Here is a 57,671-nt window from a genome sequence, read left to right as displayed (position 1 = left end):
CAAAATAAGGCAGATCAGGATTCAGGTGAGCGTTCTTAATTACCTTCGTTAAAGGTCCTTCTTTAAACTCACCTTTAATATCAACATATCCCAGTAAGTCAGAACCATCATTCCAATCTGGACGGATCGGGATTAAACTAAATTGCCCATTCTTTTCTGTTGCTCCTACACTTTCAGCAAACCATTGGACGATCTTTGTTTTACCTGTTCCGGAAATACCTGAGATGATGACGAAAGGTTTTGTTTTTAGGGATAAGAAGAGATTGATTACTTCTTCCTTTTCGTAATAAAAACCTTTACCCTTAATAAAAGAATAAATATAAGTAACTAAATCATTGTAAGAGAGATATTCGAATTTTTCTCTAGTTACATCATGTGGATTTTCACTCATAATATCTCCTTCATACCTAAAATGCACACTGCCATTCTTAATAGAAATAAAATTCTCGTAAATATTAATCATTTCTTCTAGGTCTGCCAGTAGTTCACTCTCATCCGGCATGTTTTCATTATCATAGGGTATATAAAGTGCAGTAGATTGTGCGTAAGCTTTTGCCCTTGGACTATTCCCTAGATAAAAGTCATCATCCTTCCTTACTTTGCTGGAAAGAGGAACAGATCTACGTATTTCTTCTTTAATTATTTGTATTGCTTCTCGAGAAGTTTCAGTAACACCTTGAGCAAGAGTTAGATATACACTACTCATATCCTCACTGAAGAGGTAAACAATATAGTATCCTCTTTGTGTTGACACTGTGACAGACCTATTCATTATGGCAATCCAAGGCACATGAGCCCATACACCCTGACCTACAGAGCCAGTAACAACATAGTCAGTTGGAGGTACAAAAGGTAATCGAGTAAACTCCACCGGTACGTCATTTCTTATAAACGTTCCGAGTGGATGACCTCCAAAAGGCTCTCTTTTTGCTTGCAAGTACTCGTTCATCATTTTTAATAAGCTTTCTCTTAAATTACTTTCCATGCTGTTCTCCTTCTTGTTAAAAACGTCAAAGTACTTTTCATATGGAGTCCAATTATAATCTATTAAATTTGTGCTTTCCAGCCACTTAAGAAGATTATGAGTTCTTTCCTTAGCAACTGATTCAACCATTAAATTATCTCCTCGGGAGTTCCTGACAATTAACATCCCTATCTCTTCGAGGGCGGCCTTCTTTTCTTTTTTTGAAATGTTGCTTAGAAGATCTAAAATCATTAAAGCCATTTTAAAGTAACTTACATTAATTAAAATGCTTTTCATGTATTCATCTTTATTATCAGCTTTTTTGTATAAGTTAAATTGACTGTTATTAATATTATTGTACTCATCAATAAAACCCAATAACCTTGAATCTTGTCTTCCTCTCGATTTTACTCTATATAAATTACCATCTATCTGTCCACTTAAGTTCTTAGGGTCATATTTTGCTTCTAATACTTCGTCTAAGAATAACTTTACTTTCTGGTACTGCTCACTCGGTATATCATCGGTATGGAATTCTTTTAATTTTATTCCAATTTTATTGTCACGATTAACTACTTCGACAAAAGGTAACTGAGAGAAAAAAGCAATTATAAAAGACGAATGTCCTCTTGCCTTCTGAAAATCATGAGAATTCGCTTGCCTAGCAATAATAAATTCTTCCCAAGCTCTATTAATGAATTTGAAAGAAATATTCTCAAATGGATTCGCTTTTTCTCCCGATTTAAACTTAGCCCTACTAGCTTCGGTTTCTAAATAAATCTCTTGATTATTTACATTAGTTATCAAATTGTATTTATTCGTTCCTAGTGTTTTAATTTTATTTACTCTTTTCGCTATATTTAAAAATACGTGTTTATTCATTTTGCCTCTCCAGTTATTTGAGTTTTATAATTATATTTTAACAAAGGATAAAAAAACCTTCCAAAGAAGGAAGGTTTTTACCAGTAAAATTAAGAGCTTCCTTCCAAAAACCTTTGCAAAATTTTTGAAGAAGGATAACTGGACATAGAGGCAATACCGTTTGCCAATTCAATTGGGAAAAGCGCTCCAGTATATCTATGGCTAATTAGTTCTGGAAGAGTAGCAAGGATCCTATTTAGCCCTATTAAATTTGAAGATTGAGGGTAATCCTTACTATCTTTGTATTCACCCGTTGGTACATTAAGGACTAAATAAGAATTGGGATCAACCTTAACATACATTTTCTCACCCCAGTTTGTCCTTTTCCCATATGCGTTCATTAAGTCGGGCGTTCTATATACCTCTTTTCGTATATATTCGTGGGTTAAAACTGAAAAGTGCATAGGCCTGTTTCTTTCAATAGGTTCCAATTCTCTCGCCATTTTAGATAGGTGATCAGCAAACACACCAGATTTCTCTTGCCCTATTATATGGATTGGACGTTCTGTTTGTTTTGCAAATTCTAAAAACGATCTAATCTTTGGAACTAGTTTTGAATACTGGCTACGTAAAGTAAGTGGGCCATCTTTTATAAATAACGTTTCAGTAACTAATTTTTTGTCATTATGGTTCCATAACAAACGGATTATTGTAAATAACATTAAGTGTTCCATAATTAGCATATAAGCGGAACTTACGCTTTCTGGAGCACTTTCCTCATCCATGTCTAAGTGGAAACCTATCATATCGGAAAGATATACTTTTTTACTACAAAACTCACAGTTTTTCTCATCTTGATCTGGTTCTAAGCCGGAAACCTCTTTATCACACTGTGGACACTGAAAATCGGGTGACGGCGTTAAACTATCTGACCATTTCTCATAAACTAACCATTTTAAAGTTTCGTAGAACATTCCGTTTTGATCTATCTTTAAGGAATCCCTTACTATGTGTCTTACGGTATCGTAATTAGAGCCTAGAGAAGTCTTAATATTTTTTAGTGGAAAAACAGTGGCGTGTTGAACTGCACTATTAGTCATTATATCTTGCAACTGCAAAGGATGAGGTTGATCTTTGTCAATTTTTTCTAACTTCGACCGGTCTATTGAAATTAGAGCTGTTTTCACAAATGATACTTCTTTGGGTGGTTTTGTTTCGGATGTCACCGAAACATAGGAGCCATCAACGGCCCAAAAATACTTTAACTTTTCAGAATCCGTTGTTTCTGCTTGTTCCCATCCCTGTTTCTCTCCATCCGAAACTTCATAGGAATTAGTTTCAAATTCCCGAACTAATGATTGAACCCATTCGCTCTCAATTACATTAATATGCCCAAGCTTAGATGCTGTTTCAAAAGGTGATGTCGGACTACTATTGTACGCCATTATTCTTCACCAACAACTACTTCAAACTTATTTGCTTGAACAGGTATAACAAATCTATGAGACATAGTTAACATTCTCATATAACCCGGGGTTTTTGCTTTTTGAATATCATCTTCAATTCCACTAAATGCAACTTGTACTTTTGATAGAGCCCTTGTCTCATTTGAAGAAGAAAGATGACCAACAAAGAAGTTTTCAGTTTGCGCAAGTAGTTCACTGCTAATTGTAGAAGGAGACTGTGTCGAATATACCATCCCTATATGGAATTTAGCACCCTCTTTGGCAAACCTAGAGTAAATACCCGTATGGTCATTTGTATTTGGAGGGAATAAGTTGTGTGCCTCTTCAAAATAGAGCTGAACAAAATGGTTTCCTAATTCATTTGTAACAAATTTTTGCTCTTGGTGTCCAAATACTGCTTTTGAAACTAAATCAGAAAAGTACCTTCTTATATTATCAGTAGCATTACCTAAATCTAAAATGACTGTTTTTCCTTCATCAATATATGCCAATATCTCTGTAGTAAAATTACTTGCATCTTTAGAATGATATTTTAAATAATTCCGAAGAATACTAACACCGCTTCCTGATTTTGGAGAAAAGAAGCCAAGTAATGCAAGATCATCAGCATCAAATAAATCCTTCTTAGAAGATGATGACTTTAATTCACTAGCAGTATTTTCATTTATATACTTTGTTAATGCTGTTATCTCAGTAACCAATTCATCTATTGTGCTAGGCTGAGCTGGTAATTCATCATTCTTCTTTATATTGTATATTTTCCTTCTAACATCTTGATTAAGTCCGGGATTAAAGTCTCCGGCGTTCTTGGTTCTTAATCCCAGTTTACTTAGATTTGATTCACTACAAGAATATCCTGCCTTTTTTAATATAGCCCAATAAAACTGTATCTTTCTTATCATTCTGGTTTTTTCTTTATCATCGGCACTCTTTATTGCTTCTATAGCTGGTAATTCAACACTAGCAAAACTTTTTACATATATAGCATTCTGGTTATCCTGTTCTAAAAGAGTTGATATTACATTTTTACATGTATCTGGTTGCTCATAGAAATTCAAGCGCAAATCCTTTGACTCTGTTCCTGGTCTCTTGGTTAAGGCATAAACAACACAATCATCCTTATACGCTGACCTAAGTGATTTATTCCCATCTTGAGGATTATCATTCGCATATTCACCATTTGTATCAAAGATAATTTGACCTACGGTTTTATCTTTTTTTGATGCCTTAATAACAGATTGAGCTATAAGTTTCACAACATTTGACTTACCTAATCTTGTCTTACCGAACATAGCAGTCCTTGTACCTTTGAAGTCCTCAACAGAAATCTTTACTTCTGTTGGCTGGACCTGACTCGATGTTAGTTGACATTCTGTTGTCCGAAGATAGCCCAAATCATAACTGTTTTTTTGTTTAACAAGCCCATTAATTATTAAATTTAAGATTTCTTGATTTGGAGAATAAACTAAGTAACGATGAGCGCTAACAACATTATTTACATCTCCTGAATATGCAACTCTGTTTGATTCAACAGGATTTTGATAAAACATTCCGAGCACATCACAGTCCAACGCTCCCCATTGTAGCTCACTTTGAGTCCATACGTCTAACTCTGGCATAGATTTCTTATGCAATTCAAAATATGTTTGCTGTACATGATTACTTAGTGGAGTTGGTGAAACACCACCCACTCTTAAAAGAGTAAAGTGATATGGTACACCCCTAAAATCATTTGGTACTAAAATTAGGAATGATCCCCGAGGAATACCTCCAACTGCTACTTTATATGGATCTGAAGTAATTATCTTAGCCGTATCGTAATTTAACTCCAGAACATATCCAACAAACCTCATTTGATCTACTATTCTTGCATCTTCAAGACTTTTTTGTTTGTCTAAAAAATCCGATAACACTCTAAGAGGATTATCGCTTAAAGTTGACGTTTGAATTAAATCTTCAATCTGATTCATGAACTATTCTCCTTTTTATAGATTTGCCATAATTATTAATTCCTCGTAATTACTGCGTTTACTTGAAGATGCTGAGATAGAGCTATATCGTGAGGTTTCAATAAAATCAAAACCATATGGCTCGTATAAATCTCTTATCGATTCATGAGAAGCATTTGTTAATATTATTTTTACACCACGTTCTTTTGCATTTGATAAACTTTTGGCTAGACGCACTTGATCATCCCAGGAGAAAAGTACTTCGTTGTATTTTATGAATCCATTGTTATTATGTCGAACTGTATATGGCGGGTCCACAAATAGAAAATCATTCTCTTTAGTCATATTAATAATTTTTTCAAAATCCTTATTTAATAGTTTCGTACTTCTTAATGCTTTTGCAGTTGCCTGAAAGTTATCAGTATCTAGTAAAACTTGCGTTTTAGAACCAATCGGTACATTAAATTGCCCTTGTTTATTAACTCGATAAATCCCGTTAAAACATGTTCTATTTAGGTAAATCAGTTGAGCACTTTTTTCTTCTAAAGTGGTAAAAGTTGTCGAACGAATATAATAATAATATTCTTTACAATGAGCTTCGTTATGTTCATTTAATAATTGATAAACTTTACTCCACTTACTCTTAATACCTTTATATGTATCGATCAAATTTTTATTTAAATCATTTAGAACTGCCACATCAGGATTAAGATAAAAAAATACAACTCCACTTCCTAAAAAAGGTTCAAAATATCTATTAAACTCTTTAGGTAACAAACTTTTGTGTTTCTGTATAAACCATCTTTTTCCACCAGGCCACTTTAAAAATGGGGTTATAATTCTATCCATATTACTACCTTCTTATCTAATTAAGTACTTTACTATAATATTATTGTATATTAATCACCCCTAAAATCCGATGAGATTTTTCAAATTATTTATTTTTCTGTCTTTATTTTACCAAAATTTTATATGGATTCGGTATATTTTTGTATTTTTTGTAAAAAAATGTTTCTGTATGAGTTTTAATAACATATTAAATAGTTTAACTATAGGATGAATCATTAACTTTATGATAAGTTGTTAGACTAAATAAGAGAATTTTCCCTCGCTTGTACCATAGTTATCTGTATAAGCATACCAGTCAAGTTTATCGATATCCTCGAAGATTCTGGTTTCAGTTAAGTCTTTTTGAGAAATACCATTCTCCTTGTTACTATTCGAATCAATAACATACTTGCGTTGAATTCTCTTCTCGAAAACATCTTTAATCTTGACTGCTTCGAATTTCAAAGTTCCTTTGTACTGTTTCTCAACATTAATGTACTCATCTACAATAGCCTGCAGAATTGCATTTGAAATAAACAGCTTGTGATCTTGAGAAAGAGTTTTTACATCCTCTTCATCACCAAAGACAATGACAGACACTTTGTTTTGAATTTCTTTCAAGAAGCCTTCCAAAGTTGGTAGTCCGACATAAGAATTATGCAGTTTCTCAAAATTAAAATCTTTATTTTTCAGGTTCACTGCTGCTCTCAAAACATTGAGGGTGATTTCTTTTCCGACTTTGAACTTTCGGTTATCTTGTTTTTTCTTAACTTGAAAAACCTCTCTGTCTTCTCCTTCAAAGGCTGCAAAGTCGCCCATACCAGAAGTTGGAAGATGAACTTCCAATTCCTCTGGAAGAATGATTTCCCAATCATCCCCGAATAAGGACCCTTGCACTGATGTAGAGGACGGCTTTTCAACTCGACTGTTGACCCATACGACACCGTTCTTATAAGTGCCTGTTTTCCGGAAGGATCGTTTCAATTTGATTTGCCTTTCAACCATTGATTGGTCATCATAGATTCCGGATTCGCGAAGAACTTGCTTCAGCTCAGAAATATACCTCGGGTTGTCTTTCGAATGGTAATGAAGTTGTTCAATAACGCGTAGTTCGGCCGCTTCATTATGGTCAAATTTCCGCATTGTATTTCATAGCTAAATCATTATTGATGACAAATGGATAGTAACGAGCTCCACGACCAATAAGTTGCTTCTCTGCATTAGTTGTCGCCCCTGGCTTAAATCCAGCTTTCGTCGTCTTCCCATCACGAGTATCGTAGAGGCGAACGATATCAAATAGATTTAGTACATCCCATCCTTCGTTCAGCATATCAACGGCAAAGATAGCCCGAATCTCATTTTTGGGATCTTCCAGAGTATTTAATTCAACCAACTTATCACTCGTCTTATTATCACTATCGATAAGCATTAATCGTTCTTCGCGGAAGTCTTCTTTTAATTCGGCAATTAGGTTCTCATGAGTAATGCCATTTTCATCAAAAAAGTTAAACGCCTGTGTCAAAATACCATCAAGGCCAGTTGAGGATAGTTTTTGTTGTTCAATTTGATAAGCCGTTAGACCATCCAAAATTTCAAGAAAATAAGATAGATTCCCTGCGCTCTCTGTCTTCTTTTGTGACTTAAATAGAATTAGTGGTTTTAAGTTAATCCCATTTTTTAATGCGATTTTCTTTCTGAACTGACTGATGATTATTGCTTGAAGCATACGGACATCAACTTCATTATTTACCAGGTGGAACAAAACATCTTTACTATAACCATCTAATCGAAAATCTTTAAGATTATATTTATACAGTAGGTGTTCTCTGTACTTCGCTGCAATGTCAGCATCTAACAAATCTATCGTTGCAGTGAACTCGAAAAGAGAAGATTTTTTTGCATTTCTTTGAATGTTATCAACTGTCGCAGTCCAACTGGTATTATCCTTTTTCTCATCCGCATTGAGTCCGGCATTTAAGTGATGTGCTTCGTCGGCGAGCATTACAACGGAAATGTCCTCGAATTGTTCATAAGAGAGGCGATTTTCACGAGGTGTATTCAAGTCGATATGCAGTTGCTGGATAGTTGTAAATAAGAGGTTGATTGCATCCTCGTTTGAATCAGAAAAATCTGTAACTTCCCGGATTTCTACCAACTCATCAGCAATCATTATGGAATCAGCAAACAAATATTTTCCTGAAGTTGAATCGACTTTTTGGAGTAAATGGCCTGGCTTTAATCATTGGAACCCAGTTGGTTGGTCGTTTAGCAGATATTATTCCCGAAAAAACATTCTTGAAATTCGGTTTATACCTTTCTACTGCCGCCGGTATTTTTTTACTGGAAGCTCTTCTGTTAAAAGCACCACTTCTAGCAGTTGCTATCCCGATTTTCTTTTTAGTGTGTTCCATAGGGATCATTTCAACCACTTCCTTCGCATTAGCAATTGAGTCTCAGGGACATATTGCCGGAAGTGCATCAGCACTATTAGGTTTACTGCCATTTGTTCTTGGTTCGCTTACATCACCATTAGTAGGGATTGCGGGAGAATATTCAGCGATACCAATGGGTGTGGTTATTTTATCAGCAAGCTTACTCGCTCTCCTTTCCTATTTTGTGCTAGTTCAAAGAGCAACAATCCATGTACAGACGGAAAAATAATCGAAACTGATTACATCCCTTGAGAGGATTTTTCCAAAGTGATAATTACAATTGTTCATCTGTTTTTCTTTTTATTAAAAGATCAAACACCTAGGATGTCGTAATTCAACCATACGACATCCTAGGTGTTTTTATGATCACATACTTTTAACCAATCTAATTTTACTGCCCTTCGACCCATAATTTCTACTTTATAATTGAGACTCATAAATGAGCATCAGTAGTTCACTTTGTCTGACCCTCTATAATTTTACCAAAGTCTTCTTTCAACAAAGAATACATATATAAATAATGAAATTTACCACGTGCAAACTCATAATTCCTTAATAATCCTTCTTTGATAAAACCCAACTTTCCTCTAACTTTTGTGATAATCGTTGTTCGTAAATATATGTACATCCGCTATACTGGTGGCTCCTTAGCTCTATTTGTCAAAAGGTCTCTTCTTCTTATTCATTTAGAACATAAGTTATTGTTTATGGCTTTAATAGGTGAAGGGATTTCAAGCTTGGGGAAGTAACGTTGAAGAACTATTAATACAATAATATCTACCAGAAAAACAAAAAACTGCCGGGCTCATCAAGCCCGGCAGCTTATCTGTAACTATTCAGTTTTATTGCTGTTCTGATCGATCTTCTCTTTATAATCATACTGTGAACGATCAACAGGAACAAAATCCTTAGGAGTGTAGAAACGTAAAAGGTCACCTTCTACCACCTTATCAGAGTAATTCAATATGGTCTCCGTCATTTCCCTCTGCTGTTTTGCTTCTTCCGTTTCTTCTATTACAGTGCCGGTAGCTGAGTCATAATACTTGCCGTCAATGAATGAGACTTTAGGACTCATGAAATCACCATCTCGGAATGGCACTAGTTCATCGTGATCTTCTGATAACAAGTCTGTACCCAATTGGAGATATGGCTTTGAATCAATTCCTAGTAAATGCATGAGAGTTGGAAGCAAGTCAATTTGTCCGCCGTATTCATGCATTGTTCCTCCCTTGATGCCGGGCACATGCATCAATAATGGTACTCTCTGAAGGCCAGCACTTTCAAATGGAGTAATTTCTTTGCCTAATACTGTCTCCATCGCCTTGTTGTGATTATCGGAAATGCCATAATGATCACCATACATGATGACTACAGTGTTATCATATAAACCGGATGCCTTTAGGTAGTCAAAGAACTCTTTTAATGCTTCATCAGCATATCGAGCTGTCTGGAAATATGAATCAACGGATGCATCTCCAGTAGTATGTGGTTCAATCGTTGTTTTTTCCTGATCCATTTTATAAGGAAAATGGTTGGATACTGTTATGAACTTTGTATAAAATGGCTGTGGCAATGATTCAAGCATAGGCTGAGATTGCTTAAGGAACGGCTTATCCATTAACCCATACTCTGCAAGGTCCTCTTCATTCATTGTGTAGTAGCTTGAATCGAAGAAGTTGTCATAGCCAAATGATTTATAAATTTCATCACGGTTCCAGAACGATCCATTGTTCCCGTGGAAAACAGCGGAAGTGTATCCGTTTTGGCCTAAGATAGCTGGTGCAGCTTGATACGTATTCATTCCTTTTGTAGAGAAAGCAGACCCTTGCGGCAGACCATATAGGGAGTTCTCGAGCATAAATTCAGCATCAGATGTCTTCCCCTGGGCTGTTTGATGGAAAAAATTATCAAAATACAGGGTGTTTGAATCTCTCGTTAACGAGTTCAGGAATGGTGTTACTTCTTCACCGTGAAGTTTGTAATCAATCAAGAAATTTTGCATCGATTCAAGGTGGAAGTAAACTACATTCATCCCTTTCGCAGCACCGAAGTATTCCGGATTCGGTTTTGCGTAATTTGTTCTCTGGTAATTAAGGATTTCAGTTAAATCATCTGTACTTGCCATTGCCCGTTTCATGGAGCCATTGACACTCTGTACAGCATCATAAATGGTATAGTTATACATCCCCAAATATTTGACAATATAGTTGCGATCGAATGTCCTCGTTAATAATTGCGGGCGGTCTTTTTCTGCCAGCCCAAGGTTCACTGACATGATTAGAATGGCGGCTATGAACACAGTCGCAACGCTTTTGCGATTAACCATTCCGCTCGTACGCTCTTTTTTCCACAGTAATCCTACGGCCAATACAATAAGCGTGTCCAGGAAAAATAAAAAGTCATAAGGTTTCAGCAAAGATGACACACTTGTGCTTACATCCCCAAAGTTTTGTGTCTGGGAAATGGTTGGTATGGTGATGAAATCGCTAAAGAATCGGTAATACACCACATTTGCAAATAGTAAGAAGCTCAAAATAAAGTCAATAACAATAAGCCATAAAAATTTTCTTTTCGTGGATAATAAAGAAAAACCTAAGAATAGTAAGACTGAACCTAACGGATTCAGAAATAATAGAAATTGCTGCAAGTTATTATCCAAGCCTAGTTTGAATTCTAAATGTTGTACTAAATATGTTTTCACCCATAATAAAACAACAGCTAAAAAGAATAGGCCCATGTGGGTTTTTGGGATTTTTTTAATCACGTTCATTCCCCTCTTTCTATCATCTACTGTTTTAATAGCTTTTAAGAATTTGGAAGCCATTCAAGTATTCTATAAGAATTTGGAGCGATTGTAAAGGGATAATAGTTGCTATTAAACTTATTACTTACTGTTTTTGCCACTTGTTGGATTTTCTTCCAAACCCACCAGCTTATTGCTTAATATGCAAAACATAATACTTTGCACAAAGTATTTAACTGGTTATAATATGAGTGAAACAAACAAAAGGGAGGAATTACGATGGGGAAATTTGATAATAAAATCGTTCTGATCACGGGTGGAGCTTCAGGTATGGGGAAAAGAATGTCTGAGCTTTTTGTTGAAGAAGGCGCTTATGTCATCGCTGCTGATATTAATAAAGAACTGCTTGAAGTGGTCAGTCAGCATGATTCCATTGAGGGCAAATTGTTGAATGTAATGTCTGAGGACGATTGGAAAAAAGCTGTTGATGAAATCATTGCTGATCATGGACGAATCGATATCCTGATTAATAACGCAGGAATTGCGACTGAAAAGCAAATGGACGAAACAACGATTGAAGATTGGGATTTAATGATGCGCATTAATGGCTTTGGTCCATTTGCCGGTATGAAGCATGTATTGCCTCATATGGTGAAACAAAACAGCGGTGCCGTTGTCAATATTTCGAGTTATACTGCCATGGTTGGTATGGGTGTCAATACGTACACCGCTTCTAAAGGTGCCGTCAGATCTATCTCACGTGCAGCCAGTACAGCCTATGGCAGATTCGGAATTCGCGTAAATACTGTATTCCCTGGAGTCATCGAAACACCAATGACAGCTAACTTGTCCGAATCAAGTGAAGTCGTAAAGCGTTTGATTATGGCTACTCCTTTACAACGCTTAGGACAAGCGGATGATGTGGCACGTGCCGTATTATTCCTGGCTTCAGATGATGCTGCTTATATTACGGGAGCAGAATTAGTCATTGACGGAGGCTTTTCTGCTCAGTAATTTTACCTTTACACAAACTTACAGACTAAGCCATATGGTTTAGTCTGTTTTTATCTTAATGCACCTCATCCCCACACATCATCCCCACTTCAACACAATCATAAGGAAGACTTATAATAAGTCATAGAAACAACATCATTCACTTATGACTAAAATTCAGTTAGCATAGAAACAAATAGGATGATTGAAAAGGGGCGAATACGAATGGGTGCTAAATTGGTGTTTAGAATGGCTGAAGAACAGGATTTAAATAGGATCGTTGAAATGCTTGCTGATGATGTATTAGGAAGTCAACGTGAACGTTATGAACAGCCACTTCCCCAAAGTTACCTGGACGCATTCAAGGCAATTTCCTCGGATCCAAATAACGAATTAATAGTGGCATGCCGGGACAATGAAGTGATTGGAGTACAGCAAATTACTTTCACCCCCTACATCACCCATCAAGGCGGATGGAGAGCGACGATCGAGGGAGTCAGGACATCCTCTCGAGTCAGAGGCATGGGGGTCGGCAGTGAACTGATCAAATGGGCCATTAAACGTGCTGAAGAACGAGGCTGCCACTTAGTACAATTGACCACTGATAAAAAAAGACCTGATGCATTGAGATTTTATGAAAAATTAGGCTTTACGGCAACCCATGAAGGGTTAAAGCTAAAACTATAGAAAATCCGTCTTAAGTGAAAGCTATTTCCGTCAACCTTTTAGCAGCGTTAGTGTTATATTATATACTTAGTCCACCGGAAAGAAGTGAAACCATGTCCATCCAGATTGTCCTTTTAGGCTTATTGCAGGAGAAATCCTATCACCCATATGAAATGAAGAAAATGATTATTGAAAATAAGTGGGACCATCTTTTCCCTGTGACGGACGGTAACATTTATCATGCGATTAGAAAACTGGAAAAGCATGAATGGGTGGAATCGGAAAAGGAAGAGCAAGTCAATAATCGGCCAAACCGGACTGTCTATCGGATTACAGATGAAGGAAAGGATCAGCTATCCAAAGAAATTCAGCTCGTTTTTGAACAACGATTGAAGGAGCCTCGCTCACTTTATCCTGCCACCCTTTTCATTCATTTATCAAATGTAGATGAAATAAAGAAAATGATCCAACAATGGATCATCGAGCTGCAGGAAGAAACCTCGGTTGAGACAGAATATCCGGCAGGATTGCCTCAATTGATTAACAGGCACTATTCGGATACAAATAAACTTTATCATAAATGGTTAAAAGACCTTTTAGTGAATATCAAAAAGAGTTAGTAGACATATGTCGACTAACTCTTTTTTTACAAAAGTCAAAACTATGTATTTGTTGTAACTTTCTACAATAATCATCCCAACTGCCAGACTGAACATTTTAAAACTTGATACGGATGGTTATTTTGGTTCAACATCTTTAAATGCATCTTTAAAAGCATCTTCTTCTATCTCAATTTCTTTATTCAAGTTGTTTAATATCTCCTGAACCGGTTTTGCCTCTTTACTCATAAGTGCTTGTTTAATTTGATCTTTCACCTCGCTTAAAGGCGTCTCCTTGATATCTGTTACTTTAATGATGTGATAACCAGATACTGTCTTGACCGGCTCACTTACTTCTTCTTTTTTCAATTTCAAAGCTGCTGCAAGAAATGTCGGGTCCAATTCCTGGCTTCTTCCGGAAAGATAGCCAATATCTCCGCCTTCAGCAGCAGACATTTTATCTGTCGATTGCTTCTTGGCTAATTCTGCAAAATCGGTTCCTTTCTTTAGTTCCTTTTTTATTTCTTTAGCAGTTGACTCATTATCCACGAGAATATGACTGGTTTTCGCCTCAGTGTATTCATTTTTATGTTGTTCATAGTAATCTTTTATTTGTTTATCTGTGACTTTCACCCCTTCTGTTGTCGCTTTAAAAAAATATAGGGATTGTTCTATATGATCCTTTAACTCTTCTTCGTTTTTAAAGCCCTGTTTTTGCAGGAACATTGTATACGCTTCTTTATTACCAACCTGTTCCTTTATTTCGCTCAGCCGTTGGTTCACTTCTTGATCAGATACCTCATATTTACCTTTCAAAATTTGCATATAAACCAACTTTTGGATCAATTCCTTTCCGCGCTCGGTGCTTGCCACTTCTTTAAATAAATCATCCTTTGATATATCTCCGTATTCCGTTTTAACTAGCAGCTCTCTCTCTTCCCCAGAAGTTACAGCCGAACAAGCACCAAGCAAAAACAATAATGATAAAACGGCTACAATTTTGGTCATATTCTTCATTTAACTTCCCTCCTGCTTTTTATCATCTTCATCATAATGGTTATCGCTAATAGAACTTCCTAAGGTTTACTATTGAGATGAACATCAAATAATCTTTTAATGCATGTAATAGTGATCATGTGATTAAACGCAACATAGGACAGTCGCATGATTATAATGATTTTAAAGGAGGCGGGACAGTTTTACGACTGTCCCGCCTATTATTTAATTGTTTTTTGTACCCTTATACAAGGCCCCTTGCAATCCAGCCTATTGCCAGATCTCAATCATTGAGTCAGCATATGCATTCAGACTGGTATACACTTTGTCAGAGATTTGATTCGCATCCTTTTTGAGTTCTAAGAACCCTTTGAAATCATTAAGGTGTTTGACAACCTTATCAGCAGATTCTTTCTCTTCAAACTGCCCTACAGTTTTCATATGTGCCTTCAATGCTTCCGCCGTACCTGCTTTGATAGATCCCTCATTTGCAAAACTATCAATAACAGAGCTTATACCTGCTGCACTCAAGCTGCCAGGCAAGAAGTTGTAGTCAGTAAAACTTTGATTAGCGTCTGTCTCTGAAGTGGCTGTAAAGGTAAGTTTGGAAGGTGCTGTCTTGCCTTTCGGGATCTTCACATAAACCGGAACAGCGACGGTTGCTCCTGGATCTACCGCGATTACATTGTGATCAAGTTGTACTTTCCAATCATCACCTGCCGAAGCATTGACACGGAAAAGGTCCTTTGCTTCGCCGGTATTTGTGACATTAAAATGATAGACTGCCACTTTGTCCTCTACAGCAGGCTGTACAGTGCCTGCGCTAACATTTACTCCTCGTTGAAATCCACCTGCGCCTTCCGTGTTTCGGACGGCAACCTGATAGCGGAGTACCCCATCTTTGTCTTTTTGTTTCCCTAAAATGTAGAAATGAAGTTTATTGTAAGGATCAACGTACTCATTGACAACTGTGTCTTTGTCAATAGAACCATCAAATTGTCCGGCAACCAGGCTTGCCCCATTACCAGCTTTGAATAAAGCATCGAGAGTTTGCCGTGGATCACCTTTGGCAACCATCGCTGTGGTGCCATCAGGTCTAGTAAAGTCTTTCAGATTGATATCCTCAGGATGTGAGTCAACTACCCAGATATTCGGGGCAGACTCCGCATTTTTCGTCTTGGCAATCAAGACGCCAGAATCAGCTGCGAAGGAATCCGAACCAACGCGATCGACCACTTCAAGGGTGTAGTTATTGTACAATCTATTAGAAAGAATATCATTTCGCCAGTCACCGGCAAGGTAATCTGTTGGTGTTAAATCGTCCATGCTGATATTAATACCATGGATTCCGGTTCTGCCGAAGTTTCCTCCAATTGGTGCTTGACGTGCGGTAATATCCGCAAACACCGGTCCAGATTCCTTTAATTCATCTCGGTTTAGCTTCAAGACTTCATCATCGGATACAAATCCCTGTTTCATCTTATTACGCAGCATATGTGGAGCCGGTATAGAAGCACCAAGAGTCGATGGAATCATCCAGCGAGTATGCGTTCCGCCAGGACCATTGAATGAGCCGCGGCTCATCGTCTCCCAATAACCAGAATAGGTTCTAGGGTCAAGGGATGCATTATTGTAATTATCACCAAGCCCGCGGAGATGGCCAAATTCGTGAGCAAATGTTCCCATGCCATCGCTTTCTCCCTGTATAGAGACACGAATCCTTTTGCCATTTATGTCTGCACTAGAGGCCGCCGACCAAATCGTTTTTGCTGCATAAAAGGAAGTCCACGGAACATAACGAGTTTTTGCCCAGTTTGGCATGTTTTCAAATCCAGGCAAATCCGGCGGTCCAAATGCATCAGAAACCGAGTCTTGATTAAGAAACATCATTTCGCCGAATTCTTGCCATACGGTTGACTCGTCATAACCAGCATGTACGATGAATGCAAAGTCATAGTCTTTTCCAGCTGCGGCAATGTCAGCTGCTGCTGCATTTACCCCGTCCTGAAAAAGGTTTCCGCTGCTATATTGAGATGGAAGTGAACCGGCATTCATACTGTTAAGCCCATATTGAAATTCGTTTTTATCCAGGCGGTAGGGACCATAAGAATCAAGGGAGACGCCCCATTTTCCCTGGGAATTCTCCTTCCAGAAGCCATCAATTGTCTGATAGTTATTGAGTTTACTAGGAACATTCAAAAAGTTCTCCCACCATTCCCCAAGATCTTCACGAGGAACGGCATCCACTTGAGGATTGCCGGCAATCTCAGAACCTTTTGGCTGGGTCAGGATAAAATCCTGATCAGGAAAGTCGACCAAAATCAAGGCACCTTTAAGTTCTGTTTCGGGTTTAATATTAGTTGAATTCCAATCCATACCTGGAATCGGATTATAATCATTCCAAGTCATATCATCTGGATTTACCCATGACTGGGAATCCACTGGGCCGGGCATTTTCTCCAGACCTGGTTCCGCAGCAAAAGTGGCTGTTGAAGAAAACGCAAGCAATAAAGTGGTAGTGGCTGCTGCAATTTTATTCTTGAATTTCAAATCGATTCTCCTCCCAATTAGATAATGTCCCTACCTTTTTATGTAGGTTGTGGTTTTTCATTTACTATAAAACTTTTGTTATGTTGCCATTTTCTTAATCGTGAATAGTCATTTATCACCCACCTATCACAGCTTGATGTCGTAACTGGGTTTATCACCTCCTCAAAGTGCATAAATCGATTGTTCAAAATTAGTACTGATTGGAATTTGTATATAAATGAAAGAATTTTAAAATAGAAGTTTGCAAGAGTGTAGAAATGATTGATGATGAAAATATAATGTTTGAAGCATGGTGTGATTTTCATCTACACTTTTCCGAATATTCCGACATTATATGACATTATTTTTTACTTTAAAAAAATATTCCCTCTTCTGCTATTAATCTATTACGCATTCCGAAATATTTATACTCCCTAATTTCTGCATAAAAATTAGTAATCCTTCAACTTTATTCCAAAAGTAGAAAAACGCGTAAAAAGGCCCATTGGTTATAACTTTGGCGTAGCCAAAAAGAAATAGTATTCCCCACCCCTCTTTTTATCCAATAAAAGTGGAAGAAATAAAAAAATGATCCAACTAAGGATCATCAATCTCAGGATGAAACTGATGGAATTTATCTCAACTGATCAACAGGCAATATGCAAATACAAGCACCCTTACATCAAAGCCCTTATATTCAATCAAAAAAAGAGTTAGAAGACACTTTGTCCTCTAACTCTATTTATATTTTTCTTTACAATCATGGCAACAAAGTCAAAACCGCAAAAAAGTGCATAATTGAGCCAGCCATAACAAACAGGTGCCAGACGGCATGATGGTAATGGAATCCCCGCCATACATAAAAAATCGCCCCTACTGTATACAGTACTCCTCCAATAACAAGGAATTGAAGTCCTTGTATGGAAACATTTTCAGTCAATGGCCCCCATGCGAATACGATCAGCCATCCCATAATGACGTATAATGCAGTGGACGTATGCAGGAAGCGTTTCACGAACAGCGATTTGAAGACAGTTCCAGCGATGGAAAGTCCCCATACAATCCCGAACAGCGTCCACCCTAATGCTCCTTTTACTGCGATGAACAAGAATGGTGTATAGGTACCGGCAATGAAAAAATAAATGGACGAATGGTCGAATATTTCAAAGATGTCTTTTGCCTTACCCTGCGGAAAGCTGTGAACAAGAGTTGATGACGTATAAAGCAGAACCATGGTGACTCCAAATAATGTGAAGCTGACGACATGCCAGGCTGTCCCGTGTATTGATGAAAAAACGATCAGCAGGACGAGCGCCGTGATGCTTAATAAGGCACCAATTCCATGAATGATCGCATTAGCGATTTCTTCTTTTTTCGTAAAGATATGTACATTGGCCATAGTGTTGACTCCTTTGTCCTGATTCCGCTTTCCTTCTATATTATAGTAGAAAAAAGTATATCATGAATGAGCATTCTAGTCGCTTATCAAAGCCTTCCCAAGGAAGCCCCTTTTTACATAACTATATCAAATATCGTTAAGTACTTTTCTTAAATCATATGATTGTCGTAATTAGTTCATAAGTAGAGGAGTAATTTTAGCATTTCTTTTACCTGCTTCTCCTTTTCCACAATCCAGTTCTTTCTTATCCCTTTTCTCTTATCCTGCTTAGCAGGTAAACGCAACAGAAGAATTTAGTATATCTAACAGTCATATGCAAACACAAAAAAGTGGTGCTGACCAAAGAAATCTGTGTAACTTAAAAAGGGTTTTTACGTCCCAACAAAGAATATTCATTTTGAAAAGAAAACAATTTTTTTGATATGGGGTGTGGAAGAATGATTAATAAAGTCGGTCAAATTATGTTGTATGTCAATGATCAGGACGAGGCTGTTCGATTCTGGACTGAGAAATTGGATTTCACTGTAATAGCTGAGGAGAACAACAATCAGGGATTTAGATGGATTGAAATCGCTCCAAAAACAGGGGCAGAAACAACCTTGATTCTGCATAATAAAGAATTCGTTTCAAAAATGTCTCCTGGTTTAAATCTAGATACCCCTTCTTTAATGTATTTCACAGACAGCATCGAACAATTACACAGTGAATTAAAGGGCAAAGAAATCACAGTCGGTGAGATTGTCAACATGCCAACCGGGAGAGTTTTTAACTTTGCAGATTTTGAAGAAAACTATTTTGCCGTACTAGAAAAATAGACATTCTTAAAACATTAAATGGATGCCAAGCATAACAGGTTCAGTGCCTGTCGCTAGATTTAATAATGTAATGCAAATAGACCATCAATTTGTAAAGAATATGATGGTCTATTTTTATTGATATAAAGGCATTTAGCAATAAATCTTTTTTATGAGGAATTTATAATCAATTTGAAGACTAATAGACACTTCTGTTAGGGTGCAATTATGTACATTTTAATTTATATTTGAGTTATTTTTGACAAAACCACCCTTTAGTTCAAACGTAATACTTGGCAAAGTCGATTCGAGCATATACATTGAAACTTTACTCAATTCATTTTATATCACATGGCGCACCTTCTAGAACAAAAGCTACTCTTTAACAAGAATCATTGAATTCCTTATTATTCTTTTCCGCTAAACTCTAAAATATTTAATCCCTCGGATGCCTCTGGTGCTTCAAAAAATGTAGTCACATGAATAAACACAGCTTCCGTGTCAAAAGCTGCTCTTTCGGGTTGTTCGTTTCGCCTTTGTGCAATTTGACGTAAGCACTGCTCGTTATTTAGATTTAGGAAAATTAGTTGATGGCTTGCATTGACTTCTGATGCAATATCCAAAAACCACTTTCGCAGTTTTTGAGTGTTAGCTGGAAAATCCATCACTACATCTGTGCCGACACTTAATATGTTTTGAACATGCTTTTTCACTAACGGCTTGAGCTGCGCTGAAAATTTTAGATAGTCTTCAAATGATGCAATCTGATTAGGATAAAGAGACGAAAGCCATTCATCCTCAGACAATAGGACCGCATGTTTATCTATCATCAATTGTTTTGATTTAGTTGATTTTCCAGCTCCCATTTTTCCGCACAAAAAGTATAGCGTCCCCATTTGTTTCATATTTTTAACCCCTCGCGCTTATTTTAGTCCAAACTTTTTACACCATAGAACAACGCATAAGCTACTTTAAGAACCATTTTTCAAAATAATGACCACAGCATAAACATAAACAGATTATTTCTTTGAATAAATAGAAAGCCCCCGGCCAATAAGATTTGCAGAAACAGGAGTTTTTCCGATTTCCCTTGCCCAAATTGATAATTGTCCTATATGGTGAATTTCATGGGCAATGGTATGTCGCATGATTTCCCCCCAAGTATCCGTCACAACTCTTCCATCTGGTAAGGTATCATAAAATAAACGATTTTCCATATTAGACTCCCAGTTGTTCACAAAGTTTTCAACTTCTAAATGAAAATGGGCGTCCAACGCTCTAACTTTTTTCAGGCTCTTATACTCTTCAAAGCTCTCTTGAAAGTCAGTTTTACCCTGTAAGAGGCGTATCCAGCTCCATTCGACATCAACTATATGAAAAAGTGTAAATAATATGCTTTTCATACCACCTGTTCGGTTTTGCAGTAGTTCTTCTTCATTTAAACCTTCACACCAACGATACCAGTCTTCTCTAACCATCCAGTTATATCTAAAAAAAGTTTGCAAAACAATCCCTCCTACCCATTCAAATGGAATAAACTATAAAAATAACTAAGAAACGAAACTTAATAATTATTACTATTTCTAAAACGTTTTTAGAATCCCTAGTTACACTATTTTGCCCCATTTGTTCCATGAGGAATTCAACCAAAAAAAGGCGGCTGATACTTCATGGAACCACTCACCGAAAAGGCTTTTTAAAAAAGAGTTAAATAGGAAAACAGAAACATCAGTATAAAATACCTATATTCTACAAGCGTTGATTTCTTTTTTGTTGAGCCTTTTTTGATATCTATCGTTAAAAAAGAAAGCAATACTATAATTAAAGAATAAGTAATTGCTTCTTTTATTGATGTTAGTCCAGTAACCAATGATAAGAGAAAACTAATACCTACTAATATCAATAACGATATAGTTATAAGCTCTGGTCTAAACCTTTTGACTCTTTGCAAACTAATCCTCCTCTCATGTAATTAACATTCATTCGCCCTGCTTCCTTAGATACACCTCTATTGGTCTACCTTCTCCTCCCTCTCCAAACACCTATTTGGAAAATAATCGCTGAATAAGTCAAGAAAATTGAAAGGGCTATGATGGTCTTTTGATGTTTAGTCCAGATATCGAGAAATGTTTTTTGGAGGTCGCCTTTTAGATGAAGATAGTAAATGTACACGACTAATAAGGAGAGAAACAATAAGAATACAAAACGGAGCATTCGAAAAAAAGAAACTTCATCAAAAGAGAATTTAGGATATTTCTTTCCCCTGTTTGAAAGACCTGTGTCAGCCATCAGCCACACCCCTTTTCTTCTGGTTCAAAAATACATTTAACCTAAATATTCTTTCTCCTTTGGCCGATTTCCTTTGCGTCTGTAATAAAATAACAAGTTTGTTCTAGCCTATTGTTCGTAATATAATGTAGAAAAACCTAAAAGGACGTTGTACCATGGCCAAACATAAAATCTATAAGATGAGCTTTGCAAGTGTCTACCCTCATTATGTTGCGAAGGCGGAGAGAAAAGGACGCACGAAATCAGAAGTGGATGAAATTATCCGCTGGTTGACAGGTTATAGCCAGGAAGATCTGGAAGCACAATTGGAAAAACAGACGGACTTTGAGACCTTTTTTGCAGAAGCTCCCGAACTGAATCCTTCGAGATCTCTGATCAAAGGTGTAGTCTGCGGAGTCAGGGTTGAAGACATCGAAGAACCGACTATGCGGGAAATTCGCTACATGGACAAGCTGATTGATGAGTTGGCAAGGGGTAAAGCGCTGGAAAAGATTTTGAGGAAATAACACTGTATTAGATAAAAGAAGTTTTATAATACCCAAATTAATTCACTCTTACAGTTGTTCCTTCATCGAAAAAGAAGCAGAGACTGCGATCCCTGCTTCTCGCTAAACCCTCATCCCAATCTTCTTTAAGCCTGCAAACCACTTACTTTTTAATCCTTCATCAAAACACCAGAAGATGAATGCGGAAACGACGGAATAAAAAAACAAGAAGCCATTATTCCTTATACTCGTGATCCAGTTACCCTGTGCTGTATCAAATATGAAGGTTGGTACTGCAACAAATAAAGCACCAAGGGAAACATGCAGCAAAGCTGCTGTTACCATCCGCTTATGTCCGTCTGTTCGTCTGGTTAGGAAATCCGCTAGTATCGAAGAAGGAATTCCGTAGATTAAGATGATGGGCAGCAAATATATCCCTAAAAAGAGCCCTGCTCCAAACTCTTCTAGTATAGAAAAAAGTGTGACCATTATTACCGTTGCCCCACAGGCAGAAATCAATTTTCTTAAAAACATTTCTATTCCCCATCCTGATTCATTTTCTGCAAAAAAACGGACCAATCCATCCCTGTTCATGGGTAATGGCAAAAGTCCATTTAAAATCCTTGCCACGACGTATAGGTCGGTATATTCACCCTCTGCCAACAATAAGTGTTTTGCCTTCAAGTCAGACGCATCCTCAACGAGCCAGACATCATCTGAATGCTGGAAGAAAATCAGGCAAGTGTCTTTGTACTGTTTGTCGAATCCTAGTTCCGCTCGATTCCCCTTCTCGCAAGGTCTCTTTCCATAACTGAACACATGCCATAGATAGCCACTTGCTCCACTATCAGCATGAAGGTAAATCTCCTTTTTTTCCATGGATGTTAAATGAGATGCAAATACTGTCTCCCACTGCTTTCTCATATCGTAACCAAAGTTTTCTGTTTTGCTGACCTGGTTTTTTATGCTTCTTAATTTATGAAAGAAGTCCATAACTTCCCCCCTAGTTACGTTTCTTCCTAACCATTCTACATTTTGGTGGTTTATTCCTGTTTTTATCAAAATCAACATTTGTAATTGAAAGTTGAGGTTGTGTTTATTTTAATACTATATGATGTTCATTGACTGAAGGGCTTTTTTAAAATAGCAATTAATCCTGTTTCATCTTTTTATCTGAAAAGCCCTGAAAGTGCTCGGATTCCGATTGAATAGCAATCAATTCGAGAAAATGACATAGGAGGCTTTATACAATGAAGAAAATGCTTCATTCCATCACAGACCGTGTTTCAACAAAGCGCGGCATGTGGATTACCATCATCGCCTGGCTGGTGTTGATGATTGGCTTAAGCGCCGGGCCTAAGCTTGGCGATTACAAGATTAACAATTTCCAATCGCTGCCCGATGAGGCAAAATCAATCATCGCACAGCAAAAAACGGAGGATTATTTCCCGAATGCACAGGGAACTCCAGGTATTCTTGTTTTCCATAACGAAAACGGCGTTATAAATCTTGATGAAGTGAATCAAATCCTTGACGGGATCATTGCTGAAGACATTGAGGGGATTAAGAATATAGTCGATACTCGTACCCTTCCTCCACAGGCACTGGGCTCCTTTATTTCTGAAGATAAATCTACTATGATTGTCCCTATGGAGCTTGAACCCGGATTGGGTAATGATGAGTATGCTGAAATCAACGATCGCGCAACAGAAATTGGAACTGGCATTGCTGACAAGCTTGAAAGCACGGCATTTTATATTACCGGACCTGCCGGAATTGCCGGGGATACAATCAAGCTTTTTGAACGGGCTGATTTCGTCTTGTTATTGGCGACAGTCGGTATTATTCTTGTTCTGCTGATTGTCATTTACCGATCACCGCTCCTGGCCATCATTCCATTACTGGCCACAGTGATTGTTTATCAGGTGGTTAACCAGAGTGTTGCCCTGATGGGAGCAGGCGGACTGGAAATCAATAACCAGACCACCTCAATCATGAGTATCCTCTTGTTCGCGGCCGTTATTGATTATTCGTTGTTCGTGTTCTCGCGTTTCCGTGAAGAATTGAATCATTATGAAAATAAATTTGATGCTATGAAGCATGCAATGCGCGCTACGGGCGAGCCTGTCTTCTTTGCCGGCGGAACCGTTCTTGCTGCGATGCTTGTACTTCTGTTTGCTGATTTCCGTGATTACCAGAACTTTGCTCCGATTTTCGGTACCGCCATGTTCTTTATCATGATTGCTTCCGTAACACTCGTACCTGCCTTGTTCGCCTTGTTTGGACGAAAAGCATTCTGGCCAAAGGTACCTAAATATGGTGTAGAAAAAGAGGTCAAGCATGGTGTGTGGGGACCTGTTGCTAAATTCGTAGTGAATAAGCCAGGGCTTTCCGGCGGGATTGTAGGCATCTTTCTGATTGTTACTGCCTTGAACGTTTTCAACCTTGAGTATGAATTCGACATGGTGAAAAGCTTCCCGGAAGATTTGCCTTCCCGCGTTGGCTATGAAATAGTTGAACAGAGATATGACAAGGGAGAACTCGCCCCTACTACACTGTTGATTGAAAGTGACAGAGCGTTATCTGAAGCAGATGCAATGAAACTCAGCGAAAAACTGCAGGCTGAAGAAGAGATTGCTTCAGTCCGCTTATCCGGATTGACGGATAATGGAGAAGCTGCCAAGTTCAGCGTTGCCCTCGCAATGAATCCGTACTCTGTCGAGGCAATGGATTATATTGAAGGTTTGCAGAATCAAACACCTGAAATTCTTGATAATTTAGGTCTGGATGCTGACGCCTATTATAGCGGAGTAACCCCTAAGCTGATCGACGAGCGCGAATACAATGATGGCGACATCATTAAGATTGCATCGCTTGAAACGATCCTGATTCTTGTATTGCTCGTAGTGCTGACTCGCAGCTTGAAAATGCCATTTTACATGATGGCCACCATCCTGCTTTCTTATCTATCCGCACTAGGCCTCGGTGTATTCCTCATCGATGTCCTGTTTGGATATGAGGCAATCAGTACCCGTGTGCCAGTCTATGCATTCATCTTCCTGGTCGCATTGGGAATCGATTATAATATAATTTTAGCGTCACGCTTTATCGAGGAACGCAAGAAACATAAAGTGAAAGAAGCATTGGAAATAGCCATCCGCAATACAGGCGGTGTCATTTCGTCCGCAGGGATCATTCTGGCCGCAACATTTGCAGCCCTAACAACGATGCCAATTGCCGACCTGTTCATTTTCGGATTCATGGTAGCGATCGGGATCCTGATTGACACCTTCCTTGTCCGCGGCATGCTGCTTCCTGCCCTGATTCTTTTCTTTGAAAAAGACAAGCAAACCAGTCCGGAGATTCAATAAAGAATGGAGAGGCCTCCTCTCCATTTCCCCTTTTAGGAGGCTGAAGTATGAGAATTTTGGTTGTAGATGATGATGCAAATATCCAAAGACTTGTGACCATCCATTTAACCCAGGAAGGTTATCAGGTGTTCAGGGCAAACGATGCCGAGGAAGCTTTGTCCTTGCTTGAGAATCACAATGTAGACCTGGCGATTGTCGATGTAATGATGCCCGGCATGAATGGCTTCGAACTGACTAAAATCCTGACCAGTGACTGGGAGATTCCCGTCATCCTCCTCACCGCAAAAGGCCAGTTAAGCGATAAAGAAGAAGGATTCCTGTCGGGTACTGAGGATTATATTGTAAAGCCATTCGAAGTGAAGGAACTTTTATTTAGAGTCGCCGTGGTCTTGAGAAGGATGCAGCGAGTTATCGATTCGATCATACAGGTCGGAAATATGAAGATTGATCGAAACAGTTTTGAGGTGGAGATCAATCAAGAAACGATTCTTTTTCCTCTTAAGGAATTCGAGCTATTAAGCATTCTGGCCTCACGGATGAATAAAACCACTCCCCGTGCGGCTTTAATTGAACAAGCCTGGGGAGCTGACTATGAAGGCAGTGAACAAACACTCAACACTCATATCAATCGGATTCGTGACCGGCTGAAGAAGCACCAGGCTTGTGTAGAAATTCAGACAATCCGCGGAATTGGTTACAGACTAGAGGAATTGAAATGAAAACTTTATACAGGAAGTTCATCATCGCAACCCTTCTCATCCTTGGAATCAGCATTATCATAGCTTTTATTTTGGCCAATTGGGTCTATATGACCTCGACAAAAGGAAGAATCGATCGGCAGAATGTGATCATTGCTGAAGAGATGGCCTCGAGTCTTCAACAAATGCATTCTACCAGTCATGTAAGCTTCGTGGCTTATCTTGATTCGGTCAGTAAACTGGGGTATCAAATCTACGTATTAAGTGAATCGGGTGAGGAATTCTTTTTCGGCGAACCTTTTTCAAAAAAGAACCTTCCACCTGAGGCAATGTCGGTGATTAAAGATAAAGAAATTTACCACGGGATGGATCTTTCAAATGCTGGCTGGATGATGATGAGCCATTTTTCAAACCAGCTTGATAATACCGTGGGCGTTCCCTTCACAATTGCTGACGAGAACTTTGGCTTATACCTGAGGCCAAATAATAAACTATTATTTTCAGATGTTCATGTCATTTTCGCCTGGTTTTTTGTTGCTGTTTCAATCGTGAGTATCAGCGGAGTCATCTGGTTTGCCAAGCACCTGATCAAACCAATCACCAAACTGACAGAAGCCACCAGGGAAATCACAAGGGAAAATTTCAACTTCCCTTTGAACATCTATCGCAAAGATGAAATTGGCCAGCTTGCCGAAAGCTTCGGCATCATGCAGACGCAGCTGCAGCATAATGATGAAGCGCGTAAATCGTTCATCAATAATGTGTCCCATGACTTTCAATCACCTTTGATGAATATTCAGGGATACGCAGAGCTTTTAAAAACACAGAAGCTTGATGAGGAGCACCTTGAATATGTTGAAATAATAGACCAGGAATCCAAGAGGCTGTCCAATCTGACGAAACAATTGCTGCTTCTTACTTCCCTGGATCAAAAATCCTACCCGATGAAGCTTGGTGTCACAAGGATTGACACACAGATCAAGGAAACAGTAAGACGGCATCAGTGGCGGCTGGAGGAAAAAGAGATTGAAATTTCTTACCAGCTCCCCCCTTCCCCGATTCAGGCGGACCCTGAACTGCTTATGACGGTATGGGACAACCTGCTCACGAATGCGATTAAATACAATCAAAACGGCGGCAGTATTTTTATCAAGATTACTCAGAATGATGATTACACCGCCATCATCTTCAAAGACACCGGAATCGGCATGACTGAGGAACAGGCCTCAAAGGTCTTCGAACGCTTTTATCGAGTCGATGCAGCCCGAAAGAAGGATGGCACGGGTTTAGGATTGTCAATCGTCAAACATATTATCGAGTTACACGATGGAACAATTGAAGTGGAGAGCGAGATTCAAATGGGTACGTCTTTTACGATAAAGCTACCGATAGAAAAACAAACGGAGGAATAAAAAAATGGAACAAACTTGGAGTATTCGGCTTATACGATTTGCAGCTATATTTGGACTAATTGGTACTTTCATGGGTTCACACATGGCGGGTGCTGGCGACTATGCCATGCGCCCAATCCACGCCCACATCCTGTTAGTCGGCTGGCTGTCCGTATTCGCCTGGGGAATCTTTTACAAAAACTATAAAATCAAATCTAAAAAACTCGTAGCCATTCACAGCATTACCGGTATGGTCGGTGCTCTGGGACTAACCGTCGGCATGTGGATGTACAACCTCAACCCCTTCAATCTGGGTGAAACTTTCGTAATGGTTCTGTTCATCGTCGGCGGATCATTACTGTTGGTCGCCTTTATTCTGTTTGTTGTGGTTACCTTTTTCATTGAAAAGACTAGCAACTAGGATGTTAGCTAATAAATCCCATAATTCAGGGTGCTTTTAATTAGATAGGCTTCACTAATACGAGAATTTTAAATACAGAATATAATTTAACAGGGGATTTCTCCCAATAACTTGATTAATAGGTAGTTATATAAGAATATAAAGAAACTCAGAGCCATAAAAAGCACTGAGTTTTTTTTATTAGTGTGTTGTTGAACATTTGCATCCATACGTTTAAGTCCATTTCTTCACAAACTTCTTTCAGGAATGTTACATGTATCTTCACTAATGGGTAGTGGCAGGAAAAAGTGATTTTCAACCACAAGGAAATTTCAAAAAAGCCCAACTTCTCTGCAAAACAAAATAGAGAAAGTGAGCTTTTCAGTTACTTCCTTATTTCTATTTGAATTAATATAAAACTGCTAAGTAGATTTTTCAGCTCGGCTATTTATTGAATTCATTAACTGGAAGTAGTATTCAGGTTTATGAGTCTTATTTAGGTTATACCAAGAATGTAATGTATCTGGTGCAAATACATCTAATTTTTTCAGTACTTCCATCGCAAATTCCAGAGGAGCTATTCCTGATGCAGTAATTAAATTCGCATCAGCTGCGGCTGATCCCACCTCATAGAACTCTTCTCCTTTATAGTTAGGACATACCATTTTAGTGTATTCTAAATTATTACTTGTATGCTTTCTAGTATCTAAGTATCCCCTATTCGCAAGGGCCTCAGTTGCACCACAAATTGCAGCAACAATAGTGCCAATTTTTAAAGCTTGGCCAATTCTTTCCAAGATAGGTTGATGAATTTCTTCACTCCAAGTAGTCCCTCCTGGTAAAATTAAAAGATCTTTACTCTCAAGAGTACATTCCTCAAGGGAAATATCTGGTTTTATGCTCAGTCCTCCCATAGTAGTAATCATTTCATTATTAGCTCCTACTGTAATTACACTTAAAGGTGATAAATCTTTTTTGAAATATCTTCCTGAGTTTAGTTCAGCAATTAAATATCCATATTCCCAGTCCGACATTTTATTAAATACATATAGAAAAACTTTTTTTGTTTGCATCCATTAACACTCCAATCACAATTGATATAGCTATTATAATAAAACTTCCCTGACAGTTAACGTCAGGGAAGTTATCATACTTGATGAAATTTTATTAATTCCGACAGAACTTCAATAAGTCTTTTCTTAAGACTTATTGGCTCAATAACTTTAATAGATTTATTGTACGGTAAAAGTAAATAAGGTACATATGTATGTATTATATCTTTTTCAAGAAGAAAAACTGCTTGATTTGAAGTCCGTTCTTGTAAATAATGTCCTAAAAACCAATGTTGGCAAATATCATCCAATACATTTTTATCCCCATTAATAACCAAAGAAATAATCCCTTCCTTATCTTCTATAGTAGGAAGAAGACTTTTTATAAAAAAGTCACGAGCTGAAAAATTTTCTGGCCGGTTAAACTTATTTTCGGTTAGCATTAGATTTTCAATTCGATTGACTCTAAAACTACGGATTTCATTCCTAAGCTGACAAAATCCAATCACATACCACTTATTATTCCAATAGATAATTCTGTACGGATCGACCACTCTATAATTTAATTGCTTTTCGCCACTTTTATGGTAAAGAATTTTTACGGAGTACCCGTCAGCAACGGCCTGCTCCAACTCTTTCAAAAAAGGTTCCTTAGAGAGTGAACTTAATCGATTTATTACTTCAAGACTAGTTAAATGTTGATTTATCTTTGTTTCCTGCTCTTGATTTGAGTATTTACTTAGTTTTGAAATAGCCCTATTAAGTGCTTCACCTCCATAATATCCGGCTTCTTCTGCAAAAACAGCAGCGTGGAATAGGGAAGTTTGCTCCTCAAAATCAAAAAAAAGAGGAGCCTCAATAAAGTTGTTCAATAAAGTGTATCCACCGTTATGTCCAGGTTCTGAAATTATAGGTACGCCACTTGTTGAAATGGTATCAATATAACGATACACAGTCCTTATATTCATCTCTAACTTTTCTGAAATTTGTTTTGCAGTAATTTTTTCACCTGAACGAAGCATCCATAGAATTGCTAACATATTGTCAATTTTAGGCATATAATTCCACCTTTTTATGAAATTTATTTTCTAACAACTTATACAATTCATTCATAAGCTCCTCCTACACAGTTTGCACCTATCCAAAAAAGAAAAACTTCTTTAACTCCTGCTTCGTTTGGTTAATAAACTACATAGCTGGATAAATAACATAAGCAATTATAGCTATGCTAATTGCAATCACAACTCAACTTCTGACTTTTATATATTCTAGTTTTTCTTTATCCAACTTTCATTCTCCTTGTTCAACATAACTGCAACTTTCTTAAATAAGAATACCCAAAAAGTGTTATTCCATTTGGATTATGGCAACCTATTAGATGATTTACATATTAATTCTTTTTTGCTCCATATCAAAGAATTAGGTATATTTATTTATCTTTTCACTGTCTTTTAGATATTCTGCAACATACTTTGCTTTCTAATACCCAGAAGCAGTGGTCAGTCCAAGCTCAACTTTGTCTCGAATTCACTCTATTAAATACCGCTTCTCTCAATGAGGTGATAAGATTCTTCTAATTGTTTTATTTATTTCTGAAGATCCTATCATTACATGCCCACCTTTGAATTAGTTAAGTTGAACCTATTATATAAACACTTAGGAAATTCTGTTTTAGTAGTTTAATAAGCCTAGATCCATTTAGCGAACCAAGCGACATAATACGCAGCTGGAATGAATATTAACTGAGCAGCAATCGTCCCCACCAATTTGGAGCTAACCATTGTGAGAGAATAACTTTTCAAGTATATATACTGACTTTGATTGTTAACTACCCTATCAGCCAAAACAGAAGCTTTAGGGTCTACAAACAAGGTTAGAAGAATAGTCGCGATTCCATTAATAATTCCAGATGACATCAATGCAGCCTGGGCATAATCACTTGGGACTAACATTGAAGCATAAATCGAAGAAAGGACACCTGTCGTAAAAACTGCAGAAATAATAACGTTAATTAAAAAAAGACGTTTAGGAATGGTCTTTAAAGTTACTCCGTTAAGGTATGACCATCTTGGAATCCTGTCACATTTAATAACTTTTTTAAAACCAGAGACATTGAATTGTTTGACAAATAGTGAAACTAAAGAACCACGCTCTTTAGATAGCTGTATAATTGCTCTTGAGAAAATATTTATAAAAGTGGGGAACAAAGCGATACCAAGTAAAACACCAATGGATGTAACACCGATTAAAATCCTGTATTGTTCCTCAATGAATTGAAGTTTATTTGTATCGGGAGCCTCTGCAATGAGTTTAGCGGTTAAGGGCTGCTGTATCATCGTTGAAAATCTTGAAATAATCACTAGTGTACTAAATAAAGATAAGGCAGTAGCAATTAACTTCACCCTAGCCCCTGATATTCTTGTAGAATAAGCTAATGTTTCTATCGTAGTTACAACCAATAAGAATACAGATATTAAAACGACTTTGTTTGTGATTAGTTCCATGTTTAGGACCCCTTTAAACTGGTATTATCTGTATTATAAATGAAATTTTTATCTTTGGAACTAATTTACATAACTAAACTTCTTTAACAAAACTGGCCTTTTCGTTGAATAATCCTTCATATCGTTTTAATAAAAATATCCAGAAACATGTTTCCATCTTTCAACATAACAAATAGCATACAATTTAGCACCATGACAATAATTTTTGTCACCATGCTAAAAAGTGCAAATTCGAGTGTAAAACGCTGATATATCAACAAAAAGATGCAGTCCAATTCCGTGGGTAATTGGACTGCTAATTTGTATGCGAATTAAGCTTTTGTACTCAAAAACCGAACGCGTTATGATTATAGGTATCCTTTTCTATTATTTTACCGAGTCTATGAAATGCTCTTTCTTAAGGAATCAATAATTTTCATTTCCTGGCTCGTAGTAATATGGATCATAATTATGTTTTTGCAATTCATTATCGTCTATAAATAACTTGCCATCTTTTAAATAGGTGGCTAACATAATGTTTTCGACACTTTTACCTGTTTTCCTCACCTCATTGCTAAGCCAGCTTTGTTCTAATTGCAGATATTTTAAATTATGGTAAATAACTTGACCGTCCATTATCAATGGAATTGGAACATATTCTTTCTGTGTCATTAAATTTAAATCATTGGGTTGGACTGGACGATATTCCGACTTAGGAATAACGCTAATACTGCCCGTTTCCTCCATAGTCGCCATTGCAATATTTTGCGTATCCGTATATCCTTTAACCCTTAAATGTGACAATAATTCATTCATAGGCATCCGCACTTTTTTTAGCCCTTTTCGATCAATATCTCCATTTCGTATTAACACTGTTGGTCTTTCATATAAAATCCATCTTAATTTATTATGTAAAGATAATCGAATTAAAATTTTATAAAGAATTACAATTATAACCGCATCTAATAATGCATTTTCCATTTTACTTTCCTCTACTGGCGCACTAATAATATTGGTCAAGACAAATATATATAGTAAATCGAAAGTATGCATTTGGGATACAGCCTTTTTTCCCGTTACTCTTAACAGCAAATAACCAACAGTAAAAACAATAAATGGATAATATAATATTTCCACATTCGCAACTCCCTGTATTACATTGTTACTCCTGTATTATTTTGCCCAATGTTGATTAAACAATTATGAACTTATATAAATGCGATCAACCATTTAAATAATCCTGCAAATTTAAAAGGATGAAATAAAAACCCAGTAAATGCTTTGTTGTTCAATATTAATTTAAATAAAATAGGCCGTGTCCTGCTGAATCAATGCATCCATTAGAACAAAGAACAAAAATGCTAAGATAAGGTCTAACCATTTTCCCCCATTCTTTTGACTTTACCAAACACATTCCATCCATTTTAATAAATATCAAAAGTTTCACTCCCTGCTTATTAGATTTAACCACGTCCCTAATAGAAACAGGAGCTTCTACTATTGTAGAAACCCCTGTTCCAAATATCTTTTGTTCATTTTTGTAAGTACAACAAGATTATCATCAAATTTTAATAAGGATAGGGTTGAGTAAGGGGAATCTCGAAAGTTTTTGTCTCTAATTTCTGAATCACTTTCTCTGCTTAAATCTATGAAATTAATTTCCTCCTAAACCAATCCTGCTAAGTTTGTTTAATAAAAATTAGACAGATTTAAAATTTCTGCCAACGAAATTAGAGGATACTGGTTGCAGTTCCACTTCTCTAGACCAAATAGAAAGTTGGCCTATATGATGAATTTCATGTGCAATAATATGGTGAAGTATGTCATTCACAGCATATTTTGCTTCATCCCAAGGCACACTGACACTCTTTTCTTTTACGTCATCCATATTTGTTTTTAGAAATTCAACTATTTCCGTATGTAATTTATCTGATAGAGATTTAACCTTTTTAAGTGTATTATAATCAGCAAACTGAAATACTACATCCTCTTTCCCCTGAATACCACGAATCCAACTATATTCCACATCAATTATATGGAAAAGTGTATATAAAATATTTCCTACTCCTCCCTTACGAGTCCTTAACAAATCCTCAATTGTTAGTTGCTTGCACCAGTCAAACCACTCATCTCTTACTTGCCAGTTATATTCAAAAAATTTTATCATTATCAACACTCCAATTTAACCCAATACAATATTTTTCTATGTAATGGAAACCTTTTCCTCCTTCAACTGCTGCCCCTTTACTTCAATATGAAAAAAGCATTTTTAATTAAAGAATGCCCCTTTAGTTTAAGTGTGACCTTCCAATAAATATTACCAGTGTACTTGAAGTTTATTGCCATTTAAATCAAAAAAATAAAAAAAGGCATGTCCATTATTCTCTTTTATATCCTCAACCTTCACACCATTTTCAATAAGGTGAGTATGAAATTTAGATAATTCTGGACTTGTAAAACCAATGCTAAAGGCTGGGGCATTACCAATTGTAAAATGTGCAAATGTATCATCATCAGTAGGGACTAGAATAAGTAGAAAAGGTCCCTCATTTACTTTTATAATGGCAAATGGATCCTCAGTAATGGATAATAATTGAAGCCCTAATATATCTCTATACCACTGTGCAGATTGCTCTAAATTTTTTACCGGGATTCTAATATAATGTACTTGTTCAATAAATGAATTACTCATAAACAACCTCTCCTTTATTTAGTATGTTTACAAAGTAATTCCCTATCCTTATCCCTTTTTCCTTTTTTGATCGAAGCTTCCTCGTTTGTTCAATAGGCTACTTTTCAGACGGTCTTATAAATGCATCTTTACACTTTGCATCAAACAGTGATATTGTTTCTGATTTGTATCCAAGAGGGCCTCTTCTCTATTTGACGGTATGTCCATATACCTGATATCTTCATTGAACTGTGAAACGGTAAAATCATATCGTACCCCATTGATTTCGTTGTAAAAATGCCAGCCTTCAGGTAACAAGGTCTTACTTATTTGTCCGCCAAGCAAATCATTTACTACTAACGCCGTTACACCGCATTGGCCTTTAGCAGGATTGTCTTTAGTCCATTTGGAACTTGTTTTTTTTGACCAAGATTTTAAGAATGCTTCTTGCAGTTTCATAATTGCTGCTTCCTTCATTTAAAGAAACTCCCTTATTTAAATTCGAACCTTTCCTAATTCTAACGAACCCGTATCTTTAACTTTATTAGCTGTCTCACATTCTTTAAAATTTTCAAGTCATAACCTGCCGTTTTTGCTACATAACGAATTCAATAAAAAGGTGCTTTAATCCTTCTTATCGCAAATAATCGTATAATTTTAAAAATGCCCAAACCCATATATACCAAGGGTGTGGACATTTTATAACCGTTTTTAATAAAGCTTTAATTTGTATTATACGAATAGTAATATCACTTGAATTTTATCTCATCTTTTAAATAAGTACATTTCTTCACAAAATTAGTTTTATTACAGGTTTGCTGCCTCGTTGGTTTTGATAATGAATTCAACAAAAAGGTGCCTTAATCCTTCGTGGATCAACGCACCCCAAGTAGAAGTTCAGACTTTTTCAATTCCATTTCCAGTTACAATAAAATGAAGATTATTTTCTTTTCGATTAAAGAGCCTCCTATGTTCACTATCCTCTTCAGAACTATCTGGAAATACCTCTAATTTGTAACCCCCAGACAAGGTTACATTAAATTCGAGGGTAAGTAATTTATGATCGGTTAAACTACATTACTTTATCTTTTGTTACTTAAGAAATATTTGGTTTGTTCCTCAAGCGCAGTAAATCTCACAGCATTTTTTGGGTGCTACCCACCCCAGGCTTTCGCCAACAAGTGAACTCCCGAATAGATCTCTTCCTCAGATAATACTGCAAAACCCAATAGAATGGTTTGATAGTCACTTAGACCATAATCTGATACAGGATAAACTTTGATATCATATTTAGCAGCCTGTTCAATAAGCTCTTTTTCCATCATACCGTTATTCGTGCGGACTAGTAGATGCAATCCAGAATCCTGGCCGATAATTTCAATTGAATTTGGGAAATGATTCGAAAGCGCAGTGATTAGTGCATCTCTTTTTTTATTGTAAACAATTCGCATTTTGTTAATATGTTTTTTCCAGCTGCCTTCCTGCATAAATCTTTTTATGATCTCTTGGTCTAGACGAGACACAGACTGAACGAAGTGAAAGTAATGTTCATGGTACTTTTCCATTAACGGTTTGGGAAGGACAATATAAGCCATGCGCAGGGACGGCAGCAACGCTTTAGAAAATGTACCCATATAGATTACTTTTTCATCGGAATCCAGACTTTGTAATGCAGGGATAGGTTTGCCTGAATAACGAAATTCACTGTCATAATCATCCTCGACGATGTATCGTCCCTTTTTTTCCTTAGCCCAACTCAATAACTGCTTACGCCTTGATATCGGCATTATCATTCCACAAGGAAATTGGTGTGACGGCGTAACAAAAGCGATATTAGCGCCACTTTCATTTAAGCTGGTTATGATGATTCCTTCATCATCAAGCGGAATTCCCTTCACATTTTCAGGTCCTTTTTCGAAGGTTATAAGTCTTTTATGGTATCCGGGGTCTTCAACAGCATACAAGCTTCCCTTTAACAGCTTAAACAAAAGTCGTATTAGAGTTGGTGTTCCTGACCCAATGATTATCTGGCTCGGCGATGTCCGGACGCCACGGGATTCGTACAGATAAGAGGCAATTTCTTCACGGAGTTCGTATTCTCCCTGAGGATGCCCAATCGACAGCAGTTGTTTACTCTCATCCCTTAAAACATCATTTGCTATTTTTCGAAAAACAGAAAAAGGAAATGAATGGTAATCAACTCCTGTATGAGTGAAATCGAAGGTGACGTCGCCTTTTAAGATTTTTTCCTGGATATAACCGGTATTTTTTTCAGCACTAGAAAATGTTGGCTCAATTTCACAAACAAAATACCCTTTTCGTGGGATTCCCTCGATATATCCTTCGGCAACAAGCTGGTCGTACGCTGCCTCTATAGTGTTTTGGCTCACCTTTAGATACCGAGAAAGTTTTCGTTTGGAAGGCAGCTTAGTATTTGGCTTAAGCCTCCCTTTATCAATCTCTTGCTTAATATAATTATACAACTGTACATATTGAGGTTCTTTACTATACGAATCAAATTTTAGTGTTAATTCAAACATTCATCTGACCCCCTGACAATGACAAAAACTGACCCTATAAACAAGGCCAGTTCTTTATTATAATACAACTATAGAAACATTTCTATTAATTACAATTAAAAAACTATTAGTAGGGAGGCAATCATCATGAAAACATCCCGATATGTCGGACTTTTGATGATAATTAGTGGAGCAACATTATGGGGTCTCTCCGGACCAATGATCCAGTGGCTTTTTCAAAGCAGCGAATTAACTCTGAATAATTTCCTTGTTGTGCGATTAATTATGGCTGGAATCATCACTTTGGGGCTGTTGTATCTCACTCAAAAAAACATTTTTGGCATTTGGAAGCATCCTCGCTCTTGGTTTCAACTCATGATTTTTGGTGTGTTAGGTATGCTTGGCGCCCAGTACGCTTTTATAGAAACCATCCGTGTAAGTAATGCAGTCACAGCAGTATTATTCCAATTTCTTGGTCCAGTTTTCATTACCATTTATGTAGCATGGCAAACAAGAAAACTGCCAACAATGATGCAATTCCTAGCTGTAATTGCAGCCTTAGTTGGAACCGTTCTCCTAATTACAAATGGCTCAATGGAAACTGTCATATTATCGAAAAGGGCCATTATTCTTGGACTACTAACTACACTTGGTTTTACTTTCTACACACTCCATCCTATCTCATTGATCAAGGAGTGGGGAACCTCGGTCATCATTGGTTGGGGTATGTTAATTGGCGGCATTGTCCTGTTAGTATTCAATCCTGGTTTTAGCGTTGTACAATTGGCGCAAACCTTAACATTTCATACATTTTCGATGATGCTTCTTGTGATTATCAGCGGCACAGTTTCTTTTATTCTCTATATTGGCAGTCTGAATTATTTAAGCGCCACGGAAACAAGTTTATTATCCAGTATCGAACCTCTAGTTGCTGCAATGGTCTCTATCCTATGGTTAAACGTAGGGTTTGGCACTACTCAACTATTAGGCGGATTCTTTATCGTTACAGCTGTTGTCATCTTATCGTTCCCGGATAATCAGCAAAGTAAAAAACAACTGCAGAGTATTTGTATTAATGATAGGAGACAGGTTTAAAAAAATTTGAGGACAACCACTTGTCTTGATAATGGATTAAGGGTTCCTACCTTTAATTACGGGAAGCCTTGCAAATTAATTTCCTGAAGTTCATTGGAAATAAGAAGGACATGCATCTCAGTGAGGCTAAGATGCATGTCCTTTTTTTATTCTATAAATTATTACACAGGTACACTACCACTAAAATTTTATCGGCTTAGGTTCGTTAATTACCTTGCTTTCATTTTTCCTATTAGTCCATGCAAAATCCTTACAAAATCGCTTCACCTTAAATGACAGTGGCTACTGGAAGCCCCCCCTAGTTCATTATATTGCAAGACTCGGTCTCTTCGAATGCCGGGTCCAGAAATAACGACTGGAACAGGCTCCCCTGTATGTTGATGGGGTACAGACGATTACATTGAGGAACCTGCCCCGTTTTGTTTAATAAGGAATTCAACAAAAACTATCATGATTCCTTTGACTCCCAACCCATGCATGAAAATAAATCTCATATGTCTATAATGTTGAGGACACAAACGGTTTAGAGGACGTGGCTCTTTATGGTGGCTAAGACCCTGTAACAAAAACTGTTTGAGTGGATTTGGTGATCAACCCTTTGTTGGCTCATTCCCTATGGGAAGGATGACCACGTACAGAAAAATGCCTATTTTCAAATCCACTCGCTGTTTGTGATCTAACACGCGGAGGATTGGTATTATGGATGTATTTATTGAACGTTGTGCTGGTCTTGACGTTCATTCGGAGACAATCGTTGCCTGTGTTCTGACGGGCAAACAGGACGAAGATTTGATTAGGGTAACTGAAACCTTTCCAACCTTGACGAAAGATCTCTTCCGTCTCTTAAAATGGCTGGAAGACCATGGGGTTACCCATATTGCGATGGAAAGCACGGGAGTATATTGGAAGCCTGTGTTTAATATCCTTGAAGACTTTTTTGATATTACTCTTGCGAATGCCCAAAGGATCAAGAACGTCCCTGGAAGAAAAACAGATGTTTCCGATGCCGAGTGGATTGCCAAATTATTGCGACACGGACTCATCGAAAAGAGTTTCGTGCCTCCGTCCGATATCCGGGAGCTACGGGACCTTACACGTCTTCGAAAAAAGTGGATAGGTCATTTAACTTCCGAGAAGAACCGGATTCAGAAGGTTCTGGAGTGCTCAAATGTAAAGCTGAGTTCGGTTATATCCGATGTCTTTGGGGTTTCAGGGAGAAAGCTGCTTGAGAGACTGGTGGAACAGGGATATGTAGATGCCGTTGATGTCGAAAGCCGGATACACGGAAAGATGTCATCTAAAAAACAATTAATTACTGACTCGCTCTTCGGCACGATCAATGACCACCAAAGATTTCTAATCAAACAGTCTTGGCTTCATATTCAACAGCTGGAGGGACATATTGTAGAGGTGGAAAAAAGAATTGACCATCTTCTAGAGGAATATAAAGAAGAACTTCATTTACTTCTGACCATTCCTGGAATAAAGAAAGATACTGCAGCCATCATTATTGCCGAGATTGGAGTGGATATGAACCAATTCCCAACCTCTCAACACTTAGCTTCGTGGGCAGGTGTATCTCCTGGCAATCATGAAAGTGCAGGAAAACGAAAGAGTACTCGGACAACAAAAGGAAATCCGCACATTAAATCAGCCATGTGTGAAGCAGCCTGGGCCGTTTCAAGAAGTCGAAATAGGTGGTTAGCCACGAAATACTGGTCTACTGCCGCTAGGAGAGGAAAGAAAAAAGCACTCGTTGCGACATCGCATCGAATGCTTCGAATCATCTACTCCATGCTTATAAACAAGGAGCCATTTAAAGAAAGACAAGTTATTTAGTATAACCAAAACCAAATAGATGTATACACGGTTACCCTCCGACAGGTAGCCCCGCTTTCTTATTGGCTTTTTTAGGTTACTTTAAGGATTGCCGAATAGGATCACTATTATTCCAAGCAGCCAGAATTATTTATTTTCACAGAAAAAGGCCGTTAATCCTTCCTAGATCAACGCACCCGTTAATTGAGTAATCTCATTCAACTACTTATTAAAAATCTCGGCTCCACTCATCATCCTCTAATATTTCACCATTTTCGGCGACATAACCCACAATAACAGTCCCTTGTTGCACTTTATCTTCACTGTTTAGAAATGATATGAACTCATTAAGGAGTTTTTCATCTTCGCCACTCTTTTTTCGGGGAATAGTAATACGAATAGTAGGTGCAACGTTAAAATCTTTGTAACTCTCTTGATTAGCATAATTAATACCCAATTCTTTGCCTATTTTGTCATCATAATAGACTTGAAAATCAGTTAATTCTCCGAAATTTTCTTTAATATAAGGGCGTATTTCTTTTTCTAAATCATCTTCCCATTTATCAGCGATGTAAGTGTCCACCATTTGTTCCGTTGCTTCATCAAAATAAACTAAAAATTGCGTATTGCTTCTCTTATCTCTAGCCTTTGCAGCATATTCAAAATTAAAGTTCCCCATATTGTCATACAAAGTATCATAAATCTCGAAGTTATCATTGAATTTATCTTCTAAATATTCCTCTGCTTTGATTTTCACCTTTTCTTCTTCTTCTTTATCTGGCTTCATACCCTGAACAAAAGAAAATACAAGTATAGCAATTCCTAATATCATCACTCCGACAACAATAAGTATGACTTTTAAAAATTTGTTCACAAAACCCCCTCTTTCCTTTAAGTTTTCCATAAAAACGCTAAATTTTTAATGCACTAACCTGTCCTTTAGCGCAATAACATAAGGTGCAGTTTTTATGTTTTGGTCTTGTTACTGAACCTGTTTATCCAACCATCTTCCGTATACAGTTCTCCAGCTAAACCATCAATAATATCCTTAATACTAACTGGATTGTAACCCTCATTTAGGGTTACATCTATAGATTCATCTTGTTCTAATGTCGTTAGCAAATGATGTAGTGTAGTATCTACGATTTTAGGTACAAGATCGTTAATTAACTCCCTCTGACCGCTCAAAGTTATAAGGTTGTGTAACCTTTGACTTTCTTCACTCTTCATTTTTCCTTGAATTGTCATATCACATTGCTCTATTGCTTCATCTCGAACATTCTTCATTAAAATTTCTCCAAATAAATCTAAGAACTTAGCGTCCATTTTTAAAACATCTCCTAACCAAATCGCTTATTGAACTATACTGCATCTTTAGCACAATAACACTTCAAAAAGGTACATTAATCCCTCCAAAATCAAACCTTTTTGGGACTATAAGTTCCAATATTCAGCATCAGGATTTAGTGCCAATCCTAGTTTACCTTCCTTATCCCATTTTAGGTCTAGATAACCATCTTCATCTAAAAAAAAGACATTTTTCTTGTAGAATTCATTAATTGTCTTTAAAAACTTTATTGGTGACCGGTGCATTATTATTAATTTTGGATCATCGTGTAAAAATAAAGAAATATATCCTTTATCAAACTTATCTTCTACATAACAAATAAAGTCACTTGAGTAGTTAGCCAAAAAAGGTACTATGTGAAACGGTAAAATCATATCGTACCCCATTGATTTCGTTGTAAAAATGCCAGCCTTCATGTAACAAGGTCTTACTTATTTGTCCGCCAAGCAAATCATTTACTACTAACGCCGTTACACCGCATTGGCCTTTAGCAGGATTGTCTTTAGTCCATTTGGAACTTGTTTTTTTTTGACCAAGATTTTAAGAATGCTTCTTGCAATTTCATAATTGCTGCTTCCTTCATTTAAAGAAACTCCCTTATTTAAATTCGAACCTTTCCTAATTCAAACGAACCCGTATCTTTAACTTTATTAGCTGTCTCACATTCTTTAAAATTTTTAAGTCATAACCTGCCGTTTTTGCTACATAACGAATTCAATAAAAAGGTGCTTTAATCCTTCTTGGATCAAAACACCCTTAATTTTATAACAGATCAAAATTCAGGCAAAAAACTTTAATTTTGCTCATCTTGTTGGCATAATTCTTCAGCAATTTGTTTAATTCGATCCTTTGATATGCCATTTCTTTGTTCTAAAGCTAATGGATGTTCAGTCGGCTCTAATTCTATATAAGGAGCAACACCTGCTGGTCTGGTATGAACCATCGTTTTTAAGTTAATTGTTTCAGGGTAACAAGGAAGGGAAGTTGATAACCAACCAAACATCGGCTCAAGCTCTTCTTCTCTTCCCTCAGCATCCCAGTATTCAATAGTTTTATTGAAATTTGCTTCGCTTAGTGAAACCCACACATCCCAAATAAAAGAGTCCTTCCCTTCCATTACCGGAAGTTCGATACATCCACGAATAAAGTAATATTCATCGTCTATGATACACAAATCATCATACATTTCTATCCTATCTTCCTGCTCCTTTGATGGTATATCGTAAACATAGTCAGGAAAGGGACCACCATAACTCATTGGCAGCTCTTCGTGATACTTACCGCAACCATTACAATGGTACCTTTCATTATAGTTACTCATTGACTGCCCCCTCTATAAGAACAAATAAGTCTAATTCTATATATGTCTGCCCAATCACTAAACTGCACCATTATTTTAATTGAACAAAACAGCGGATAACCGATTCCTTTAAATACACTTTTTCTTTGGGGAATTCACCCACATAGACAACTTGATGAATCTCCATTTCTTTAACCTTCATTAATTGATTGAGTAAATTTTATTAACTCTTTCAAGATGTCTTTCAAATGAGAAGTCGTCCTAATAATTCCGAATTTCCATTCAACTATAATCTGGTTCTGGAATTGCATATCATAAGCCCTTGAGCATTTTAATTTTTTATAAGAGAGAAATTAAACTAGCCTCCCACAATAAAACACCTCAATTATCATACCAGCCAAGTAAGCTATTGTTTTTACATTTGACTGATTTTTTCACCAACTATATATTAACATATTTATCCATTCAACTCGGAATAATCTTAATAGTACATATTGCTTTTACGCTCCTAATATAATCGAAGGAATGAAGTCAATAAAAAACTCGTCAAAAATTGACGAGTTAATTTCCTATTAATAGTTACTTTACTAGTCGTATGTTCTTTAGTTTAGGCACTATTTAAAGCACTTCAAAACTATGACTTTATATTTCGTTTAAAAATTCTAGGAGCTTACTCACCTACTAAACCGTCCTTATCAGCGTCGTGCATATAGGGGTATAACCAGTGATCACTAGTTATTGGCATACTGAAGCCTGCTGCTTTTGCTTCTTTAATCGTCACCTGGCCATTACCGTTTGTATCAACCCTGGAAATATCACCGTTTGTGTTCGAACTGGTTGAATCAGAAGGCTCACTGCCTGTTAAACCAAGTGAGGCGTTTACTTTATCAGGGTTAACATTGTCGAAGGAATCAACGATCTTGTTACCCATTAAAGTATAGGTATACTGGTAACTTGAAGGAATCTGCGTTTCCGTGTTCGGATAGGTGATAATTGCTTCAAATTTAGTGGCCCCACCTGCGCTACGGATTACGTCTTCCATATAAGCTTGATCACCATGTCGGTTGAGCGTAATATCTTGGGGGGCAATATTATAAGCATTCGATACCCCACCGAGAGAATCAGCAATGATATGTCCTTCATCTAAAACATCACTTTCTACACCTGGAACCTTTGCCTCATCAGGATAATATCTGCCAGAAGATAATACAGGTTCGTTGCGGTCATCTTGTAGAATGATTTCGTCAGCAATGACACGTACTAGCTGCCCGTATTCATTAGTAAATGCCCAATATTCACGGTCCCCATAACCAATGTCGACGACAACGTTAGGTTCACGATAGCCAGACAAATCACCGCCATCAACTTGAATAAGTTTGTATCCTGAGAACAGTTCAATATTTGGTTGGGTGGGTGTTTCCTCTACTACTGGTTGATCAGCCACCGTAGTGTTAGTTTCTGCTTTTTCATTATCTTTATTTTTATTAATCGCGGTTACTTTTTGTGGATCTGTTTCTTGATCTATAATCGATGTATCTTCTAAGCTGGTACAACCTGCCATAAAGATGATCGTTAAAAGCAAGAATAAATAGTTCATTTTCTTTTTCATTTTAGAACTCTCCTATAATAATATCCCATTGTTCATTCTATAAATCTCGGTTAACGTTATTAACCTATTGATAATAGTATATTCCAAGATTGACTTTATTTCAGTAGATACTTTGTTCGAAGTGTGAACTAATAAATTAAGTAAATATAAAAGAAGACCCATCTCATTATTTGAGAAGGGCTAATTCAAAATAACAAAGTAATCGACCCTATTTTGTATACCTGTTTGCATAACTGGAGGCCACAAATGAATCTGGCTTGATTTGTGCTTCGAGCCCGACTGATTCGATACGCTTAATCATTTCATCCACATATATTCTGGTCTTGTTTTTTGCCCCAAGTCCCAAATCCAAATGCCCTACCATTTTGAAACTTGCACCTTTTTCGAGAAATGGAATCAACAGGTCGATTATTTGTTTTTGTTTTTGAGGAGTGAACATGCAGGCAACTTCTTGCGTGAAGTTTGTTTCCAACGAAATTTTCTCCTGTAAGGCTTCAATTTTTCTTGCTATATCAATGGAACGGTAGCAAGCCCATACACCTTTGCCTTCCCTTTGTATTACAACTCCTGTGATGAAACGAGTGTACGAACCATGTACTTGAGAATCCGTGCCAATGATCAATCTGTGGTTTGCACTTGGCTGAACTTTAATGAACGACAGGATATGCTGGAATACCTCTTCGAAATCCATATTCCGTTTTGACAAATTCTGAAAACTTTTTTGAAGTTTCATTTCATTCACCTGCAATTCGGAGAATAGTGTACTCATTTATATGCTAGGTTATAGGTGGATATCAGCATTTCTCCTTCTTCCTTGCCGGATTAAATGGTGAAAAGGTTCATTCGTGTAAATAACTTTTCGCTTTCAAAAATTATAAATAGGTCATATATAAAAAAAGCTTCCGGCTGCAACCGGAAATTCAATATAAAGCAAGCTGCTTGACGAACACCGGCCACTAGTGAGAATAAGAAATGATCTGCTCAAACATTGTGGAATGCAGTCCGTGTCATTTTCCATTTGTTTCCAGAAGCTAGAATGCGTAATTTACGCCACATCTTAAAATGGAATTCGGACGATAATATTTACTTTTGGCTTTAAAAATGTTTATAATATAACTATATAGTCCATATATTAAAAAAGAGCTTCCGGGGGCAACCGGAAACTCGGGTGTAAGCAAGCTGCTTGAAGTGCAGCGGCCATAGGTTGAATAAGAAATGATCTACTCAAACATCTGGTGGTGCAGGGTAGGTCATTTCTTTTTGTTTGCAGAAATACCTAATGCGACTACGGCAATAACTAAAGTTGCAAAACTGATCATCATGTTCATTGCTTCATACGTAACCATCAGCGGCACCCCCTTTCCTAAGAAAGTGAGGATTGACCGCTGCCCACCCCGCATTTGCTGTACAAAGATAATTATACCACAGGAATGTATGTTCGCATATTATTTAGAGGGATTTATTAAGGTATTAATAGGATAAATACCTTCTTGGATTTGCTCCTTGATTTGGACGTGAAAGTTGTCCTGCTTCTGATAATTCCCTCATTCTCATTCCTGATTTTGTCCGAAGTGAGGTTGTCAGAAAATGCTCTTGAAAAAATCACTGAAATCCTGAATGTTTGATAAGAAAAAACCAAAGGATTCCGTTTTTTAGCGGTTTCCTTTGGTCTTTTATATTCACTAGCAGATAAATATTAAGTTTTTGGGGCTTACAAGACATAACATGTAGCATATGAATCATCCATTCAAAAAACGAACTTCCTCGTAAGTGGCCAGCTTCCCTGCATTTTTCTCAGCATCACGATTTGTCCAATATGATGGGCAGTATGACGCGTAACTCCTGAAATCATTTCTGCTGCGGTAATCTGTTTGAATGTATTTTGCATCCCTTCTTCTGTCATGCTTTCGATTAGTAATTGGAGTTCCTCGTTTGTTTTATAAACCTTTTTTAGAAGGCTATCCCAATCTTCTTGACTCCATTCATTTCCTTTGAGAAATGTCTCATCATTCTCTGAAGCTTCCTGAAATTGCTCAATGCTGTTTGTCAGCCGTCTCAAAAGGCGTTCTTGAAAATATAGAAGATGACTGACGATTTCCACTATGCAATTTACTTTTCCTTCACTGGGCTTCCATACCGCCTCAGAATAAGTAACTCTGTCCAGTGCGTCCGTTAAAGGCGGATACCAATCCTCCCGATTATGGGTATTCAAAAAATCATGGAGTACTAATTGGTTTAAATTCATCGCAATTCCTCCCTGCTTTTTTATAATGTGGCTGCATTAAATCCAGTTCGTACTTGATTGTTGTTTGATCTCATTAACTTTTTTATGAAATTGTATAATCCATTATTCGAAAAAAAATCAAAATGTATCCAGCTGACCTTACTCTGCGAAACAGACCCAACACATGTGGATGATGCAATATAAGTTAGAGGTGTTTCTTTACATATTTTAACTAAAGTGCAATAGTCTATAAAATCAGTCTAATTCCTCACCTTAAACAAAATCTCAAAAGAAAAGGACGATAATCATTCAAGATTTCGTCCACTGTGTTTTGGCTATATCAAACCTGGATGACAGAATTTTTCACTCTCTGACATTAGAATGCCTGGAACTAATTTACCGCCCCATTTTTTGCAAAGCTTGCTGCAAGGTATTAAAGGTATTTATGCCTTTAAAATCAATACCAAGGTGGACAGATGTCATCGCCACTTCAGGCTTGATGCCAGAAAGAAACGTATTGATGCCAAGAAGGGACAATACCTGAATGATCGAATAAATTTGATGTGCAACCATGGTATCTACAACCGGGACTCCGGAAAGATCAATGCACAGCTTATCCACTTTCTCCTCTATACATTTGGCCGGCACAGTTTCCATTATCCTTTTTGCACGATCCGTATCAATATCCCCTATCAGCGGAAGAACAGCAATTGTATCTCCTAACGGGATAACCGGCGCACCTAGTTCAGAAATTAATTCATGCTGTGCTTTCATACGGTCCCTGGTGATTTGATAGTACACTTTTGAAAATTCCTGGATCATAAAATCAAAAGCAGAATGAATGGAATAATTCCAAGTTAGTAGATGCTGCTTGGTAATGGAATTTCCCTGCGCCCCGACATACCTTTCCAGAAAATCCATGATAACTGTTCTGAATTGATGGACAGCTTCAAGCACTTCATAAATTGGTGTACCCATATCTGCCCGGCTCTTAGCTACAATGGCTGCCCATTGCTCCAGGTTCTCATGATATTCTTTCTTATCATCCAATAACGAGCTAGCAATGGTTTTGGTCGTTAAAGCATTCTGCTCCCTCAAAAGTTTTTCGGTTTTTTGATCAGCATCGGCAGAATAAATAGAGTTAGGTCTCTTCTTTCTCATCTTTAACCATTGATCAGCTAGGGCTGATTTATTCTCAATCATTGCTAGATATAATTTTTCATTCAAATTTTCTATCATAGCTAACTCCTTTCGGTCATAGATGAATTCCCATTAAGAATTTATCAGCATTCCTATTATTGACATGCCATAAACTGTTTACCTTACTATGTTAAATGTACCTATATTAGCCTGGAAATTGAAAACAGTCGTATACACTGTTTCCATTTTGAACATAGATACCAAATTTAAGAAAATCCAACCAGCTTGATTTTACTTGAAAAAATATCAGGTGTCTAATTTGTCAGGCAATGAACCGAATAATTTTTCCATTCTCATTTTCTAGACATTTAGTGACAAATCAGAATCTCCTATATTTCTTGTTAGCTACTATAATTCTCTAAAATCAAAATTGCCAAACATGTTTCGCAGCTGGTACGGAACAACAAGCTGTCGCGGACTAGATGAATCAACTTTTAGCATTCTTTTTACTGATTACGAACATTCTATTTGTACCAATTAATTGGCAAGGTGAGAATAAACAGAAAAGGTGCTCATTGTGCTTTAAAAATGAAAAAAAGACACTGTTTTTTTGACAGTGCCATATCCCTCAAACAATCTATTAAAATTGATTCATTCATTTAAATAAATAATATCCTCGTCTGTCATGAAATATCCATGTGATTTCATTAATCTCTTTTTAAACGTATCTGATACCCGATTAGCATCATAAGCACAAACAGCTATTACCTTTACATCTTGCATCAAATGATTTACCTGGTTTTCAAACTCTTCTAGATCCTCAAAAATATCTTCTTGGTTACCCCACTCTATATGAGCCCAGGTTCGGATAGAAAGATTATCTTCCAGGTATGAACCTACTATATCGGAAAAATAGAAAGATAAAATAGTCGGAGGATGAAAATTACCGTTTCGCCAATAAAAGTCATAGTTATTGATAAAATGCAGCCTGGATAATTGCTCCCTGGTTAAAAGCTTATTAAGATGCCCTTCTATCAATGGATAAATTCGGTCATTTTCTACCAACAAGACATGTTCTTCCTGCTCGATACCGGAAATAATATATGTAACAGCATTTCTCACGTAACAATCCAACTCATGGGAATAATAGAATATATGTCCCTCTTGGGTTTCATTTACATCTAGTGTAAGTTGTTGAATTTTCTTCTCCAAATCTGCCTATCTCCTTTTAGGAACATCATGGGATATATAATGTTATGGAACTAACGGGTAAGTTCTTATTCTATAATGATTGTAGCATAAAAGTTCAAAGTCACCTCGTTAAACCCACCTGACAGCAACCACATTCTTTGCTGAAGAAATCATCACAACCTCAGTATGTAAACTGAAGTGAACCACAACTAACATTCCCATGTGCAATCTTCGGCAGTTCCATGTCTCGGAATTCCAAAATTACATTGAATCGATAAGGTGCTTTAATTCTTTGTGAAACAAAACTATCCAATAAGCTTAAGTAATTAACCTGCTATTTTTTATCATAAGCTTTCATGATTTCAATGAACAACTTAATCGCTATCGGCAAGGCATCTTCATCTATATCAAACTTTGGGTGATGATGTGGGTAGGCGCTTTTTTCCCCTCCCATGCCGACGAAAATGAATGCTCCCGGTTTGTGCAGCAAATAGTGCGAGAAGTCCTCGGCTCCCATACCCGGCTGGACTAACTGGAATTGGTCCTGGCCAAAAGACGATTTGATTACTTGTTCGACAAATCCGCTTTGTTTTACGTCATTTACTAATGGAGGGGTTCCCAAAATGAAATCAACTTTTCCTTTTGCACCAAATGCCGAACATATTCCTTCAGTTAGTTTTTCAATTTGGGAACGCATCGTCTGGACCGCATCGAGGGTTAACCCTCGTACTGTTCCATGAAGCGATGCCGAACCTGGAATTATATTATAGGTAGAACCTGCTTCTATTTTACCGATGGTAATGACACCCGGTGTAATCGGATTCAGCATTCTGCTTACAATGCCGTGAAGTGCCTGCATGACATGGGAAGCGACATAAATCGGGTCTACCGTTTCGTGCGGTGATGCACCATGCCCTCCATAGCCTTCAATCGTTATTTCAAAATCATCGCAAGAAGCCATTTGCGGTCCATGTGCAAGGCCCAGCAATCCGGTTTTCATACCCTGCCATAAATGGAGTCCAAAAATCGCATCCACTCCCTCAAGAACCCCCTGATTGACTAGAAACTCCGCTCCACTTGGCGTAATTTCCTCTGATGATTGGAAAATAAGGAGGATATTATGGTCTACTTCCTCCCTGTTATTAACAATCCATTCCGCCACTGCCAGCAGCACAGCCGTATGGCCATCATGGCCGCATGTATGGGCGACGCCGGGATTTTTCGAAAGATACGGTTTGTCTCCCTCCTCCTGCATCGGCAAAGCGTCAATATCCGCCCTCAGCGCTAGCGTCTTTTCCCCAACCATTCCTTTCACATAACCTACGACACTCGGGGACTGGAAATCCAATACTTCAATTCCAAGAGACTCAAGTCTCTCCCTTATATATTTACTTGTTTCATATTCCCGGCCAGACAGCTCTGGATGCTGATGGAGATAACGACGGTCCTCCACAGCCTGTTTAATTATTTGATCCTGTATATCTTTCATACCAAAAGCCCCCCTATTCATCTATTTATATCTATTTATAAATATTCAAAACAATAATGTGATTATACAACTTTACTATGTAAAAATGAATAGCCATTGTTTTTTGAGCAGGTGCATTAATTGCTTTTTACAAATGTCACCTGCATCAACCGGGATATTATTAACCCTCAGTCTAAACCATTATGAATGTAAGGAATACTTACTGTCTTCACAACAGTTGCCTATAAGTTTTGAAATTATGTGAAAGTCCACTAATCATGCATTGGTCATTCATCAGGTTTAATCCCATCCTATTTTTCACTTTAAGTAACAGCTATAAAAACCATCCCATTGCCCTATTTGGGCATTCCTACTAAATATCTAAACTAGTAATATATTCATATTCATGCATAAATTTTAATTTTGAAATATTTAAATTTTAAGGTATACTTAAAAAAATATTTTCAGCCAAAAAAGGAGGTGAGCCAATTGGAATGTAGTTTCCATCCATTAGGAGATAATGCCATTATTGTTGAACTGGGTAAGGACATAAATATAGAAACTCAGCATAAGGTTCAGTTTGTCGTGTCCCTTTTGGATAAATATGCAAAAGATTGGATGATTGAATACATTCCCGCTTTTACTACTGTTACATTATTTTACGATCCTCTGAAGGTAATGAGGGATTCTAATAAAGATGAACTTCCTTACTATTATGTTCGTTCATGGCTCCAGTCCTCATTAACTCGTATTGCCATTGCAACTGATACCACACAAAGGGTTGTTGAAATTCCAGTTTGTTATGGTGGTGAATTAGGACCTGATATAGAGTTTGTTGCACGGCATAATAATTTAGCTGCGGAAGAGGTCATCCACCTCCATTCTAATGGAGAATATATTGTATATATGATTGGTTTTGCGCCGGGATTCCCGTATATAGGCGGCATGTCTGAAAAGATTGCCACACCGAGGAAAGAAACACCTCGGTTAAAAATCCCTCCAAGATCAGTAGGAATTGCCGGAAAACAAACAGGCGTATATCCAATTGAAACACCGGGCGGCTGGCAGTTAATCGGACGGACCCCTCTCGAGCTGTTCCGCCCTGAGGAGGACCCTCCAACTCTCCTTCGCCCCGGAGATCGTATCCGCTTTAAACCGATCAGCTATGAAGAATACCTGGAGCTCGGAGGAGATAAGTAATGTTAAGAGTCATAAAACCGGGTCTTCTCACCAGTGTCCAAGATTTAGGAAGATTCGGGTACCAAAAATATGGTGTCATTGCCAGCGGTGTGATGGATCAGCTCGCGCATCGGCTATCGAATATTCTCGTCGGCAATGAGGATAATGAGGCAACTCTTGAAATTACCTTGTTGGGACCTGTTATTCAGCTTGAGAAAGACGCTCTGATCGCGATTTGCGGGGGTAATTTGTCGCCAGCCATTGATGGGATTCCCATAAAGATGTGGCGGCCGATTTACATAAAAAAGGGCGGTCAATTAAGCTTTGGACAAGCAGTAGCTGGTACCAGGTCCTACCTGGCAGTTGCAGGAGGATTTGACATCCAAGAAGTAATGGAGAGTAAGTCCACCTATTTAAGGGCTAATATTGGGGGATTCCATGGACGGGCACTTAAACCAGGTGATTCAATTCCATTCAACCCCCATGGAGAGTTTTCACAGCTTAAACTGGATTTCCTTTCCGGACAAGCTGGATCTGAGCCTTTTATTGAGATGGATTGGTCAGTTTCATCGGACTTGATTCCATTGCACAGGCGTGACCCATCTATTCGCGTCATTCGAGGCAGGCAGTTTGATTTATTTTCAGAGGAAAGCAAGACTAAATTATTTGAAGAAGAATTTTTGGTTACCCCTCAATCAGACAGGATGGGTTATCGCCTAAAAGGTCCTTTTTTAGGCCTGGAAAAACCGGAGGAAATGATTTCAGAAGCGGTAAGCTTTGGAACTATTCAAGTTCCTTCTGAAGGAATTCCAATCATCCTGCTGGCAGACAGGCAAACGACCGGAGGCTACCCAAAAATCGGACAGATTGCCACTGTTGACTTGCCTCTTATCGTCCAGGCAAAACCAGGGGACCATATCCGCTTTAAGGAAATAAGCCATGAGGATGCCCAGGCTCTCTACCTCGAAAGAGAGGAAAATATAAATAAGCTTAAACAGGGGATCTTATTAAAATTTAGATAGGAGGAATTGGTTATGTCAAAAGTTGATATTAACTGTGACATGGGGGAAAGTTTCGGAGCCTACACCCTTGGAAGGGATGCCGAAATTCTCGATTACGTGACCTCCGCCAATATCGCTTGCGGATTTCACGCCGGTGATCCAGCCACAATGAGGAAAACGGTAAAATTGGCGCTTGAGAAGAATGTTGGCATTGGCGTCCATCCCGGTCTTCAAGATTTAGTTGGCTTTGGAAGAAGAGAAATCAACTTATCTCCTCAGGAAGCGTATGACCTTGTTGTCTACCAAATTGGCGCGCTATCTGGCTTTGTCAAAGCAGAAGGCGGAAAAATCCAGCATGTTAAACCGCATGGAGCTCTATTTAACATGGCAGCAAAAAATGCCGGGCTGGCAGAAGCTATTGCAGAAGCTGTATATAAAGTGGATGCAGAGATGATCTTTTTCGGTCTGGCCGGAAGCGAGCTAGTGAAGGCTGGAGAAAAACTGGGTCTCCGAACGGCAAGTGAAGTTTTTTCAGACCGTACTTACCAGGAAGATGGCTCCTTAACCTCGAGACTGCAAACTGACGCACTGATTAAAGACCATGGTGAGGCCGTAAACCAGGTGATCCGGATGGTCAAGGAAGGCAAAGTCACTTCCCTGCAGGGAACCGATGTCTCGATAAAGGCAGATACTGTCTGCATTCATGGAGATGGTGAAAGTGCACTTGATTTTGCGAAGCATATTACGGCAGCCCTGCAGGAAGCTGGCATCACTGTTGCCAAAATTGGCAGCTCTATTTAACAGAATAATGTTAATTAAACAAACCATTTAGGGGGTAATTATGGAGAAAAAATCAACCGCCAGTTTGCTGCTTGGTGCAGCATTCCTGATGGCAACGTCGGCAATTGGTCCCGGGTTCCTGACTCAGACAACCGTATTTACACAATCACTAATGGCAAGCTTTGGATTTGTTATTTTAATTTCAATAATCATCGATATTGGTGCCCAGATGAACATCTGGAGGATTATTGCCGTATCCGAGAAGCGTGCCCAGGATATTGCCAATGACGTCCTGCCTGGATTGGGGCATTTTCTTGCAATCCTGATTGTGGCCGGTGGACTTGCCTTCAATATTGGCAACATCGCCGGAGCTGGTCTTGGAGTAAACGTCTTGTTCGGCCTGTCAGCCGAGACAGGTGCTCTATTGAGCGGGATTGTGGCGATTGGGATCTTCCTCGTCCGCGAGGCAGGCAAGGCAATGGACAGATTTGCTCAAATTATGGGCTTTGTCATGATTGCTTTAACTATTTTTGTAATGTTCACAGCCAATCCGCCTGTTGGGGAAGCTGTTGTAAAAACGTTCGCACCTGATAAAATCGACCTTCTTGCAATCGTGACACTGGTAGGCGGAACGGTTGGAGGCTATATTACCTTTGCTGGAGGACACCGTTTACTGGATGCGGGTGTCAAAGGCCGGGAGTCCCTTCCAGATGTAACCAGAAGCGCTGTCAGTGCTATCGGGATTGCATCAATTATGAGGATTTTCCTGTTCCTGGCTGCTCTTGGAATCGTAGCCCAGGGTCTTGCAATCGATCCGGCAAATCCGCCTGCTTCCGTCTTCAAGCTTGCTGCAGGCAATGTTGGATATAAAATCTTCGGCGTTGTCATGTGGGCTGCTGCGGTTACCTCCGTGGTTGGTGCTGCGTATACCTCGGTTTCGTTTATCCAGACACTTAGCAAGACAGTGAATAAATATCATAATGGTACGATTGTTGCCTTCATAGCCATTTCTACTCTAGTATTTGTTTTAATTGGAAAGCCGGTAAAAATTCTTGTCCTTGTTGGTTCCGTTAATGGCCTGATTCTTCCAATTGCATTAGGTGTGATGCTGATTGCCGCTTACAAGACCAAAATTGTCGGTGACTATAAGCATCCAATCTGGATGACAATCTTCGGAGTCATCATTGTTGTTGCCATGGCACTTATGGGCGGATACACATTGATCAATGGCATACCTCAGCTATTTAAATAATTAAGAATTGGAGGTTCAGATTCATGAGTACCAAAGAAGCAATAGCACCAGCTGAAGTACGAGGAATCATCCGCCAGAACCAGTGGCTCAAGCCTACATCCGGTCTGGCACATGGTTATATTCAGGCGAATCTCGCAGTTCTCCCGAAGGACCTTGCATTTGAGTTCCTCCTGTTCTGTCAGCGGAACCCGAAGCCCTGTCCAATCATCGATGTCACCATGCCAGGTTCACCAGTGCCTGCCTTAGCTGCACCCTCTGCAGACCTTAGAACTGATATACCTAAATACAGAGTTTATCGGAACGGTATTTTTACTGAAGAGTTAACAGATGTGACAGAGCTATGGGATGATTCCATGGTAGGTTTTCTGATCGGCTGCAGTTTCACTTTCGAAGAAGCTTTATTGAAAAATGACATACCAATCCGTCATATTGAGGAAGGCTGCAATGTACCAATGTATAAAACGACGATCCCGACAGTAAAGGCCGGGAGATTTGAAGGGCCGACCGTCGTCAGCATGCGCCCGATGACAGAGAAGGATGCCATCCGCGCAGTCCAGGTTACTAGCCGATTCCCTTCCGTACACGGAGCTCCGGTTCATATTGGGAATCCTGAAGCAATTGGAATACCCGATCTTAACAATCCTGATTTTGGGGACAAAGTGACCATTAGAGAAGGCGAAGTGCCCGTTTTCTGGGCCTGTGGAGTAACACCGCAGGCAGTCGCCATGCATGTGAAGCCTGATATTATGATCACTCATGCGCCGGGACATATGTTTATTACAGATTTAAAGAATGAACAATTCAGCATACTATAATTATTAAATTAAAAGGGATCGAGTGAGGAGCCAATTGAGTTCTTCACTCGATTTTTTTATTCGCTCGATCTTTTTATTCACCTGATATTTTAATATGAACTTCCTATCCCTATTTATACATTAATCTATTGCTATATCCTTTAAATCAATGCATCTTGATTTCTGTTTTCCAGATAACCTTATGTTTAGCCTTAATTAAACACTATTCCTGCTTATTTACAACTCCCTCCCCAATATATAAGGGCCAGTAAGGGGCGCTGGATAATACACAAAAAAAGCAAAGGGAACATCCCCTTGCTTCTAATCATCTTTCTTTCCTTTATCTTTCTTCTTGTCTTCCTTCTCCTTTTTCTTCTCCGCTTTTTCTCTTTTCTTCTCATCTCCCTTGTTTTTCTTTTCCAGTTCTTTCTCTCTCTTCTCCTCTTCTTTCTCTCTCCTCTTCTCTTCTTCTTCCCTTTTCTTTTCAGCCTGTTCCTCTTTTTTCTTCTGTTCATTTATCTGTTTTTGAATGGACGATAAATCAAACTGCTTTTTGGAAAGCTGATTGATGGACTTTGAAAAAATTTCTTTGAAAATTACCGTAACTGTTGAACTGCTTGATTCTGTCAAAAAGTGGCTTTCATCCGTCTTGTCGTACCCCATCCAGACAGCACCAACAATTTCTGGAGAGTATCCGACAAACCAATGATCCTTGGTTCCTCCGTTGTCTGCAAATGGGACTTCAGTTGTTCCCGTTTTACCAGCAATGTCCCAGCCCTCTACACCAGCGGTTTTGCCTGTCCCCTCCTCGATGACACCTTTAAGCATATAAGTTATTTTGTCAGCTACCTTCTCATCGGTGACCTTGGTTGCGTTATTATGCCATTTTCCAACCACATTTCCTTCAGCATCTTCTATCCTTTTGATTGAATGAGCCTCTGTCATTTTTCCCTTATTAGGAAAAGCGGTAAAGGCCTGGGCCATCAATAACGGCGATACACCTTCATCCATTCCGCCAAGTGCCAAACCAAGCTTATAATCCTCTTCCCCTAATTTTATGCCGAAACGCTCGACCGCATTGACTCCATACTTAATCCCCATTTTATTAAGCAGCCATACAGGCGGTACATTATAGGAATTTACCAGCGCATCGTACATCGTCACCTCTCCGCGGAACTGCTTATCAAAATTCATTGGTTGATAGCCTTCTATATTAATAGGAGAATCCTGGAGCATATCAAACATCTCGTACCCTTGTTCAAGGGCAGGAGTATACACGGCTAATGGCTTCATTGCAGAACCAGGCTGACGCTTCAGCTGGGTTGCATGATTGAATCCTCTAAAAGTGTATTCCCCCCTGCCGCCAACCAGCGCAGATATCCCGCCTGTTTTCGGATTGATAAAAATAGCCCCGCTCTGAATTAGCTGATCCGGCTGGCTTTCCGGAAACAAACTTTTATCACTGTATGTTTCTTCGACTGCCGTTTGGATTTCAGGATTCAATTCGGTATAAATTCGCAGGCCACCAGAAAGAATTTCATTTTCTGAAAGACCATATTTCTTAGTTGCTTCATTGATAATATGGTCAACATAATAAGGGTATTTTCCTTTGTAATCATCAATCTTCTTCCCCTGCAGAACAATTTGCTGTTCTTTTGCCTGTTCCAGCTCCTGTTGACTGATATAGCCTTCATTTTTCATTAATGTTAGCACAATATCTCTGCGCTCAATGGATTTATCCATATCTTTAAAAGGAGATAAAAGCGACGGAGCCTTTATTAATCCCGCTATGATCGCTGATTCACTTAATGTCAATTCACTTGCATCCTTGCCGAAATACGTTTGAGCCGCCCGCTGTATTCCCCAGGCACCCTCGCCAAAATAAATCTGGTTTAAGTAGCGTTCCATAATTTCGTCTTTGGAGTATTTCTGTTCGATTTTTTTGGTGAAAATCAGTTCTTTAAACTTTCTGGTATAAGTGCGTTCCTGTGTCAAAAAAGCATTTTTCGCCAGCTGCTGTGTAAGCGTACTGCCGCCAGAGACTATTTCACCTTGCAATGTATTCTGTACGAGGGCTTTAGCTATTGCAAAATAGTTGATTCCATCATGCTTATAGAACCTTTGGTCCTCAGTGGAAATAACCGCTTGAATGAGGTGTTCCGGTATTTGTTCTATTGTTACTCCCTCGATGTTAGAGCCAGCTACTTTGCTTGCGATAGCATCATTCTGATCAAAAATGATCGTAGGCCGGGGAGCAGGTTCCTCAAGCTTGCTCACATCACTGGTCCAAATCATTATGTTTAAAAATAGAAGACCAATTATTAAAACAGCCAGACTAATACCTAAAATCCTCAACCTCATGCTTTTGCTTTTTAAAAAGCCAAGAACCTTCATTGTTGACTTTCTTTGCTGCCTTCTTTCCATTCTTCCCACCGTTGTCTGCCACCTATCTTCCCTAATCCATGAACATGGATATTTCTCTATACAAAAGTACTAAATTATTATACTGAATATCACTCCTTTAACCAATTATTAAGCTAATCACTGAACCTTCCTGCTATTAGAAGGAACAGGTAGGTATTTTTGGCATTCTACATCTCCGCCCAAAAGACTTTAAAAATGGTCAAAAAAAATGATTCCTTTTTCGATCACTGCGTTCCTCGGATGATAACCCGTCGTTTTACCATTTACCAACCTTTTCACTTTATGATGAAACTTTTTTATGGATAAAGCTAGGTTTAGGATAAAAAACAAGAAGTATCCGCGGTGTACATAAATACTCAAAAGAGAAAAAATAAATTATAATCGAAACAAGACCCACTTAATTCTTTGGCAGACGAATTACCATATCTTTTACATGAAGTGGCCAGTATCATCCTATGTGAGCTGTCATG

50 protein-coding genes and 1 pseudogene (1 of these 51 cut by a window edge) are annotated in these 57,671 nt (G+C 38.1%); 17 read left to right on the top strand and 34 right to left on the bottom strand.

Annotation, left to right across the window (positions count from 1 at the left end):
- The 6 genes from B5X77_RS15255 to B5X77_RS23570 form a co-directional block, all read right to left on the bottom strand.
- Window positions 1-1,846: the 5' portion of an MrcB family domain-containing protein gene (locus B5X77_RS15255; protein ID WP_079508824.1), read on the bottom strand. Its footprint begins 743 nt before the window's first position; the window shows 1,846 of its 2,589 coding nt (coding positions 1-1,846); its start codon is at window positions 1,844-1,846; its stop codon lies off the left edge, out of view.
- 89 nt (window positions 1,847-1,935) lie between these two features.
- Window positions 1,936-3,270, bottom strand: a complete 1,335-nt coding sequence (locus B5X77_RS15250; RefSeq protein ID WP_079508823.1) for a hypothetical protein — start codon at window positions 3,268-3,270, stop codon at window positions 1,936-1,938.
- Window positions 3,270-5,261 carry an ATP-binding protein gene (locus B5X77_RS15245; RefSeq protein WP_079508822.1) on the bottom strand — a complete coding sequence of 664 codons (1,992 nt, stop codon included), beginning with the start codon at window positions 5,259-5,261 and terminating at the stop codon, window positions 3,270-3,272. Before B5X77_RS15245 ends, B5X77_RS15250 begins: the two co-directional genes overlap by 1 nt.
- A 15-nt stretch (window positions 5,262-5,276) precedes the next feature.
- Window positions 5,277-6,089 (bottom strand): DNA adenine methylase, encoded by an 813-nt coding sequence (locus B5X77_RS15240; protein WP_079508821.1) that lies wholly within the window; start codon window positions 6,087-6,089, stop codon window positions 5,277-5,279.
- A 234-nt stretch (window positions 6,090-6,323) separates the two neighbouring features.
- Window positions 6,324-7,211 (bottom strand): hypothetical protein, encoded by an 888-nt coding sequence (locus tag B5X77_RS23575; RefSeq protein WP_218970311.1) that lies wholly within the window; start codon window positions 7,209-7,211, stop codon window positions 6,324-6,326.
- The gene (locus B5X77_RS23570; protein ID WP_218970310.1) at window positions 7,198-8,238 is read right to left on the bottom strand and encodes a DEAD/DEAH box helicase family protein; all 1,041 of its coding nucleotides are present in this window, start codon (window positions 8,236-8,238) and stop codon (window positions 7,198-7,200) included. The genes B5X77_RS23575 and B5X77_RS23570 overlap by 14 nt, the downstream gene beginning before the upstream one ends.
- Before the next feature lie 83 nt (window positions 8,239-8,321).
- On the opposite strand from B5X77_RS23570, the gene B5X77_RS15230 reads away from it, so the two are divergent.
- On the top strand, window positions 8,322-8,729 hold the full coding sequence (locus B5X77_RS15230; protein WP_176167333.1) for an MFS transporter: 408 nt from the start codon (window positions 8,322-8,324) through the stop codon (window positions 8,727-8,729).
- A gap of 603 nt (window positions 8,730-9,332) precedes the next feature.
- On the opposite strand, the gene B5X77_RS15225 is transcribed toward B5X77_RS15230, so the two are convergent.
- Window positions 9,333-11,270: a lipoteichoic acid synthase gene (locus B5X77_RS15225; protein ID WP_079508819.1), complete on the bottom strand. Its 1,938-nt coding sequence runs from the start codon at window positions 11,268-11,270 to the stop codon at window positions 9,333-9,335.
- Window positions 11,271-11,522: 252 nt separating this feature from the next.
- Here B5X77_RS15225 and B5X77_RS15220 point away from each other — a divergent pair, with 252 nt between their 5' ends.
- The 3 genes from B5X77_RS15220 to B5X77_RS15210 all read left to right on the top strand — a co-directional run bounded on the left by B5X77_RS15220 (window position 11,523) and on the right by B5X77_RS15210 (window position 13,522).
- A complete protein-coding gene (locus tag B5X77_RS15220; protein ID WP_079508818.1) occupies window positions 11,523-12,257 on the top strand; it encodes an SDR family NAD(P)-dependent oxidoreductase in 735 nt (244 codons plus the stop codon).
- A 204-nt stretch (window positions 12,258-12,461) separates the two neighbouring features.
- Window positions 12,462-12,923, top strand: coding sequence for a GNAT family N-acetyltransferase (locus B5X77_RS15215; protein ID WP_079508817.1), 462 nt, complete (start codon window positions 12,462-12,464; stop codon window positions 12,921-12,923).
- A gap of 92 nt (window positions 12,924-13,015) precedes the next feature.
- On the top strand, window positions 13,016-13,522 hold the full coding sequence (locus tag B5X77_RS15210) for a PadR family transcriptional regulator (protein WP_079508816.1): 507 nt from the start codon (window positions 13,016-13,018) through the stop codon (window positions 13,520-13,522).
- 117 nt (window positions 13,523-13,639) lie between these two features.
- On the opposite strand, the gene B5X77_RS15205 is transcribed toward B5X77_RS15210, so the two are convergent.
- The 3 genes from B5X77_RS15205 to trhA form a co-directional block, all read right to left on the bottom strand.
- Window positions 13,640-14,518, bottom strand: a complete 879-nt coding sequence (locus tag B5X77_RS15205) for a peptidyl-prolyl cis-trans isomerase (protein ID WP_079508815.1) — start codon at window positions 14,516-14,518, stop codon at window positions 13,640-13,642.
- A gap of 249 nt (window positions 14,519-14,767) precedes the next feature.
- The gene (locus B5X77_RS15200) at window positions 14,768-17,047 is read right to left on the bottom strand and encodes a M6 family metalloprotease domain-containing protein (protein ID WP_079508814.1); all 2,280 of its coding nucleotides are present in this window, start codon (window positions 17,045-17,047) and stop codon (window positions 14,768-14,770) included.
- A 739-nt stretch (window positions 17,048-17,786) separates the two neighbouring features.
- Window positions 17,787-18,425, bottom strand: coding sequence for a PAQR family membrane homeostasis protein TrhA (trhA, locus tag B5X77_RS15195; protein ID WP_079508813.1), 639 nt, complete (start codon window positions 18,423-18,425; stop codon window positions 17,787-17,789).
- A gap of 437 nt (window positions 18,426-18,862) precedes the next feature.
- Here trhA and B5X77_RS15190 point away from each other — a divergent pair, with 437 nt between their 5' ends.
- Entirely contained in the window at window positions 18,863-19,240 is a 378-nt protein-coding gene (locus B5X77_RS15190; protein ID WP_079508812.1) for a VOC family protein, read from the top strand.
- Window positions 19,241-19,626: 386 nt separating this feature from the next.
- Here B5X77_RS15190 and B5X77_RS15185 read toward each other — a convergent pair whose 3' ends face one another.
- Complete coding sequence (locus B5X77_RS15185; RefSeq protein ID WP_079508811.1) at window positions 19,627-20,124, bottom strand: P-loop nucleotide/nucleoside kinase family protein; 498 nt, start codon at window positions 20,122-20,124, stop codon at window positions 19,627-19,629.
- A gap of 114 nt (window positions 20,125-20,238) precedes the next feature.
- Window positions 20,239-20,724 (bottom strand): DinB family protein, encoded by a 486-nt coding sequence (locus B5X77_RS15180; RefSeq protein ID WP_079508810.1) that lies wholly within the window; start codon window positions 20,722-20,724, stop codon window positions 20,239-20,241.
- A 939-nt stretch (window positions 20,725-21,663) separates the two neighbouring features.
- Here B5X77_RS15180 and B5X77_RS15165 point away from each other — a divergent pair.
- The gene (locus tag B5X77_RS15165; protein ID WP_079508807.1) at window positions 21,664-22,014 is read left to right on the top strand and encodes a DUF2200 domain-containing protein; all 351 of its coding nucleotides are present in this window, start codon (window positions 21,664-21,666) and stop codon (window positions 22,012-22,014) included.
- A gap of 102 nt (window positions 22,015-22,116) precedes the next feature.
- Here B5X77_RS15165 and B5X77_RS23770 read toward each other — a convergent pair whose 3' ends face one another.
- Window positions 22,117-22,986, bottom strand: coding sequence for a DUF4275 family protein (locus tag B5X77_RS23770; protein ID WP_257391818.1), 870 nt, complete (start codon window positions 22,984-22,986; stop codon window positions 22,117-22,119).
- A gap of 257 nt (window positions 22,987-23,243) precedes the next feature.
- Between B5X77_RS23770 and B5X77_RS15150 the strand changes: the two genes are divergently transcribed.
- From B5X77_RS15150 to B5X77_RS15135, 4 genes are read left to right on the top strand one after another with little or no spacing between them, the layout of a single operon-like run.
- Window positions 23,244-25,364: an MMPL family transporter gene (locus B5X77_RS15150; RefSeq protein WP_079508805.1), complete on the top strand. Its 2,121-nt coding sequence runs from the start codon at window positions 23,244-23,246 to the stop codon at window positions 25,362-25,364.
- Window positions 25,365-25,411: 47 nt separating this feature from the next.
- On the top strand, window positions 25,412-26,083 hold the full coding sequence (locus B5X77_RS15145; protein WP_079508804.1) for a response regulator transcription factor: 672 nt from the start codon (window positions 25,412-25,414) through the stop codon (window positions 26,081-26,083).
- Window positions 26,080-27,474: a sensor histidine kinase gene (locus tag B5X77_RS15140; protein ID WP_079508803.1), complete on the top strand. Its 1,395-nt coding sequence runs from the start codon at window positions 26,080-26,082 to the stop codon at window positions 27,472-27,474. The genes B5X77_RS15145 and B5X77_RS15140 overlap by 4 nt, the downstream gene beginning before the upstream one ends.
- Window positions 27,475-27,478: 4 nt before the next feature.
- Window positions 27,479-27,874 carry a hypothetical protein gene (locus tag B5X77_RS15135; RefSeq protein WP_079508802.1) on the top strand — a complete coding sequence of 132 codons (396 nt, stop codon included), beginning with the start codon at window positions 27,479-27,481 and terminating at the stop codon, window positions 27,872-27,874.
- A 401-nt stretch (window positions 27,875-28,275) separates the two neighbouring features.
- Here B5X77_RS15135 and B5X77_RS15130 read toward each other — a convergent pair whose 3' ends face one another.
- The 8 genes from B5X77_RS15130 to pdxR all read right to left on the bottom strand — a co-directional run bounded on the left by B5X77_RS15130 (window position 28,276) and on the right by pdxR (window position 36,599).
- Complete coding sequence (locus tag B5X77_RS15130) at window positions 28,276-28,926, bottom strand: type 1 glutamine amidotransferase family protein (RefSeq protein ID WP_079508801.1); 651 nt, start codon at window positions 28,924-28,926, stop codon at window positions 28,276-28,278.
- Window positions 28,927-29,000: 74 nt separating this feature from the next.
- Window positions 29,001-29,963: a helix-turn-helix transcriptional regulator gene (locus B5X77_RS15125; protein ID WP_079508800.1), complete on the bottom strand. Its 963-nt coding sequence runs from the start codon at window positions 29,961-29,963 to the stop codon at window positions 29,001-29,003.
- A gap of 630 nt (window positions 29,964-30,593) precedes the next feature.
- The gene (locus B5X77_RS15120) at window positions 30,594-31,409 is read right to left on the bottom strand and encodes a lipid II flippase Amj family protein (protein ID WP_079508799.1); all 816 of its coding nucleotides are present in this window, start codon (window positions 31,407-31,409) and stop codon (window positions 30,594-30,596) included.
- Between the two features lie 405 nt (window positions 31,410-31,814).
- Window positions 31,815-32,525, bottom strand: a complete 711-nt coding sequence (locus B5X77_RS15115; protein WP_079508798.1) for a DUF421 domain-containing protein — start codon at window positions 32,523-32,525, stop codon at window positions 31,815-31,817.
- A gap of 562 nt (window positions 32,526-33,087) precedes the next feature.
- On the bottom strand, window positions 33,088-33,555 hold the full coding sequence (locus B5X77_RS15110) for a DinB family protein (protein WP_079508797.1): 468 nt from the start codon (window positions 33,553-33,555) through the stop codon (window positions 33,088-33,090).
- A 150-nt stretch (window positions 33,556-33,705) separates the two neighbouring features.
- Window positions 33,706-34,080 (bottom strand): VOC family protein, encoded by a 375-nt coding sequence (locus tag B5X77_RS15105; protein ID WP_079508796.1) that lies wholly within the window; start codon window positions 34,078-34,080, stop codon window positions 33,706-33,708.
- Window positions 34,081-34,194: 114 nt separating this feature from the next.
- A complete protein-coding gene (locus tag B5X77_RS15100) occupies window positions 34,195-34,536 on the bottom strand; it encodes a YunG family protein (RefSeq protein WP_079508795.1) in 342 nt (113 codons plus the stop codon).
- A gap of 677 nt (window positions 34,537-35,213) precedes the next feature.
- A complete protein-coding gene (pdxR, locus tag B5X77_RS15095) occupies window positions 35,214-36,599 on the bottom strand; it encodes a MocR-like pyridoxine biosynthesis transcription factor PdxR (RefSeq protein WP_079508794.1) in 1,386 nt (461 codons plus the stop codon).
- A gap of 126 nt (window positions 36,600-36,725) precedes the next feature.
- Here pdxR and B5X77_RS15090 point away from each other — a divergent pair, with 126 nt between their 5' ends.
- Together B5X77_RS15090 and B5X77_RS15085 are read left to right on the top strand one after the other, a co-directional pair.
- On the top strand, window positions 36,726-37,673 hold the full coding sequence (locus B5X77_RS15090) for a DMT family transporter (protein ID WP_079508793.1): 948 nt from the start codon (window positions 36,726-36,728) through the stop codon (window positions 37,671-37,673).
- A 699-nt stretch (window positions 37,674-38,372) separates the two neighbouring features.
- Complete coding sequence (locus B5X77_RS15085) at window positions 38,373-39,512, top strand: IS110 family RNA-guided transposase (RefSeq protein WP_079508792.1); 1,140 nt, start codon at window positions 38,373-38,375, stop codon at window positions 39,510-39,512.
- Between the two features lie 208 nt (window positions 39,513-39,720).
- Here B5X77_RS15085 and B5X77_RS15080 read toward each other — a convergent pair whose 3' ends face one another.
- The 12 genes and pseudogenes from B5X77_RS15080 to B5X77_RS15030 form a co-directional block, all read right to left on the bottom strand.
- Window positions 39,721-40,365 (bottom strand): hypothetical protein, encoded by a 645-nt coding sequence (locus B5X77_RS15080; protein ID WP_079508791.1) that lies wholly within the window; start codon window positions 40,363-40,365, stop codon window positions 39,721-39,723.
- A gap of 92 nt (window positions 40,366-40,457) precedes the next feature.
- A complete protein-coding gene (locus B5X77_RS15075) occupies window positions 40,458-40,817 on the bottom strand; it encodes an epimerase (protein WP_079508790.1) in 360 nt (119 codons plus the stop codon).
- A gap of 108 nt (window positions 40,818-40,925) precedes the next feature.
- Window positions 40,926-41,213, bottom strand: coding sequence for a hypothetical protein (locus tag B5X77_RS15070; protein WP_079508789.1), 288 nt, complete (start codon window positions 41,211-41,213; stop codon window positions 40,926-40,928).
- Window positions 41,197-41,422, bottom strand: a pseudogene (locus tag B5X77_RS23765) (YunG family protein); the annotation flags it as partial. The pseudogene B5X77_RS23765 and the gene B5X77_RS15070, both read right to left, overlap by 17 nt.
- Before the next feature lie 210 nt (window positions 41,423-41,632).
- On the bottom strand, window positions 41,633-42,160 hold the full coding sequence (locus B5X77_RS15060) for a DUF2199 domain-containing protein (RefSeq protein WP_079508788.1): 528 nt from the start codon (window positions 42,158-42,160) through the stop codon (window positions 41,633-41,635).
- A gap of 649 nt (window positions 42,161-42,809) precedes the next feature.
- The gene (locus tag B5X77_RS15055; protein WP_079508787.1) at window positions 42,810-43,748 is read right to left on the bottom strand and encodes a DNA/RNA non-specific endonuclease; all 939 of its coding nucleotides are present in this window, start codon (window positions 43,746-43,748) and stop codon (window positions 42,810-42,812) included.
- A gap of 208 nt (window positions 43,749-43,956) precedes the next feature.
- The gene (locus B5X77_RS15050; RefSeq protein WP_079510252.1) at window positions 43,957-44,481 is read right to left on the bottom strand and encodes a ribonuclease H-like YkuK family protein; all 525 of its coding nucleotides are present in this window, start codon (window positions 44,479-44,481) and stop codon (window positions 43,957-43,959) included.
- A 517-nt stretch (window positions 44,482-44,998) separates the two neighbouring features.
- On the bottom strand, window positions 44,999-45,094 hold the full coding sequence (locus B5X77_RS23760; RefSeq protein ID WP_251541532.1) for a putative holin-like toxin: 96 nt from the start codon (window positions 45,092-45,094) through the stop codon (window positions 44,999-45,001).
- Between the two features lie 401 nt (window positions 45,095-45,495).
- On the bottom strand, window positions 45,496-45,993 hold the full coding sequence (locus B5X77_RS15045; protein ID WP_079508786.1) for a DinB family protein: 498 nt from the start codon (window positions 45,991-45,993) through the stop codon (window positions 45,496-45,498).
- Between the two features lie 375 nt (window positions 45,994-46,368).
- Window positions 46,369-47,211, bottom strand: a complete 843-nt coding sequence (locus B5X77_RS15040; protein ID WP_079508785.1) for an STAS domain-containing protein — start codon at window positions 47,209-47,211, stop codon at window positions 46,369-46,371.
- A 552-nt stretch (window positions 47,212-47,763) separates the two neighbouring features.
- Entirely contained in the window at window positions 47,764-48,324 is a 561-nt protein-coding gene (locus B5X77_RS15035; protein WP_079508784.1) for an MEDS domain-containing protein, read from the bottom strand.
- Between the two features lie 313 nt (window positions 48,325-48,637).
- Window positions 48,638-49,792: a M20 metallopeptidase family protein gene (locus B5X77_RS15030; RefSeq protein ID WP_079508783.1), complete on the bottom strand. Its 1,155-nt coding sequence runs from the start codon at window positions 49,790-49,792 to the stop codon at window positions 48,638-48,640.
- A 468-nt stretch (window positions 49,793-50,260) separates the two neighbouring features.
- Here B5X77_RS15030 and pxpB point away from each other — a divergent pair, with 468 nt between their 5' ends.
- Genes pxpB through B5X77_RS15005 form a run of 5 tightly spaced genes read left to right on the top strand, consistent with a single transcriptional unit; the run spans window position 50,261 to window position 54,798 of the window.
- Window positions 50,261-50,971 carry a 5-oxoprolinase subunit PxpB gene (gene pxpB / locus B5X77_RS15025; protein ID WP_079508782.1) on the top strand — a complete coding sequence of 237 codons (711 nt, stop codon included), beginning with the start codon at window positions 50,261-50,263 and terminating at the stop codon, window positions 50,969-50,971.
- Complete coding sequence (locus tag B5X77_RS15020; RefSeq protein WP_079508781.1) at window positions 50,971-51,972, top strand: 5-oxoprolinase subunit C family protein; 1,002 nt, start codon at window positions 50,971-50,973, stop codon at window positions 51,970-51,972. The genes pxpB and B5X77_RS15020 overlap by 1 nt, the downstream gene beginning before the upstream one ends.
- Before the next feature lie 12 nt (window positions 51,973-51,984).
- Window positions 51,985-52,752: a LamB/YcsF family protein gene (locus B5X77_RS15015; RefSeq protein ID WP_079508780.1), complete on the top strand. Its 768-nt coding sequence runs from the start codon at window positions 51,985-51,987 to the stop codon at window positions 52,750-52,752.
- A gap of 40 nt (window positions 52,753-52,792) precedes the next feature.
- Window positions 52,793-53,983, top strand: a complete 1,191-nt coding sequence (locus B5X77_RS15010; protein ID WP_079508779.1) for an NRAMP family divalent metal transporter — start codon at window positions 52,793-52,795, stop codon at window positions 53,981-53,983.
- Between the two features lie 23 nt (window positions 53,984-54,006).
- Entirely contained in the window at window positions 54,007-54,798 is a 792-nt protein-coding gene (locus B5X77_RS15005; protein WP_079508778.1) for a putative hydro-lyase, read from the top strand.
- 300 nt (window positions 54,799-55,098) lie between these two features.
- Here the strand turns inward: B5X77_RS15005 and B5X77_RS15000 are convergent, their stop codons facing one another.
- On the bottom strand, window positions 55,099-57,201 hold the full coding sequence (locus B5X77_RS15000) for a transglycosylase domain-containing protein (protein WP_079510251.1): 2,103 nt from the start codon (window positions 57,199-57,201) through the stop codon (window positions 55,099-55,101).
- Window positions 57,202-57,671 lie beyond the last annotated feature (470 nt).

This window comes from Mesobacillus jeotgali (assembly GCF_900166585.1).
Classification (GTDB): Bacteria; Bacillota; Bacilli; order Bacillales; family Cytobacillaceae; genus Mesobacillus; species Mesobacillus jeotgali_A.
The sequence above is the reverse complement of the archived record's forward strand: the minus strand, read 5'-3'. Positions and strand labels throughout refer to the sequence as shown.

Excerpts from the sequence above, each read along its gene's own strand:
- B5X77_RS15250 (WP_079508823.1), bottom strand. The coding sequence starts at position 3,270 with ATGGCGTACAATAGTAGTCCGACATCACCTTTTGAAACAGCATCTAAG.
- B5X77_RS15245 (WP_079508822.1), bottom strand. The coding sequence starts at position 5,261 with ATGAATCAGATTGAAGATTTAATTCAAACGTCAACTTTAAGCGATAAT.
- B5X77_RS15240 (WP_079508821.1), bottom strand. The coding sequence starts at position 6,089 with ATGGATAGAATTATAACCCCATTTTTAAAGTGGCCTGGTGGAAAAAGA.
- B5X77_RS23575 (WP_218970311.1), bottom strand. The coding sequence starts at position 7,211 with ATGCGGAAATTTGACCATAATGAAGCGGCCGAACTACGCGTTATTGAA.
- B5X77_RS23570 (WP_218970310.1), bottom strand. The coding sequence starts at position 8,238 with ATGATTGCTGATGAGTTGGTAGAAATCCGGGAAGTTACAGATTTTTCT.
- B5X77_RS15225 (WP_079508819.1), bottom strand. The coding sequence starts at position 11,270 with ATGAACGTGATTAAAAAAATCCCAAAAACCCACATGGGCCTATTCTTT.
- B5X77_RS15220 (WP_079508818.1), top strand. The coding sequence starts at position 11,523 with ATGGGGAAATTTGATAATAAAATCGTTCTGATCACGGGTGGAGCTTCA.
- B5X77_RS15215 (WP_079508817.1), top strand. The coding sequence starts at position 12,462 with ATGGGTGCTAAATTGGTGTTTAGAATGGCTGAAGAACAGGATTTAAAT.
- B5X77_RS15210 (WP_079508816.1), top strand. The coding sequence starts at position 13,016 with ATGTCCATCCAGATTGTCCTTTTAGGCTTATTGCAGGAGAAATCCTAT.
- B5X77_RS15205 (WP_079508815.1), bottom strand. The coding sequence starts at position 14,518 with ATGAAGAATATGACCAAAATTGTAGCCGTTTTATCATTATTGTTTTTG.
- trhA (WP_079508813.1), bottom strand. The coding sequence starts at position 18,425 with ATGGCCAATGTACATATCTTTACGAAAAAAGAAGAAATCGCTAATGCG.
- B5X77_RS15190 (WP_079508812.1), top strand. The coding sequence starts at position 18,863 with ATGATTAATAAAGTCGGTCAAATTATGTTGTATGTCAATGATCAGGAC.
- B5X77_RS15185 (WP_079508811.1), bottom strand. The coding sequence starts at position 20,124 with ATGAAACAAATGGGGACGCTATACTTTTTGTGCGGAAAAATGGGAGCT.
- B5X77_RS15165 (WP_079508807.1), top strand. The coding sequence starts at position 21,664 with ATGGCCAAACATAAAATCTATAAGATGAGCTTTGCAAGTGTCTACCCT.
- B5X77_RS23770 (WP_257391818.1), bottom strand. The coding sequence starts at position 22,986 with ATGGACTTCTTTCATAAATTAAGAAGCATAAAAAACCAGGTCAGCAAA.
- B5X77_RS15150 (WP_079508805.1), top strand. The coding sequence starts at position 23,244 with ATGAAGAAAATGCTTCATTCCATCACAGACCGTGTTTCAACAAAGCGC.
- B5X77_RS15145 (WP_079508804.1), top strand. The coding sequence starts at position 25,412 with ATGAGAATTTTGGTTGTAGATGATGATGCAAATATCCAAAGACTTGTG.
- B5X77_RS15140 (WP_079508803.1), top strand. The coding sequence starts at position 26,080 with ATGAAAACTTTATACAGGAAGTTCATCATCGCAACCCTTCTCATCCTT.
- B5X77_RS15135 (WP_079508802.1), top strand. The coding sequence starts at position 27,479 with ATGGAACAAACTTGGAGTATTCGGCTTATACGATTTGCAGCTATATTT.
- B5X77_RS15130 (WP_079508801.1), bottom strand. The coding sequence starts at position 28,926 with ATGCAAACAAAAAAAGTTTTTCTATATGTATTTAATAAAATGTCGGAC.
- B5X77_RS15125 (WP_079508800.1), bottom strand. The coding sequence starts at position 29,963 with ATGCCTAAAATTGACAATATGTTAGCAATTCTATGGATGCTTCGTTCA.
- B5X77_RS15120 (WP_079508799.1), bottom strand. The coding sequence starts at position 31,409 with ATGGAACTAATCACAAACAAAGTCGTTTTAATATCTGTATTCTTATTG.
- B5X77_RS15110 (WP_079508797.1), bottom strand. The coding sequence starts at position 33,555 with ATGATAAAATTTTTTGAATATAACTGGCAAGTAAGAGATGAGTGGTTT.
- B5X77_RS15105 (WP_079508796.1), bottom strand. The coding sequence starts at position 34,080 with ATGAGTAATTCATTTATTGAACAAGTACATTATATTAGAATCCCGGTA.
- B5X77_RS15100 (WP_079508795.1), bottom strand. The coding sequence starts at position 34,536 with ATGAAGGAAGCAGCAATTATGAAACTGCAAGAAGCATTCTTAAAATCT.
- pdxR (WP_079508794.1), bottom strand. The coding sequence starts at position 36,599 with ATGTTTGAATTAACACTAAAATTTGATTCGTATAGTAAAGAACCTCAA.
- B5X77_RS15090 (WP_079508793.1), top strand. The coding sequence starts at position 36,726 with ATGAAAACATCCCGATATGTCGGACTTTTGATGATAATTAGTGGAGCA.
- B5X77_RS15085 (WP_079508792.1), top strand. The coding sequence starts at position 38,373 with ATGGATGTATTTATTGAACGTTGTGCTGGTCTTGACGTTCATTCGGAG.
- B5X77_RS15075 (WP_079508790.1), bottom strand. The coding sequence starts at position 40,817 with ATGGACGCTAAGTTCTTAGATTTATTTGGAGAAATTTTAATGAAGAAT.
- B5X77_RS15070 (WP_079508789.1), bottom strand. The coding sequence starts at position 41,213 with ATGATTTTACCGTTTCACATAGTACCTTTTTTGGCTAACTACTCAAGT.
- B5X77_RS15060 (WP_079508788.1), bottom strand. The coding sequence starts at position 42,160 with ATGAGTAACTATAATGAAAGGTACCATTGTAATGGTTGCGGTAAGTAT.
- B5X77_RS15055 (WP_079508787.1), bottom strand. The coding sequence starts at position 43,748 with ATGAAAAAGAAAATGAACTATTTATTCTTGCTTTTAACGATCATCTTT.
- B5X77_RS15050 (WP_079510252.1), bottom strand. The coding sequence starts at position 44,481 with ATGAAACTTCAAAAAAGTTTTCAGAATTTGTCAAAACGGAATATGGAT.
- B5X77_RS23760 (WP_251541532.1), bottom strand. The coding sequence starts at position 45,094 with ATGGTTACGTATGAAGCAATGAACATGATGATCAGTTTTGCAACTTTA.
- B5X77_RS15045 (WP_079508786.1), bottom strand. The coding sequence starts at position 45,993 with ATGAATTTAAACCAATTAGTACTCCATGATTTTTTGAATACCCATAAT.
- B5X77_RS15040 (WP_079508785.1), bottom strand. The coding sequence starts at position 47,211 with ATGATAGAAAATTTGAATGAAAAATTATATCTAGCAATGATTGAGAAT.
- B5X77_RS15030 (WP_079508783.1), bottom strand. The coding sequence starts at position 49,792 with ATGAAAGATATACAGGATCAAATAATTAAACAGGCTGTGGAGGACCGT.
- B5X77_RS15020 (WP_079508781.1), top strand. The coding sequence starts at position 50,971 with ATGTTAAGAGTCATAAAACCGGGTCTTCTCACCAGTGTCCAAGATTTA.
- B5X77_RS15015 (WP_079508780.1), top strand. The coding sequence starts at position 51,985 with ATGTCAAAAGTTGATATTAACTGTGACATGGGGGAAAGTTTCGGAGCC.
- B5X77_RS15010 (WP_079508779.1), top strand. The coding sequence starts at position 52,793 with ATGGAGAAAAAATCAACCGCCAGTTTGCTGCTTGGTGCAGCATTCCTG.
- B5X77_RS15005 (WP_079508778.1), top strand. The coding sequence starts at position 54,007 with ATGAGTACCAAAGAAGCAATAGCACCAGCTGAAGTACGAGGAATCATC.
- B5X77_RS15000 (WP_079510251.1), bottom strand. The coding sequence starts at position 57,201 with ATGGAAAGAAGGCAGCAAAGAAAGTCAACAATGAAGGTTCTTGGCTTT.